This window comes from Ruegeria sp. YTSA226, from assembly GCF_059609905.1.
In genome coordinates, this window is record NZ_JBXWMQ010000013.1 from 1 (window position 1) to 57450 (window position 57450).

The following is a 57450-nucleotide window of genomic DNA, read 5'->3' on the forward strand; positions in this document are numbered from 1 at the left end:
CCATAATGGCTTCGATGAACCAGAAATCCTCCGTTGCTCAAACCCTAAATCTATCCGGTAGGTGCTGACGTCAGACAGCGCTGTACGCCGATCCATCCACGTAAAACTGTTCCTCGGAGAGCACGTCTATGTCGCCTTCTGGCCCTTCTGGCAGCGTCCCGGGAGTGACGTGCTGAGACGCGCCTGCCAACGTTGCCCAAATTGCCACAACCATAGTTGCGACACTGGTTCTCAAAAACATCATACGATACTCCTTTTTGGCGTTCACATTGCTGCACTTGCGAGGGTCAGCCTGATGGTGGAAACAGGAGCGACAATGGTCACACAGACCAACAGCTTCACATTTTTCAGCATTCCCTACCGTTGATAATGAGGGCGCTCTATCGACGCCGATCCAGGATGATCGATAGCATGACAAGCGCTACGCCGAGCGCCGCAAAGATAAATGTCAGAGGCAAGAAGAGGCTCTCCTGAAGGACTCCTTCTGCGTTGACATCACCATAGAAAACCATCTCCGCAAGCCATGAAAAGCCAGCCATAGCAAGACTGGCAAGGCCAAAGATGCGCAGTCTATTCCTCATGAATCACACCTATTTTTAGACCACAAAACCTTTGGAAGGAAGGATAACCGTTTGCACTGGTTTCATGTGACAAGACCCCTGCAGTACACCCGGTACGACGAGTAAGTTAGATTTTTGGAGTCCCCAGACGTTTATTCTGGCAGGGCACCTGCTTTGCGAAGGGCATCTGAAATCAACAACGCACCAAATCCGAGGGCATTACTCGAAGACGTAGCCCAGGCAACAATCGACATGTCTCGGTCAATGAATGCGGCCACCTCAGACTCAAAACCAAGGGTTTGACCGCCGTGGCCCCACAGATTATCGCCTTTCATCGCGAGGCCCAGTCCGTATCCGGATAGCGCCGGATGTGTGGTCTGAATGGTATCCATCATTTCTGACAGCGTTTCCGGTTGTTGGAAGAGTTCACCTGCGACAAGCGCTTCAATGAAGGTATGCATGTCGTCGACTGTTGAAATCACAGCGCCAGCAGCCCACCCCTGCGTCATGTTCCAGTCGGTCGTTTCGTAGTCGTCGCCTTCAAGAAATGACCGTGGCAATCCAAACGCAGACCTCGGAATACCGTTCCAGAGATAGGTCTGATTCATGCCAAGAGGTCCGAAGATCCGCGTTTCGAACGACTTTCCGATCGGCTTTTTCTCCAGCTTCTCGATGACCATCCCGAGAAGCACGTATCCTGTATTGCTGTAACTCCAGGAACCTTCCGCACCAGGTGGAAAATTCGGCTCCCCATGTTCTATGACAAAATCAACCATCTGTTGTGGCTCAAGCGGACGCACAAGAGCGTCACGGCTTGTGGTGGCGCCCTCCATCAGGCCTGGTGTGCCGTCAGGAGCATTGTCAGTATAGCTGAAGACCCCGGATGTGTGCTGCGCAAGCTGACGTAAAGTCATTACGTTTCCGTTTGGTAGCCGTGTCGCGAATTCTGGAAGGTGCATGGAAAACCGGTCGTCGATACCTAGTCGCCCTTCTTCCATTAGCTGCAGCAGGACAACCGCTGTCATCATCTTCGTGTTGCTTCCAATCTGGAATGGCATCGCGCAGTCGATCGGAGTGGCAGCCGAAGGGTCAGCAAATCCAGTCGCGGCTATGTACTGCCAGTCTCCGGCGCGGACTGAAAGAACAGCGCCAGGAGCTGAACCGAGCGGCGAGTCGATGACCTGTGTGAGGACGCCATCCAGAGCATCTGCGATAGCAGACGGGGCAGTGCTTTTGTCTGTGCAAATGCCCGTTTGGACCTCTTCGGCATTGGTTGAAAGCGCCGCCGAGAGTGTCACAATGGCCGTCGCCACTGAAAGTAGTCCAATGTTCAAAGCGCGGCTTCTCGTCTTGCTTTGCGCCGGCATTCTGCGCCTCCATAGGGCTATTAGTGCATCTACTGTATCAAGATTGCTGTTCGTCCCATCCAAACTGCAAGCGACAAAACACGCTCCACAGCTATTTCTTCAGACACCGCTAGAGACGGTACCATCGCGTTATAAGCGCTTGATGAGAAACCGAGCAGACACTCTGCTCGGCTTCCTGACCGGGAACAGAAGTCTTCCGACCGACCACCATTCAAGCTCTTACGCAACGCTCATCACAAAGCCGAAGTAGGTGTCTATGGTCTTTGGACCCTTGTCGGGGCTTTCACAACTCCGGTGTACATTTTGCTCTGACGGACCGCTGCACCTCCAGACACCGGACACATAACGGCTAAGCGGGCTAGGTGAAGTCTCACACCAAAGTCGCGGCAAGGAACATGAAGACTTCTCCCCACATTCACACGCACATTAGGTCGTAGGTGGGCGACATTCATTATCCAGGCGCTCGTACTATCCCCTTGAAGACCAGCCTGCATTGTATCCGCTTGCGAAGTAGGGTTCGAAAGTCGAATCGTATCCGTCATGACGCTCGTAGGCCATGCTCATACCCATGCCGCGGTCTTGGACACCAAGGGCGTAACCGTCTCGATAGTATTCGCACTCGTTCGCGCCAAGATTTGATGGGCAAGTGCCGCTGGAAACTGCTGCGCCAGGGGTGGTGGTCGTTTCCACGCACCCCGCCAAGGCAAGTGAGAGCGCTGTCAGACCGCAAAAAACAAGACTTTTCCTCATGTTGATCTCTTCCATCGATGTAACACCCATCCAGTAAACACTGCCAGTTTACGCACGGCAACGCCAAACTGATGCGCTTCGGCTCTCCTAGGCGCATACTGCGCGATAACCGTGCGACGCAGGAAGAAGAAACTTGCGATGCACAAGTGCCTTGTTCTTATGGCTTGAGCCGCACTCCGCGCACTGCCCTCCTCTTTAATGAAAGATGGTCGACTTTGAAGTCAGTGTAGGGGCACCCTGGTTGACCATTTCTATCTCTCGACATCGATCGAATAGAAATAGGTCCCGCAGGTGCCTTCTTCGATTGCGCCACCCGGCATCTCCGCACCGCTGAACATTGCAATACCTAGGTACTCGGACCCGGAGAGTTCCTCCGTCCAGCCCGCCATGTAGGTTATGCTCTGATCTCCGCAGAGGGTGTTGTCCTGCCGAAGAGGTCCTACGTCGCCTGTAACTCGGAACACTTGTGCCGCAGGCACGTCACCGGAAACTCCCCATGCACCCGAAGCAGCTTGGTTGACGATCTCGAGTTCCAGAAGTCCACCTGTCTCAAACACCATTCGGCTGGTCGACAAAATCACCGGCCCGGTAATCGCCAAGGCCGTTTCGCTATAGGGATTGAAGGCTCTTGGTTCTTCTTCAAGCGGTTGTGCTACTGCCGGATTGCCCGAGACCCCCATCAATATGAATGTCACCAATGCCCAACGGTTCATTTTCTCTCCCAAGACTTCGAAGCCAACGCTCGCTAGGACTAGCGTAACCCACATTTTGGGCTCAGGTCCATGCGGATTTCCTGTACCGGTTACGTCTGGTGCCGCATGTTTCAGTTGCAGAGAGCTCCTGCGAACGACGCTATCGGGCACGAAGGCTCAATTTCGCTGGGCTGACGAACGATCCGCGCAAAACTTGGGGATCGGCTTGCCACGCCAAGCCCTCGATTGATGCGATGAACTCATCTATGTTGCCGACAGGCGAATGGCGTTTTCAAACACTCGACCTGTCTTTTTCTGTACCTCAATCAATCCGTTCTCGATCATGGCCGCCATTCGACTGGCGAAGAAGAGATCGCTCACCCGGTTGTGGGCGTCGCATCGGCTCATCGCAAGTCCCACGACACGACCGGCAACGGACCAATCGGTCGTGCAACTCGACAAGATTAGGTCATCATAAAAGTCAGATTGCACTCTAGCGACACGTCCCGCTACCCATCGGCGCAGTACACCCTTTTCTGCGCAAAGGCGCCGATATTCAGATGAATGATGTTCCCGCTCTGCACTATTCAATTTGCGAGCGTTACTGCAAATACCGGCCAGATATGAAGGCTGCCACATAGCGACGTAGTGCTGGTCGCTGCTTTCAGAAACATTGGCATGCGACAGCGTGATATCGGTACCGTGCACCCAGTCGCAAACCATATGAAGAAAAATGGTCTCTGATACGTTTTCGCCGGCCCAAACAACAACTTCCCTTGTCTGTATTCTGCCAGCTTCAGCCATAAGACGGCGCCAGGATACAAGAATGTCACTTGCCTCTTCTGGTCTTTCACCAATTTGAATAAACAAGTGCTGAAAGTAGCTTCTGCGCACTTGCAGATCGCCCAGCGGACCATGGCTGAGATCATCTGGGATGCCAATGACAGTGCCCGGCATTGCACCCGACTGACAAGCCGCGCGAAGGCATCCCACGGCACTATCGCCAAGTGCCACGTGAAGATAATTGTTGTCTAGAGTTCCACCAAGTTCAGACATATCGGTCGCTGCTATCCAGAAAAACAGCATGAGAAATGCTCGGGTATTTGCTCAACAAACACAAACTTTTGAAATTTCACGTCGTTATCTGCATTGCTAAGCTAACGGACCCCGCCCGGGCTCCAGGATTGCAAAAGGCTGCATAAAGCATAGTCGCGTGTCAAGCGCTGTTCCTTATCGCAACTCGGTCCTTGCCCTTTCAGATTTCGCTGCGATTACAACGAAAGGCCGCTCTTCTTTCTGTGGTGCCCGCACGGCGTCAGTGATCAGCTTGCAGCACCTGCGAGCATCAAAGCCAAACCACTTCCGCTTCGGGCTCTTTGCTGTCATCAGAAGATGATTGCTGCATGGCTGCTTACGGAAGGCGAACGGCTTGTACCGCTCGCCTAAAGTTCAAATGTCGATCTTCTCAGCAATGCTTAGGGCATCTTCGACTTCGACGCCCAAGTACCTAACAGTGCTATCGATCTTTGTGTGGCCAAGAAGCAGTTGTACTGCTCGTAAGTTCCCAGTCTTACGGTAAATTTCAGCGGCCTTCGTCCTGCGCATCGAGTGCGTGCCGTAGCCACTTGGTTCTAAGCCAATTGCTGCGACCCAATCCCTGACAAGTCGGCCGTATTGGCGTGTTGAAATGTGGGGATGGTCGTGGAACCGACTTGGAAACATGAAGCTGCCTCTCAACATTTCTGGACTTTTGACCCAGTTGGCAACGGAATCACGCGTGTTTTCAGTCAGTTCAAACTGAACTGGCCGCTTTGTTTTGCTTTGCACCACCGAAACACGTTCGCGCACTTGATCAGCGTTTACGAGGTCGCTCACCTTGAGACATACCAAATCGCATCCACGCAACTTGCTATCGATCGCGACATTAAAGAGCGCCAGATCTCGCAAATTGTTTGCCAGTTCGAGACGCGCTCGGATGGCCCAGACCTGTTTGGGTCGCAACGGGCGCTTTGCCCGATGATGCGACCTTTGTTCCAAGCTCGTTGTTTGGGGGTGATTGCTGGAAGCTGTACTCTAGGCATATTTTGCCCTCCATACCGCCCTCCAAACCCAAGCGTCGGCATCGCGCTGACGATGGATAATAGCATAATTTCTATAACTGCTTTGGACTTGTCATGTAGGTGTACCATGCCGCGTATGCATCAGACAGCTCCGAGCCCAAAACAACGAATGCAGCAACCTGCACCAATGGCTGCTTCGAGATTATCTGAAAAAGCGGCCAACGAGCCTCCGCTATGTTGGCTGGGCGACGTCTATCACCCAACCAACCTGTCGAGGTCCGCGGATCAGAAGGGCGCAAACCTGTCCGATGGATCGGTCGGGACCGTCCAGCGCGCGCGCGGATCGATTGTGGGCGCGAACGCACCAGGATGCGGGATCTGGCCGTTTTGACCGTAGAGCCACAGCACGAAATTGGAGCGTTGACCTTCGGTGATCGGTTCAGACGCATGGGGGACGCTGCCGTGGTGGATCAAGGCCGTGCCGGGCTCAAAGTGCAGTTTTTCGACCCGTCGCGACGCGGGATCAATGAAGCTGACAGCGGAGCCAGAAAAGGCCTCGTCCGGTAGATTTAGATTGATATTCAGCGTGACCGATGATGCGTCTGAGTGAGGCCGGAGCGACGTGTCGTTATCTGCTTGCCACTGGATGGAAAACCCGAAGGTCTGCGTGTCGTATCCCATCACATCCGGGAACAAGAGCCGTGAGATGGGCCGCATATAGGTGTTCATCAGGTCGCGGTAGAACGTCTGGAAGGCTGAGGTCCCAAGATGCCCTTCCGAGCGCGGGTCAAGCATTGCACCGCCCCGGTTGAGGGAAATGCCATAGGGCGGGCGCAGCGGAATGCCTGCATCGGCGACACTGTCCAGATAGCTGCGCAAAACGAACAGCCGTTCGGGGTCAAAGAACTGGGTTTTGTAGACACCAGGGAAGACCTCTTCCCATAGTTTTTTCACTTCGCCTTCGGTTGCCGGGTCTTTCCAGGCCCCCTCGACCGCTGCGCGGAGACGGTCGTCATGAACAGATGCATCCAAGGCGGTTTGATTGGCCTGCTCCCATTCCTTCCATGCGTGTTTGAACAGCTCCTGGTTGTCATTCCAGAATTGCGCGACTTGCGGGGCGCGTTGCAGCATTGCTTCGCGTGTGGGGCGTTCCACGGCGCGTGCGCGCTCTAATGCAGATTGTGTCATGTCCTGTCTCAACTTTCTGATGGTCAAGCCTGTTGCTTCCGAGACATTAGATATTACCCTTAGATTGCGTATAAATGGACATATTTTTGATAACAGAATTCGTTTTATCTACATAATAGAGGTGTGGCGCCTAGGAGCCGGCCCAAGCCGCTGACCGTCCGATCTGTTGGATCAGATAGTCCATGAAGACGCGGACCTTTGCGGAGACTACGTTGCTTTTGGGGTAGATCAGCCAAAGCGCCGGATTGTCCGCCAGTGTGTACCCGGGCAGCACCTGCACAAGGGACCCATCATTCAGCTCGCTGTGGACCGCCCAGAGGGAGTTAATCGAAATGCCGGCACCCTTGAGCGTGACACGCACTTGTGTCAGCCCGTCGTTCACGATCAGCCTGTGGGAGGCTTTGTGGAGGTCGAATGTTGCTTTGGCTCCGTCATCTGACACCAAGGCGCGCGGCTCCAGATCCTTGAAGGCGACCAGACGATGCGCCGCGAGGTCATCCGGTGTGCCGGGCACCCCATGTGTTTCCAGATAGTCTGGTGCTGCACAAAGAATACGTGTGTCGTTTGCCAGTTTGCGCGCCGTCAGACTGCTGTCCTCCAGAATAGAATTGCGGAGGGCCAGATCATAGCTGCCCTCAATCAGGTTGAACTGGGTATCTGATAAATGCAAATCGAGCGTCAGGTCTGGATAGGCATCCATAAAAGCGGGCAACAGGGGCGCGATATAGAGCTGGGCAAAGGTGCTTGGAGCGGCAAAGCGCAATGTCCCGCTCACCTCGGCCTTGCCTTTGCCGAATGCGGCGAGGGCCGCTTCTTCCTGTTCGATCATCTCTCGGGCGTATGGCAAGAAGTCCTGCCCCTCTAGGGACACCGAGACTTTCCGAGTGGATCGATGCAACAATTCGGCGCCCAGCAGTTTTTCAAGCTTTGCGAGCCGCGCGCTGGCCACCGCCGGTGCCATCCCTAGCGTTCGGCCCGCCGCGCTGATGTTCAGCGTTTCAGTAGCAAGGACGAAGAGGCGGAGGCTTTGCGTATCCATATTGTATATTTTTCCAGAAAACTGAATTCGATTATCTACCGTTTATATATCTGCGCAGCGGTATAGGTCAAAGCTCAAGACAGAGCGGAGAGCGGAATGACTCAGACAGCGACAGTGAATTATCACGTCCACAAACCGGAGCGTCAGGCGTTCGAGCTTGATGCCGGTGGCATCGTTGGCAATCTGATCGCGCCAGAACTCGCCCCAACCGAAGTGAAATTGCGCGACGCGCGCAGGTCAGCCACAGACCCATCATTCGAGGATGACGCTGTCGCGTTTTCTTTCGTCCCCACAGCGGTCTCGTTCGCGCAAGACGATGATGCCTGGCAAGCGGAGTACGACGCAGAGCTGACGTCGCTTCTGACGACCAAGCTGGACGCGCAGGAGGTGATCATCTTTGATCACACGATCCGGGTGGATGACCCTGACGCCGCGCGCAAGCCCGCGCGAAACGTCCACAGCGACTACAGCCCTGACGGCGCAGAACAGCGACTGATCGACATTCTTGGTGCTGATACAGCGGCAAAATGGAGCGCGGGGCACTACGCCTTCATTAACATCTGGCGACCGATCGAGGCGGCGATCAACTCAGCCCCGCTCGGGTTTATCCTGCCGTCGAGCGTCGCCCCGGAAGACTGGATCCTGCTTGATCTGATCTATCCCGACCGCAAAGGACAGATCATGGGGTTGGCGGCAAACCCGAATCATCAGTGGATCTACATGTCGAAGATGACCCCGGATGAGGTCGCCTACTTCAACATCTTCGACAATCAGGGACGGCCCTCCATTGGGCACTCCGCGTTGGACATGGTCGAAGACCCAAACGTCATGACCATCCGCAAAAGCATTGAGAGCCGCACCCTAGTGCGTTTTGCCTGATCCCATCATCGGACCCACGAAACACGAGCAAACGGAGAGAGACAATCATGACCAAGACAATTCTTATCACCGGATCAACAGACGGCATCGGTCTTTTGACGGCGCAGACCCTCGCAAAAGAGGGGCACAAAATTCTGCTTCATGGACGCGGTGCAGCCAAACTGGAAGCCGCCGTCAACGAGGTCGGCGGCGACGTCGAAACCTATGCCGCTGACCTGTCGCGTATGGCCGATATCCAAACCTTCGCGGCAGAGGTGCGCGAGAAACACGACCGCCTTGATGTGCTGATCAATAACGCGGGCGTGCTGAAAGTCGCGGAGACCCAGACCGAGGCCGGCCATGATGTGCGGTTCATGGTCAACACCTTGGCGCCCTATGCGCTGACCCGCGCGCTTCTGCCGATCATTCCGAAAGACGGGCGGATCGTGAATCTATCCTCTGCCGCGCAAGCGCCGATTGATTTGGCTGCTATGCGCGGGGAAAAACAGCTTGGCCACAATGACGCCTACGCGCAAAGCAAGCTCGGCATCACGATCTGGACCCGCGAATTGGCGAAGGAGTTGACCGACGGACCCGTCGTCGTCGCCGTCAATCCCGGATCGTTGTTGGCTTCGAAGATGGTCAAGGAAGGCTACGGCATCGCGGGCAACGATCTGTCCATCGGCGCGAACATCCTGCGTGAAGCGGCGCTCGGGTCGTCGTTCGCGGATGTTTCGGGCAAGTATTTTGACAATGACAGCGGCCAGTTCGCGCAGCCACATGCGGCTGCACTGGACGCAACTCATTCGGCGCAGGTGATGCAAGGCATCGAAGATGCTTTGAAATCTCTCAGCTGATCTCACTGACGCCCGTCTGACGTCGGGCGTCTTTTACACCACCTGAAACTGCAACCCTCCGGCGACATGCGTTGTCCGGACCCAAGAAAGGACTGACTGATGAAATACGAGAATTTTCAAACCTTTGACGTGAAGGTCCAAGACGCCATCGCAACGGTGGCATTCGATTTTGGAACAGTGAATGTGCAAGGCCAGGAAATGCTGGCCGACCTCAACAGCCTTGCCATGCGGCTGGAGCGGGACCGCGATACCAAGGTGGTCATCTTCCAATCCGCGAACCCCGAGGTTTGGGTCTGCCACTACGACACCGAGCTGCTCAAGGACATGTCGACCGAAGCTGTCTCCCGCGATGAAGCCCAGCTGCTCGATTTGCAAGCGGTCTGCGAACGCATCAGCAAGGTGCCTCAGGCCACGATCGCGAAGCTGGAAGGCTTCGCACGCGGTGGTGGCCACGAGTTGGCCCTGGCGCTGGACATGCGCTTTGCGGCGCGTGGCAAATTCAAGTTCATGCAGATGGAAGTCGGCATGGGTATCCTGCCCTGCGGCGGCGGTGCGTCCCGCATGGCCCGTCAGACCGGTCTGGGCCGCGCGCTGGAAATCATCCTGAGTGCCCGAGACTTTGACGCCGATGAAGCCGAGGCAATGGGCACGATCAATAAAGCGTTGGATGCTGATGAGATCGACGACTACGTAAACACCTTGGCGCAGCGGATTTCCAAGTTCCCGGCAGAGTCTATCAATGCCTGCAAGCAGATGGTCTACGAGTCGATCGACAAGCCTATCGATGAGGCCCTGAAGGCCGAGGCCTATTGGCTCTACCAGGCAACGAGCAAAACATCAGCCGTTAAACGCTTCACGATCGCAGACGAGCAGGGCCTAGAGCACGACATGGAAAACCAGCGGAACTGGGAAAACCTGGTCATGGATGTTCAGGATATCAACTGAGATTGATTGGATTAAGCGGACATTCGGCCTTGTGCGTCGGATGTCCGTTTTGTCCGCTCAGCAGACGCTCAACGAGTTTAGAGGAACGTCTGCCTTGAGCCCAAAGTGTAAAATGCTGCAGAATCTGCCAATGGCTTCGAATTCGCGAAACTGGACGTTGGTGTGATGGAAAGCAGTTCAAAAAGTGCATTCGCCTAGCATTTTTAGTTACAACCGCATGAGCCAGCTCTGCCCTATTCGTTCAAAGCAGATTGTTCTATTCGCGGCCTTCAAGGGTGAGACCCATGATCTTTGACAGGACGCCGCCGTGTCGCAGCAGGTCGACCTCTTGGAATGTTTCCACCGCCACTTTGCAACGGATATCGCCCAGCACTTCGTTGCCGCGCTGCCACTGCAAAGTAGTTTCCAGACCAGGCACCAGCGTCTCAGGTGGCAGGTTCACAGCGAAGCGATCCTCAGCGCGAATGCCCGCCGTCTTGGGATCGAAACCGTCAATGATCTGCACCGGTACCACGCCCATACCGATCAGGTTGGTGCGGTGGATGCGCTCGAAACTTTTGGCGACCACGGCGCGGATGCTCAGTAGTGCTATGCCTTTGGCCGCCCAGTCGCGGCTGGAGCCCATGCCATAGCGGTCACCCGCCAGAATGATAGTGGGCTGCCTTTGATCCGCCAGGATTTGCGCTGCTTCGTGCAAGGGCAGGATGCGCCCATCCTCGAGCGTTGTCTCAGCCGGGGCCAGCCCCTCTTGCAGGTAGTTCACCGCCAGCCTGTTTGTGAAGAGGCCGCGCAGCATGGCCTCCCAATTGCCGCGATAGGCGGCATAAACATTCATGTCCTTGGGATCGCCGCCGCGCGCGCACAGCCATTCGCCCGCCAGACTGGTCGGATCCACCCACCCCGCGGGTGATATATGGTCGGTCGTCATATCATCCCCCAGCACCATCAGAGGCGCTGCAGTATAGTCGCCCAACCGCAACAGCTGAGGCTCGGCGGTGAATTTCGGCCGCCGCAGATAGCGTGAGGTCGGCTCCCACGGGAAGCGCGCGCCATCATGGACCTTAATCCGGTTCCAGGCGTCATTGTGGGTAGCCGTGGCAAAGGCGGTGCGAACGTCAGCCCGACGATAGCCCGCTTGCAAGAGTGATTTTATTTCAGAGGTTTCGGGCCAGATATCGCGTAGATAGACCGGCTGACCCTCGGCGTCCTTGCCGATCGGGTCATTCAGGATATCGCCGAAAATATCGCCCTTCAGCGCATAGGCCACCACCAAGGGCGGCGAGGCCAGATAGCCCAGATCCAGCTTCGGATGCACCCGCCCCGGAAAGTTGCGGTTGCCCGACAGCACGGCGCTGATCGCCTTGCCGTCCTTCAGCGCGGTCTCGATCACCTCGGGCAAGGGGCCGGAATTGCCGATACAGGTGGTACAGCCATGGCCTACCAGATCAAAGCCCAGTGCCGTTAGATCGGGGATCAGGCCCGCGCGCTGCAGATAATCCCGCGCCGAGGGCGAGCCCGGCGCCATCGAGGTTTTAACCCAGAACGGCGTCGTCAGCCCCAGCGCCCGCGCCTTGCGCGCCAACAACCCGGCCGCGACCATCATGTAGGGGTCCGAGGTATTGGTGCAACTAGTGATCGCGGCAATTCCCACCGCGCCGTCGGGCACCACGCCTTCGGTTCGGGGCGCACGGGACAGCGGACGGTCCAGCGCCGTCTCGACCCGAACTGCGGCATGTGCCGGGGCGCAGGTGTCCTGTGGGCGACGCGGACCAGAAATAGTCGGGGTGATTGCGGTCAGGTCAATCTCGATCGCCCGGTTAAAGCGCGGTGCGGTGTCGGGATCGAACCATAGACCCATGGCGCGAAAAACAGGTTCGATATTGCCCGTCAGACTGACGGGCCGCGCGGTGCGTTTCAGATAGGCTACGGTTTCGCCATCCACCGGGAAAAACCCGGTCGAGGCACCGTATTCCGGCGCCATATTGGCAATCACGGCGCGGGCATCGGCGCTGAGCGTAGACAGGCCGGGGCCGCAAAACTCGACAAAACTGCTGGAGACATCAAGAACCCGCAACCGGTGTGTCACTTCAAGCGCCAGATCGGTCGGCATGGTGCCTTCGGGCAGCTGACCAGTCAGGTGCACGCCCACCACTTCGGGCATGCTCAGGGTCGTGGCTTGGCCGAACATGACGCTTTCCGCCTCGAGCCCGCCGACACCCCAGCCAAGCACGCCAATGCCATTGATCATTGGTGTGTGGCTGTCAGTGCCCAGCAGCATGTCGGGGTGGGCCTGTCCATCGGCGCAGATCTCAAGCACAGTTGCCAGTTGTTCAAGGTTGATCGTGTGCATGATCCCGGTACCCGGCGGATGCACCGTAACCCCATCCATATTCTGCGATGCCCATTTCATGAAGCCATACCGCTCGCGGTTGCGGGCGATTTCGTTGCGAGCATTGGTCGAGAACGCCGCCTGCGTGGCATAGCGATCCACCGCCAATGAATGATCAACCGAGACGTTGACCGGCAGGTTCGGAGAGAGAACGCCCGGGTCTCCGCCGGCCTCGGCCACCGCGTCGCGCATCCCGGCAATGTCCGCCAGTGCGGGCGTGCAGGTGGTGTCGTGCATTAGGATGCGGTTGGGCATGAAGGTGAGCTCAAACCCACCGTTTCGCCCCTCAAGCCAGGCATCCAGCGCCGCTAAAAGCGCGTCCGACTGGCCGGTGGTGCGTAGGTGGTTTTCGGCTAGAAGACGCAAGATAAAAGGCAACCGATCTAGTCGGTCGCCCAAAACACGCGGAAGGTCCGTGGCCCTTAAACGGCGCGTCCCTGCATCAATTTCCAGACCGGGGATCACCTTATCCCCGCCGGAGTCCAAATGGATAGTGGCCGCAGTCAAACCAGTTTGACCTTGCTATGCAATACTCCATCGGCGTCGCCATAGATCCAGTCACCCGGCGCAATGGACACACCGCCGATGTGAATATCGCAGCCAGCTTTGCCCCAGCCCTCTTTCGCGCTTTTCACCGGCGAGGTTGCCAGTGCGAAGACCTGCGTCGCCATCTGCTCGATCTCAGCGCTGTCGCGAATGGAAGCGTTGAGAACCAGCCCCACCCAGCCGTTATTGATCGCCATTTCCGCGATCATGTCCCCTAGAATGGCAATGCGGGTAGAACCGCCGCCATCTACGACCAACACGCGGCCCTCGCCGGGCCTTTCCAACTGCGCGCGCATGACTGTGTTGTCTTCGAAACACTTCACAGTCTGCACGGGGGCGGCGAAATGCGGTGCCGTGCCGAAGCGACGAAACGGCAAGTGAACAAGCGACAGCTTGTCTGCATGGTCATCAATCAGGTCAGCAGTTTTCATATCAGCCTCACAAATTTGCGTAGGTTGCTTTCAGGTCGGCCACATCGGCCACACCAAGGAAGCGCGTCTTTTTTCCGCGCAACGCCAGAAGAAGCTTGGCGGTTTCTTCCAACTCTTCTGCCGCGCACACGGCCGAGAACAGATCCTTGCCCGAAACCACGGGGCCGTGATTGGCCAGCAGAACTGCGCTGTACGCGCCCTTCAGGTCGCGGATCAGATCGCCCGATTTCGGGTCGCCCGGTTTAACGTAACGCACCAATTTCACTGTGCCCACGCGCATCACCACATAGGGCGTCAGCGGCGGGATGCAGTCATCGGGGTTAGTGTCCTCAAGGCAAGACAGCGCTGTTGCCCAGGTCGAATGTAGGTGCACCACGGCCCCTGCTTGAAGACGGGTTTCATAGAAGGCTTGATGCAGGAATACTTCCTTGGTCGGACGGTCGCCCGCCACGTGATTGCCGCCCAGATCAATTTTGCTGATCCGATCGGGATCAATCGCGCCCAAAGTAGAATTGGTCGGTGTCATCAGGATGCCATCAGGCAGTCGGGCAGACACATTGCCTGCCGTCCCGACGGAGAAGCCCCGGTTGAACAGGGACGCACAGAGGTCCGACATCTGCCGGCGCAGTTCTGTTTCGGTGCTCATTTCTGCCCCTCCATGATGCGCAGCGCTTTGGTAAAGAAGTCCTGCGCACCGAAATTTCCTGATTTCAGCGCAAGCGAGATCGGTTGATCCTCGCCCAGTGTAAGGACTGGCACGCCAGGGTCGATTTCCGCGCCGATACGCATCGCAGGCGAGCCAAGTTCGCCCGCCACTGCCTGCGCCACCGCGCCCGAAGTTTCGCCGCCCGCCACAACGATCCGGCGATAGCCGCGATGCAACAGTGCGCGGGCGGTGTCTGCAAACAGAGTGTCCAGCTTCTCGGCCACGGCCTCGCGACCGAACTTGGCTTGAATCGCTTTCACCTCGTCGGGGGCGCCAGAGGAATGGACCAAGGGCATATTGCCGATGTTCTCAGCGATGAAATCCAGCAGGTCATCCATTGTGACCCTCCCATTCATGACGCCGGGTACGTCGATGGCATAGGTCGGATGCGATTTCTGATGCTCGGCCAGCTGACCGCGCGTCGCACCAGAGCACGACCCCGCCAGAATGGCCTCGGGGCCTTGAGTGCCTTCTGCAGAGGGCAAATTGGCCTTGGCCTGACCGTTGCGAATGAAGTTGCGCGGCAAGCCCAGCGTGATGCCCGAACCGCCCGTGACCAGCGTAGCGCCCTCAAGTGCCTCGCCCAGCGTCAGCAAATCTTCGTCAGATACGGCATCGGTCACAACATATTGTTCTTCCGCACCTTGCAGCGCAGCCCGCACCTGTTCGGACCCGGCCAACACGGTCGACAGCGGCACGTGACCCACCGCATGCTCGGTCTGCAAGCGCAGGAAGCGGCGCAGATCGGGATCCGTCATCGGAGTCAACGGGTGGTTCTGCATCCCACTTTCGCTTAGCAGCATGTCATGCACGAACAGATGGCCCTGGTAGACCGTGCGCCCGGTCGTCGGAAAGGCCGGACAGACCACCACGCCGCGCGCGCCCAGCTTGGCGGCCAGAGCGTCGGCCACCGGGCCGATATTGCCTTCAGGCGTTGAATCAAAGGTCGAGCAATACTTGAATACGATCTGCTTGCAGCCCTGATCCAGAAGCCAATTCAGCGCCTCGAGGCTTTCGCTCACCGCATCTTCAACCGGGTTCGAACGCGACTTCAGACTAACAACGCCGGCGTCGATGTCCGGTGCGGCAGGGCCGGTAGGCACGCCTGGATACTGGGCGGTTCTCAGACCTCCTTCGCCGTCAACGCCTTTGGCCAGAGTGTTGGCGACATCGCTGCCGCCAGTGAAATCATCTGCGATAACGCCAATTAGCATTGCTGAACCTCGTTATTGTGTTCGATCCGGCGGCGAATTTCTTCAATCGCGGCCTCCGGGCTGGTCAGAACAGGAACGTCAGTGCATGCGCGCACCGCATCCGCAGCGCTGGCCATGGAAAACTGCGCCAGCAGGATGACATCCGCATTGGTGATCATGGCGGCAGTATTGGCTATCAATCGGTCGTGGGTTTCGTCGTCCCCAGCCTTTTTGGCGTCCAGTGCACCCTCGCAAAAGACCGAGGTGATTTGTGCGATGCTGCCTTTCTGGCGAGCCGCCTCACGGAACTCATCCTCCATCCCACCGGCGGCGGGTTGGAAAGTGTACAACAGGACAACCCGGTCCCCGTGGGAGAATGCCGCTTCGAACATAGCTTCGTTGGGCTTCATTACTGGAATGCCCGCCTCGAAATTGGCACGTTCGATGGCCGCCCCGAAGGCGGAACAGGTGAATAAAACCCCATCGGCCTCTGCAGCCTCGGCATAGCGGGAAAGGTCGATTATCCGGCGCAGAAGGTCAGCGGAAAGTTCCGCCGATTTCGCACGATCCACCGAAAGACCCTCTTCCAATATCGAGATCGTCTCTGCTTCCGGCCAAAGCTTAACTGCGGCGTCCTCGATCGGATCAATCGCCACTTTAGTTGCATGAATAAGCGCTATGCGGGGTCGGTCTTTCATCTTTTTTGCGTCCTGAAGTAATCGGCGACACCACAGGGAGAGAGGCGGTGCCACCGAAATGCTGCGGGCAAGAGTTGCCCGCAGGGAGTATCCTCAAGCTGCAACGCTTTCGCGCGCTACGGCTTCTGCGACGAGGGAGCCAAAGGCGTCACAGTTCACGGATCCACCCAAGTCACGGGTGCGGTTTTCCGAGACGTCGATAACTGCGTCTACGGCGTCGGCAATGGCTTGACCGGCATCCATCAACTTCTGGATGCCACGCTGTTCGCCCAGCCAAGTCAGCATCATGGCCGCTGACAGGATCAACGAGGTCGGGTTGGCGACGTTCTGCCCCTGAATATCCGGCGCCGATCCATGTTGCGCCTGAGCGCAGCACAGACCGGTTTCAGCGTTGGCGTTGATCGACCCTGCAAGACCCAAGGATCCAGACAATTCCGACGCTAGATCCGACAGGATGTCGCCGTAAAAGTTGGTAGCTACCACCACGTCATAAGCTTCGGGTTTGCGCACAAGAAGTGCGGCGAAAGCATCGACGATCAGCTCTTCGGTTTCAACTTCGGGGAAGTCCTTGGCCACTTCGCGGAAGCATTCCAGGAACAGTCCGTCGGTCATCAGGAACGAGTTTGCCTTGTGGATCGCCGCAACCTTCTTGTCGCGTTGCATTGCCAACTTGAAGGCTTCGCGACAAATCCGCATCGAGCCGTGGCGGGTGATCTTGCGCACCGACAGCGCCATGTCGGGGTCGGGCATCATCTCGCCCACGCCCTTGTACATGTTTCTGTCAGGGTAGAAGCCCTCTGTGGCTTCACGCATGATTACCAAATCCATGCCCGGCGCTTTGTTCGGTATGAAGCTGCGGGTACGTGCGGGACGGACGTTTGCATAGAGGTCCAACCCGATGCGGAAGCCAGCCGACACGTTGCGTCCACCTTCGACAACCGGGGGATAATCCATGTGTGACTGAGTGCCTAGGATCACACCGTCAAATTCGGTGCGGGCGCGATCCAGAACTTCTTCCCGCAGAGTGATGCCGTGGTTCTTTAAGCTGGTGAAACCGCTCTCTTCTTCATGGAAGGTCAGTCCCAGATCAAAGCGTTTGTTCGCAGCTTCGACAACTTCCAGGGTCGCCGCCATGATTTCCGGCCCGATACCATCGCAGGGCAGTGTCATGATACGCATATTAGTCTCCTATGATCGGCCATTTGGCCAAGTTCGTTGAGGGTGTCGGCTCAGTCGCCGACGAATTCTTCTTGATCGCGCGCGGCTTCCATCCGCTTCTTCATGCGACGCCCCATCAGCATGGGCAGCACGAAGCCGGCGATTGCGACAAGCCACAGGATGATGGCCAGGGGACTGCCGACGAGGATGAACCAGTCGCCATCCGAGATCGTCATGGCGCGGCGCAGATTCACTTCCATCTGGTTGCCTAGGAGAATGCCAAGGATCACGGGCACCAGAGACACGTCGAGTTTGCGCAGAACCCAGCCAGCAATCCCAAAGCCCACCATCAGCATCACGTCAAAGGTCGAGCCGGTGATCGAATAGATGCCTACGAAGGAAATCATCGCGACGATCGGCATCAGGATCCGGGTCGGGATCATAAGCACACGGGTGAAGATGCCTACCAGCGGGATGTTCATGGCCAGTAGGATGAAGTTCGCAAGGAACAGCGAGGCGATCAGGCCCCACACGATGTCCGGGCTTTTCGAAAACAGCAGCGGACCAGGCGTGATGTTCAGCTGCAGCAGCACTGCCAACAGAACCGCCGTTGTCCCCGAACCGGGAACACCCAGCGCCAGCATCGGCACCAGTGCGCCACCCGAGGCCGCGTTGTTGCCCGCTTCCGGTGCCGCGACGCCGCGCGGGTCACCTTTGCCGAAGGTCTTGCCATCACGGTCAACCGCTTGCTTTTCCAGCGAGTAAGCCAGGAACGAGCCCAGCGACGCGCCCGCACCGGGCAGAACGCCCGAGAAGAAGCCAAGACCCGTGCCGCGCGCCATCGAGGGAAGGCAGCGCTTGATCATCTTGAAGTCGGGCATGATCCGGCCAATTTTGGTTGCCCCGGCTGAGCCGACTGCGCCACCGCGGTGATGCTCGAGGAAGATGAACACCTCGCTCAGTGCGAACAAGCCGACGATCGCAATCAGGAAGTCGATGCCGTCATAAAGGTGTACGTGGTCGAAGGTGAAACGCTGCGAGCCCGTCTGGCTGTCGCTGCCAATCATGGCAATGCCCAGTCCCAGCGCTGCCGCAAATGCCGATTTTGCCTGGTTGGTGGACGAGATGCCGCCAAGGGTTGCAAAGGCCACCGTGAACAGTACGAAATACTCGGCCGGTCCAAATAGAAGGGCTATTTTCACCAACTGCGGGGCCAGAACGACCAGACCACAGGTGGCCACGAAGGCACCTACGAACGAGGCAACCCCAGACAGCGACAGGGCCTCGCCTGCCTTGCCCTGCTGGGCCATCGGATAGCCGTCCAGACAGGTCATCATCGCCGGTTCGTCGCCGGGAATATTCAGTAGGATCGAGCTGATCCGTCCCCCATACATGGCACCGTAATAGACACTGACCAGCAGGATCAGAGATGCGGTCGGGCCCAGACCCAACGAGAAGGCAATGGGGATCAGGATCGCTACACCATTGGCTGGGCCAAGACCCGGAAGTGCACCCATCAACGTTCCCAGAAAGCAGCCGATGACCGCCAGCAACAGGTTCTGCGGGGTGAGTGCGATGGCAAAGCCATCTGCAAGAAGAGACAGAATTTCCATAGGTATCGCTCCTCAGAAACCAAGTGGACCTTTGGCCAAAGCAAGGCCGAGGATCAGGTGGAAAACGACGTAGATACCAACCGAGGTACAGACCCCCGTTACGAGGGACCAAAGGGGTTGTGTCCCCAGGCGCCACGTCAAGTAGGCCGTTGCGAATACAGTCGAAATCAGGAAGCCGATTTCGGGAAGCGCCCAGCTGTATGCAAACATGACAGCTGCCGCGAAGACGATTTCGGCAAACTCGCGCATATGCGGCCATTCCGGTTCGTCGTCGGGGCGCAAGATGAAGTAGAGCGAACAAAGCGCGACGATGGAGCCTACGATGTAGGGGAATGGACGCGGACCAACCACATCGACCATGAAGCTGTCTTTGATCGTTGACGCGGCCCAAATATAGAAGATGGCGAGCGCCAACCCAAAGCCGCCAAAGATGCGGTCACTCATTTTCTCCTCCCTTTCATTTGATGTGCAGTGGGCCGGCCGGTTCATGCGGCCAGCCCGATGTCGCGTTATTGGATAATGCCAATCTCTTTCGACAGCTTGGTCACATCAGAGATGCTGCCCGCCACGAAGTTGTGCATATCGTCGCCGAAGTTGTTGAAGGGTGCGATTGCAGCTTCTTCAAGGGTTGCCTGGAAGCCCGGGTCGGCAACCATGGTCTTGATGGCGTTCGACCAAAACTCTTTCGCTTCGTCCGAGGCACCAGCGGGCATGTAAAGGCCGCGCCAGTTCGCACCAACCACGTCATAGCCCAGCTCTTTTGCGGTGGGGATGTCCGGGTAGTTGGCCAGACGCTCGGGTGCCATGATGCCGATGATGCGGATGTCACCCGACTCCAAGAAGCCCAGCATTTCCGAGAAGTCACCCGACAGCGCTTCGGTCGCACCCGAAAGCAGACCTGTCATCGCTTCACCGCCACCATCAAACGAGACGTATTTCAGCTGCGTGACATCCTCCATCCCAGCTTCGCGGGCCACTAGCATTGGCTTAATGTGGTCAAAGCTGCCTACCGATGAACCACCCGCGATTCCGACCGAGCGTGGATCTTCCAAGATCGCGTCCATCATGTCTTTCAGGGTCTGGAAGGGCGAGTCTGCCCGCACGGCGATTGCGCCATACTCTGCACCAAAGGTCGCCAGGAAATGTACGTCATCCTGTGTGGCGTCTTCATAGATGCCCTGCGCGATACGCGCGCTGGTCGACATAGACGCTGCAACGATCAGGTTGTTGTCTTCGTTACGCTCTTTGGTGACGTGGGCAAAGGCCACACCGCCGCCGCCACCCGACATGTTGGTTACCTGCATCGAGTCTTCGATGACCCCGAGGTCAAACAGGTATTTGGCAGTGGTGCGGCAGATAAAGTCCCAGCCACCACCCGGGTTGGACGGGGCGATGCACTGCGGGCTTTCAGCTTTGAATTCAGCGGATGCAGTGCCCATACCGGCCAGCAGGGCAACGGTAGCGAAGGCGCTTGCACGAGTAAGTTTCATGAACACGAGGTGGTCCTCCCATTTTTTGATGTTCGGTAGCGCGAATCTCGCGCTGGTATCATGGATTGCATATTTGATTGCAAAAAGCCAATTTAAATTTGCTTTTATGAGGCTAAAAATCCAAAGTCGCGTTGCTGCATATTGACCGTACTGTAGTCGCATCGCTGCAGAAGCATTGATAAATAACAACTTCCTTTTCTCTCCGACAGCATCGGAGCTTGGCTCTTGTTCTACCGGATTAGCAAAAAACCAATCGTGGGCACGTGACAGCTGCAGAAAGATGTGGACCTAAATCCAATTTTTTGGTTTTTATAGCTCATAAAGCCAGAAAACTGGGGCGTTCTGGAAAGGGAAATGCAATCTGGGATGCCCCCAAATCAACCCATCGGTGATTAGGATGTCGGGAAGAACAAGCGAGCTTTCGAGGAAGATCTCCAACCGGCTACTACATGACATAGTGTCCGGCTCCCTAAGTGCCGGAGAGCATGTCAGCGCCCAGCAGGTTGCCGACAGGTACGGCGTTTCGCGTACTCCGGTACGCGAAGCTTTGGTTAGCCTTGAAAACCAGAAGGTACTCGTCCGGCAACCAAACCGCGGATATTTTGTTTCAGACAAAATCCCATCAAAGATAAATTCTACCCTGGCAAAAGCGATGCCCGAGGGAAATGAGGACTATCAAACCCTCGCCAACGACTGGCTGACCAACCAGATCCCCGAGGACGTTACTGAACAGTTTTTGCGTCAGCGATATGGCTGGACTAAAACCAAGGCTCACGACCTATTGGCCAGGGCATCCCGGGAAGGATGGGCAGAACGCAAAGAGGGATACGGTTGGCGTTTTTTGCCGGTTGCCAAGACCCCAGAGGCTTTCGATCAGATCTATAGATTTCGAATGGCGATCGAACCCGCCGCCATGCTCGAACCCACTTTCGAGCTTGATCATAAAGTCTTGGATGAACAGCGGCGTATTCAGGAAGGCATGTTGAACATGGACGTGAAATCAGCTCCGGACGAGTCCTTGCTCAAGAACGGTTCGCTGTTTCATGAAGAACTTATCAAACTCTCGGGCAACCCATTTTTCCTGATGTCACTACAGAGAGCCAACCGGATGCGCCGCTTGATGGAGTACCGTGCTGAAGTCAACCGCGAACGCCTGATTGAGCAATGCTCTGAACATCTCGAGATCTTGTCTCTTTTAGAGCGCGGCAACGTTGCAGATGCCTCTTACCGGATGCGCCAACATTTAAGCGGTGCCCTGAAACGCAAATCGCCGCTGGCTTGGAGCTGGGCTGCGGACAATCCGACGGAGGCCGATTGAGCGATGCCGCAAGACGTTAGAACTGCGCCCATGATCCACTCGATGGCACTGGTCGCGCATGACAAGATGAAAGATCAGATGATCGAATGGGCGAATGCGCATAAGTCCGAACTGGCAGAGATGGAATTGTTCGGCACCGGCACGACCGGGGGACGTATCGCCACTGAAGTCGGGTTACAGATCACCTGTCTGAAAAGTGGCCCTCTCGGAGGTGACGCGCAAATCGGCGCGATGATAGCTGAAGGGCGCCTTGATGCGCTGATCTTTTTCATCGACCCGCTTTCCGCGCTGCCTCACGATGTGGATGTGAAGTCGCTGCTACGACTGGCCACGCTGTATAACACGGCGCTGGCCATCAACGTGGCAAGCGCGACGCTGCTGGTGCGCGCGGCTAGCGTTAAAACCGCCAAAACAGCCTGAGGATTCACTTTCCGCACAATCTACAGAAATATGAATGTCTGCGGCGGGGTTTTAAGTGGTCATTCAGGTAAATAAAGCTAATGGCAGTTTTGTCCGCACTGTAGACATCCAAGGCATGCCCAGCGAGCGGCTGGTTCTCCGCAATGAGGTCATTGGAGGGCCTTGTCAGAGTAACTTGACTTGAGCGGGGCAGGGCGGTTGCGTAGCGTTCGACCATGACCAAACCTGCCTCATTCAAATACTTCAAAACCAGTCCTGAAATCATCCGTCTGGCGGTCATGTTGTATATCCGGTTTCCGCTTTCGCTTCGGAATGTCGAAGATCTGCTTCACGAGCGCGGGATCGATGTGAGCCATGAAACTGTCCGCTACTGGTGGAACAGGTTCGGTCCGATGTTTGCTTCTGAGATCCGAAGAAAGCGGGTGCAGCAACTGCGTGCATTCTCGAAATGGAAGTGGCACGTAGACGAGGTTTTTGTGAAGGTGAATGGCAAGAGACATTATCTGTGGCGAGCCGTAGATCATGAAGGTGAAGTGCTTGAAGCCGTCGTTACTAAACGCCGGAACAAAGCTGCGGCATTGAAATTTCTCAAGAAATTGATGAAGCGCCATGGCTGTGCCGAAGAAATCGTTACCGACCGTTTTGCGTCTTACAAAGCAGCGCTAGGAGAATTGGGTGCGCTCGAAAAGCAAAAGACGGGCAGGTGGCTCAACAACCGCGTTGAGAATTCACACCTCCCATTTCGACGAAGAGAACGAGCCATGCAACGTTTCCGGCGCATGCGAAGTTTGCAGAAATTCGCCGCCGTCCATTCCTCTGTCTACAACCATTTCAACCAGGAAAGATCGCTCTCCAGCCGAGACACCTTCAAGCTGACACGCACCGCCGCTCTTGCCGAGTGGCGCGAACTTGGCGCGGAATAAAGGGCAGCGTCACTGGCCCAACAGAGACGAGTTCGAATTCGTCTGACAGCACCCTTCGCCACATCAGGCCCTAGGATACAGCCGCGTTTCTTTGGCGGTGCAATACTCCAAAGCAACAACGATCCCGTGAAGCTTGTAATGGACGGTTATGCCAACGGCGTGCCGATGGGCGGTTCTCTGACAGCTTTGAACGGCCCACCAAATTTCGCGGTGCACGCATTAAAAGATCCGATCGGAGCCAACCTCGATCGCGTACAAATCATCAAGGGTTGGGTCGATGTGGGCGGATCGCCGCAAGAACGTATCATTGATGTAGTGTGGTCAAGAGATCGCGTGCCGGACGTGAATGGCAAGCTGCCGCCCATTGGCAATACGGTTGATCCTGAAACTTCGACTTACAGTAACGCAAACGGAGCTGCGGAGTTGTTTGGTCATTGGACAGACGACGATTTTGATCCTGGCCAACATGCTCTGTACTACATGCGCGTCATCGAAATACCAACTCCACGCTGGACGACGTATGACGCCGTCCGCCACGGCTTGCCGCTCCTTGAGGATGTCGCGGTGTGGATATAAGAACGAGCATGGATTTCGCCAATTTGGTATTCACCGGAGCAGTAGCCCACGGTCTTGTCAGAAGAACATTGCTTGAGCGGGGCAGGGCGGTTGCGTAGTTTTTGCACATGACCAAACCTGCCTCTTTTAAAAACTTCAAGACCAGTCCCGAGATCATCCGCCTTGCTGTGATGCTGTATATTCGATTTCCGCTCTTCCGTTTCGACGACGCGAACGCGCGACGCAACGGTTCAGGCGCATGCGAAGTTTACAGAAATTCGCTGCCGTTCATTCTTCCGTCTAAAACCACTTCAACCAAGAAAGATCGCTCACCAGCCGAGACACCTTCAAGCTGACCCGCGCCGCCGCTCTTAGCGAGTGGCGTCAACTTTGTTCCGGATAAGAATTGCGTCCCTCGCGTACTGATCCGATGCCAAGGATAAGGTCGGCGCATCGTTCGCCAAGCATCATGGCAGGTGCGTTTGTGTTGCCGGCGTTGATGTCGGGCACTGCGGACATGTCGCACACCCGTAAGCTCTCGATCCCGCGAACGCGCATTCTGGCGTCCAGCACTGCCATTCCGTCGCCGTCCCGGCCCATTTTGGCAGTGCCCGCCGGGTGATAGTTGGTTTTTACGAATCTCTTGCAATGTGCTCGCAGCGTCTGGTCGTCGTCCGCTATCGGAATGACGATTTCGCGGATCCTTTGTGCAAGCGGGCCCGACGTGAATGCCCGACGAAAGAACCGCTGCCCCCGGATCATCTCTTGCATGTCGTCCTCATGCTTCAGAAGGTTGGGCGAAACCACCGGCATAGCTTGAGGATCGGCCGAGCGAAGCCGAACCTCTCCGCGTGATTTCGGTTTGACCACGACGGTCGTAACGGTCACGCCAAAGTCATCCTGCACCTCGTCCAGCGCGTCGCGATCCAGATAGACGATGGGCACGCAAAAGGCTTGAATGGTCGGTTCTCCATCAGGAACCGACGGATTGACGAAGGCACCAGCTTCGACCCCGGCCGAAGTCACTGGGCCGCTGCCGAACAGTTTGAACTGTATGCCGTTGCGAAGCATCCGCCAGCCATCACCTTGTTTAAAATATCCGTATGGACCGTTGGCAAAGGCGGTGATGGGAACTTCGGGGTGGTCGATCAGGTTCTGACCGACCCCAGGCAGTGGGCAGAACACAGGAATACCGTGTTCGGCAAGATGTGCATCCGGTCCGATACCCGAAAGCATGAGGATTTTCGGCGTGACCAGAGCGCCCGCCGCAAGGATAACCTCACCATCACACCGGACGGTGTGGAACCCGCCTTTGTCGCGATACTGCACCCCGACGGCCTTGTCGCTTTCGATGATGACTTTTCTGACCGTTGCGCCAAGCCGTATGGTCAAGTCCGGGTTCGTCTCGAGAGGGGCGAGGAAAGCATAGGCTGACGAGCTGCGCTTTCCAGCGCGATTGGTGAACTGATAGAACCCGACACCGCGCTGTGTTGCGCCGTTGAAGTCCGTGTTGAATGGTTCACCAAGGGCCTGCACCGACTGAACGAACCAACGGGACATGTCGTCGATATACCCCGGATCAGAGACCTGCACCGGACCATCGCTGCCATGCAGGTAATTATGAAGCCTGTTGTTGCCTTCAATCCTGCGGAAATAGGGCAGCACATCATCCCATCCCCAGCTGACCCCGTCGTTGGTCTGTCGTAGCAGGTCGTTCCACGCGTCATAGTCAGAAGGGCGGCCGCGCATATAGACCTGCGCATTCACTGACGACCCGCCGCCCAGTACGTTGGCCTGCGGAATCTCATGCACGCGGCCGTCCAGGTGGTCCTGCGGTTCGGTCTGGTGGTAGGTCATGAACTTGGACCCGTTGATCATCTTGAAAATACCCGGCGGCATGTCCAGCAATGGATGGTGGTGCGAATGCCCGGCCTCCAGCACCAGAACCCTGCACTTGCCCTGGTTGACCAGTCGGGCGGCGGCTGCGGCACCGGCTGAGCCGCCGCCGATGACGATGTGATCGAAGGTTTCCGTCATGATGTCGCCTTCAGGTCCGGCGTTTGGGTTCTCTGATCGAGTCGCGCTCGACCAGTTCGCATTCAAGCTTCACGAGTGGGTGCCTCTGACCATCCGTCGGCCCGTGGAATAGCTGTTCGACGACCCAGCGTCCCATCGCCCGGGTGGGAAGAATCATCGAGGTCAGGGGCGGCGAAAGGTGTCGCGCGGTTTCGTCATCGTCAAATCCGATGACCGAGATGTCCTCGGGGATGGACAGGCCAAGTTCCTTGAGTGCCTCATAGCAACCGATTGCCATGCGGTCATTCTGACAGAAAATGGCGGTTGGCGGAGAGGGCAGGTCCATCAATTCGCGCGTGGCGGCATATCCGGCGCTGGGCAACCAATTGCCTTCGACAACCAAGTCCTCGTCGAATGGAATGTCGGCGGAAGCCAAGGCGTTTCTATACCCGGTCGTTCGTCCCGCGGCGCATTCCATGAACGGCTCGCCAGTGATAGTGGCGATTCGTTTGTGCCCGGCCTTGATCAGGGCGTTGGTCGCCGTATGTCCAGCAGCGACTTCGCCGGGGATCACCGCAGGAAACGAGAGGTCGTCGCAAAAGCAGTTTAGCAGCAGAACCGGGGTTGCGGCCTGCGTGAGGATTTCCGGAACGACCACCCGCCGGGTGAAAACAGTTGCGTAAACGATGCCCGCAACCTGTTGGTCGAGGAAATACTTAAGCGTTCTGGGTTCGACCTCTGGGTCGTTTTGGGTTTCTGCCAGCAATACAAGATTTCCGGTGTCCCGAACGGCCTGTTTCACGCCGCTAAACGCGTTTACCATTTCGGGGCTCGACGCCAGATCGTCCACGACAAAAGCGATGGTGTCGTCTAGTGCCGAGGGTCGGCGCGCGCTGTCTTGGGGTTTCCTGAGTTGAGAGGGCATGGCGTATCCAAGCGTATTGGCGGCATCCAGGACTCGTTGCTTTGTGTCCTCGGAGATTTTGACGGAATCGTTCTTGTTCAGAACCAGCGATACTGTCGTTTGTGAGCATCCAGCGACGCGTGCAATGTCGTGCATCGTTATGCGCTGTCGGCCCGCGACTCGTCCTACACCCCTGTGTTGTCCGGCCTTGTTCGCTTGATCGTTCATCGCTCAACCTTTTTGTTCGTATCCTTTTTACCGATTATGCGGAGGACGTGCAACTAATATTAGCGGATAGTAATTAATATTAGTGTTGACTAAATAATAATATTAGTGTTTTGATCGGTGGTGCGGTCTCCATTGTGGTTTGACCGAGCAAGCGCGGGAGGCGAAATTGCGGTCTGTAGTGGGGGAGTTGGGTCAAGTCGTTCGGCATTCGATGTTCATCGATGGCCGCTTTGTCGACCTTGACGCGGACACGGTTGTTGTCGAAAACCCTGCGAATGAAGAGATCGTTGCGCTAGTTCCAGATGGCGCCGCCGCTCACGCGGATGCGGCGGTCGAAGCGGCCCATCGGGCTTTTGGCTCGTGGTCCTCGCGCCCGGCGATCGAGCGGGCTCGACTGGTCCTGAGGCTCGCTGAGGCCGTCCGGATCGACGCCGGTCGTTTGGCTGCTCTGATCACCGCCGAGCAGGGCAAGCCGATCTCGCAAGCCCGAGGTGAAGTGGATGCTGCCGTCACCTTTCTTTGCCATGCGGCTGAAGAGGCCCGGAGGATTTCGGGTGACATAGTTGCGTCGGACAACGAGTCCGAGGAAATCCAGATCCGGCGTCATCCTTATGGCGTTGTTGTTGCGTTGACGGCCTGGAACTATCCGTTGGCATTGGCCGCCAGGAAGGTCGGACCCGCGCTAGTCGCGGGCAACACCGTAGTTCTGTTGGGGCACGAAATCACGCCGCTATCCGGTCTTGCGGTCGCCGAGCTTGCCAACAAGGTCGGGTTTCCGCCCGGTGTTCTTAATGTTCTGACAGGCAAGGGGCCGGTGGTAGGGCAGCGGTTGGTCGAACACCCCGATACGTCACTGATCACGATGACCGGCAGCACACGCGCCGGGAAAGAGATTTTTCGCGCCGCGGCCAACCGGATCAAGGTTGTCCGGCTCGAGCTTGGCGGTAAGGCTCCGTTCATCGTGATGGAGGATGCGGATATTGACGCCGCCGTTTCGGCCGCCATTGCCGCCCGGTTTGCCAATTGCGGCCAGATTTGCACCTGCAACGAGCGTATGTATCTGCATCGCGGCATTGCGGATCAGTTCTTGGAAAAATTCGTGTCCGCGGTCCGCGCTTTGTCGATCGGGGAACCGATGGACGACTGCGATTTGGGTCCCAAAGTCAGCAAGGCCGAAGTGACCAAGGTCGCCGAGATCATCCAGCGCAGCATCGCCGAAGGCGCCACGGTTCATCTTGCAGGTGGGCCCCTGACGGACGGGGCGCACCATAAGGGGCACTGGATGTCCCCGACGGTTCTTGAGGTCTCAGACAACAGCAATGCCGCGATGCAAGAGGAGGTCTTTGGCCCCGTGGCAACAGCCATGCGAGTAGATGATTTTGATCAGGCGATAGACGTAGCGAATGACACATCATTCGGGCTGTCTGCCTATCTCTTTACGGCATCGCACCGGCGATTGATGGAGGCCCCGAGCCGTTTGAAGTTCGGCGAACTGTATCTGAACCGCTCCAATGGCGAGGCCGTGCAGGGATTTCATACCGGTTGGGGTATGTCCGGGGTTGGGGGTGAAGACGGCGCATATGGCTTCGATGGCTATCTGAGGAAACAGACGACTTACATGAATTGGGCATGACCTAAAACTCGCGGTCAAAACGTTGGCGACCGCACCAATGGAGGAGGAATAACCATGAAACGCAGAACTCTTTTGATCTCGACGGTTGTCGCGGGTGCGCTGTTGGGCACGACTGCGATTGCGCAGGATCTGCCACAGCTTGAGCAGAAGGAGCGCTACAAAGTTGGCTTTGCGCAGATGGAGTCGAACAATCCGTGGCGCATTGCCGAGACCAAATCGTTCCATGACACGGCCGAGGCCTGCGGCTGGGACCTTATCGCGACGGATGCAGCTGGATCTGCGGCCAAGCAGGTTGCGGATGTGGACAGCATGATCGCACAAGGCATCGACGTTCTGTTTCTGCCTCCAAGGGAAGAAAAGCCACTGATTCCGGCGGTTATGAAAGCACGCGCCGCCGGCATTCCGACTTTTCTCGTGGACCGCTCGGTTGATCCGGCCGTCGCCAAGCCAGGCGAGCATTTCGTAGCATTCCTGGGATCGGACTTCATTGATCAGGGCAACCGGGCCGCGCAATGGCTGATGGAAAATTTCGACGGCGACAAGGGCGTCATCGTCCAGTTGGAAGGCACAACTGGTTCTTCACCTGCAAATGACCGTAAAAAGGGTTTCGACGACGCGATCACAGCGGACGACCGCTTTGAGATCGTGGCTTCTCAGACCGGTGACTTTGCGCGCGACATGGGTCGTCAGGTGATGGAAACCCTGCTGCAGGCGCACCCCGATGTGAACGTGGTCTACGCCCACAATGACGAAATGGCGATCGGCGCGATCCAGGCTCTGGAACTGGCCGGCCGCAAGCCTGGCGAGGATGTGACCATCGTTTCGATCGACGGGACACGCGATGCTCTTCAGGCCATCATCGATGGCAAGATGGGGGTCACGGTGGAAAGCTCGCCCTTCTTCGGTCCTCTGGCTTGTGAAATCATGAAGAAATACGCGGCTGGCGAGACGATCCCGGAATGGGTGAAAGTCGAAGATCGCATCTTTACCAAAGACAATGCGGCTGATCACATCGACGAAGCTTATTGATTCTCCCTGGTGGGTGGTGCTGGCCTGTGGTCGGTGCCGCCTGCAAGCAATCGGAGGAAGACATCTTATGAATGCGCTCGTCTCGATGTCAGGAATTGAAAAGTCCTTTGCCGGCGTACCGGCACTGAGCCAGGCCAGTCTGGAGATCGCACTTGGCGAGGTTCATGCGCTGATCGGTCAGAACGGTGCCGGCAAATCGACGATGATCAAGGTTCTGACCGGAGTTTACGATCGGGATGCCGGCGACGTCCATTTGGCGCGTGGGCCTAGCCGCATTTCCACCCCGCGCGAAGCGCAGGAATCCGGAATTGCCACGATCTATCAGGAGCTCAACCTGGTTCCGCTGCGGTCAGTGACCGAGAACATTATCATGGGGTACGAGCCCAAACGTCTCGGTTTGGTCGACTGGCGCGAGGGCAACAGGCGCGCACGCGAGGTTCTTGCGCGCTTTGGTATAGAAATTGACGTGACTGAGCCGCTAGGAAATTTCTCGACTGCGATCCAGCAGTTGGTTGCGATTGCGAGGGCTGTTTCTCTTGACGCGAAACTTGTCATCATGGACGAACCCACGTCATCGCTGGATGCCAGCGAGGTCGAGGTTTTGTTCGGTGTGGTGCGCGAGTTGAAGAAACAGGGCGTGTCTGTTCTGTATGTCTCGCATTTCCTCGATGAGCTGTTCCAAATCTGCGATCGGGTCACAACGATGCGAGACGGGCGTACCGTCAGCACGCGCACCGTCCAAGACACGACCAAATTAGAAATGATCGCGGACATGCTGGGCCGCAACAAAGATGAGATCGCGGCAGACGGACTCACGGACTTTGCAGGTGCGAAGGCTAAGAAAGGAGATATCGTTTTGCGGGCCGACTCTGTTTCGACAGGCCCGCGATTGACGCATTTCGACTTTACACTCCACCGCGGGGAAATCGTTGGGTTGGGCGGGTTGCTGGGCTCTGGCCGGACTGAGGCGGCGCGCGCTTTGTTCGGCGTGGACGGAGCCCGCAGCGGTGCGATCGAGTTGCACGGCGCGGTTGGACAACCATCCGGACCGGGTGACGCAATCGCAAACGGCGTCGGCTTTCTGACCGAAGATCGCAAGGCCGAAGGGATCATTCCAGACATGTCCGTGCGCGAGAATATGACGCTGGCCCTACTGCCGAAACTGGCCAGCCGTGGTCAGATCGATTTTGCCCGCGAGCGAGAGATCGTTCAAGCCTTCATCGACGATCTGGGCATCAAGGCGGCGCATATGGACCAACCCATTCGTGAGCTGTCTGGCGGCAACCAGCAAAAGGTGCTGCTTGCCCGTTGGCTGGCGACGCAGCCCGACATCCTGATACTCGACGAGCCGACCCGAGGCGTGGATGTCGGCGCCAAGCGAGAGATCCAATCGTTCATTCGGTCGTATGTCGAAAAGGGGTTCGGCGTCGTTCTTATCAGTTCGGAATTCGAAGAGCTGGTGGAAGGCGCCGACCGCATCGTGGTCATGCACGAGGGGCGCTCGGTCAAGGAACTGACCAACCCCGGGATTACGGAGAACATACTGGTGCGCGCGCTTGCGCATCATGAAGAAGGAACTGGTTCATGGACCGCGCAATGAAGTTGCCGCAACGGGTCGCATCGATACCCTTCCGCTTTCATGGCGGCATCGCCGCGTTGGCCGCCCTGCTGGTGTTCAACGCGTTTTTCACCCCCAATTTCCTGCAGATGCAGACCCTGTTCGTGAATATCAGCCAGGTTGCCACGATCGCCATCGTGGCCATGGGTATGACGCTGGTCATCGCCACGGGTGGAATTGATCTGTCGGTTGGCGCTGTCATGGCTCTGGCGGGGGCGTTGGCCCCGCTGATCTTTCTGTCGGATCTGGGCGCCGCCAATCCGATGCTTGGCGTCATTTTGGCCATTGTCCTGCCACTGTTCGTCGCGGGTTTATGCGGGGTATTCAACGGCGTGATGGTTGCCGTGTTGAACGTGCAGCCCATTATTGCGACGCTCATTCTTTTCATCTCGGGTCGCGGTATTGCCCAGGTTTTGACGAATGGCAACCTGCAGACATTTTCAAACCCTTCATTCAGTTATCTTGGAACCGGCAAGGTGCTTGGCTTGCCGTTCCAGGGTTGGCTGGCGCTGGCCATTGCCTGTGTGCTGTTCTGGGTGATCACCAGAACCACTTGGGGCCGCTACCTGCTGGCGATCGGCGGCAATGAACGCGCGGCCTATCTGGCCGGTGGTCCCGTCCGGCGGGTCAAGATCGGGGCCTATGTCATCTGCGCGGCGCTTGCGGGCTTGGCTGGTCTGATCGTGGTTGCGATCAACTCGGCCTCGGACGCCGCGCGCAACGGCAATCTGATGGAGCTTGACGCCATCGCGGCCGCTGTCGTTGGCGGGGCTCTTTTGCAAGGCGGGCGGGCGCCGATCTTTGGTGCCATACTGGGAGCCGTCATCATCCAATTGGTCAAATATACGTTGTTGGCCAACGGGGTAGAGGACGAAGTTGCACTGATCGCCAAAGCGGTCATTATTATCCTGGCCGTCTGGGTCCAGCAGTTCCGGAGGGCTTGATCGATGTTGGATGAAACGGCTTTTGACCTGCGAAAGTACCTTCGGCGCAATTCGGCTTCGGTGACGGTGTGGATCGCACTACTGGCTTTGATCCTGTTTGGGCTGATGCGCTATGACAACTTTGGTAGCGCCTACAATTTCTCGTCTTTCCTGAACTACAACGCGATGTTCATCGCGATTGCGCTGGGTATGTGTTTTGTGATCATGACCGGCGGGATTGATCTGTCGGTTGGATCCGTTGCGGCCTTTACGTCGGTTGTTGCGGCTTATCTCAGCCCATACGGGATTCAGGTTGCGCTGCCGGGGGCCGTGCTTGCCGGGGTGGGCTTCGGAGCGATCAACGCCTTTTGCATCATCATCCTTCGGATTCCGCCCTTCATCGCCACACTGGCGACCATGCTTGCCGCAAAAGGCGGCGCATTGGTGATTTCGGGCGCCCAGACAATTTCGGTTGATTGGGGGTCGAACTTCACCAAGCTTGGCATGGGGCAGGCGTTTGGTCTGTTTCCATGGGCAATAGTCATAGTGGCCGGACTGACGCTGGTACTGTGGCTGGTGCTGGAAAGAACAACCATCGGGCGGACCGTCTTGGCGATCGGTGGCAGCGAGGATGCCTCGAACCTCATGGGTCTGAAGGTGAATCGCGCCAAGGCTTTCGTCTACCTGCTTTCGGGCGGCTGCGCAGGGCTGGCTGGCGTCTTTCTGGCCTCGGGTTTTGGAGCCGGACAACCCCTTGAGGGCATCGGATGGGAATTGTCGGCCATCGCGTCTGTTGTTGTGGGCGGCACCTTGTTGACAGGTGGGATGGGTTCGATCCCTGCGACCGTGGCCGGAGCGCTTTTGCTGGGTCTGGTGTTCAACGTTCTGAACTTTGAAAACGGTCAGGGGACCATCAGTTTCAGCGCCTATTGGCAGATGGTCATACGTGGAGGCTTTCTTTTTGTGGTCATCCTTTTACAGTCTCGGGTTATTGCCAGGCAGCAGAAGGTCTTGGGTTCGTGAATCGCATAGAAAGTGTTTCAGCGCGGCTGTTCAACGTCCCGCTCGCCGAAGTCCTGGTCGATGCCAAACATGGCGATCACACGTTCTTTCAATTGATCACCGTTACCATTCAAACGTCGGATGGGGTTGAGGGGGTTGGGTATACCTATACAGGCGGCAAGGGCGGTCATGCCATCTTGGCGATGATCCAGCATGATCTAGCGCCGTTCCTGGTTGGACAAGGCGCCGAACAGATCGAAAGCCTGTACGATGCCATGCAATGGCATGTGCACTATGTGGCACGGGGTGGGATCGCCTCGTTCGCCATTTCGGCCGTGGATATTGCCCTTTGGGACATTCGCGGCCGAACGCAGAATGCACCACTATGGCAAATGGCTGGTGGAGCGTCCAAACGGTGCAAGGCCTACGCCGGCGGGATCGACCTGAATTTCTCGTTGGAAAAACTGCTGTTGCAGACCGAAGGCTACCTTGCGCGTGGGTTCAACGCGGTCAAGATCAAGGTCGGTCAACCGGATCTGGCCGATGATCTGGCGCGGGCCCGGGCGGTGCGCGAAATGTTGGGGCCGGACCGGTTCTTCATGGTTGACGCGAATTACTCCATGAGCGTCGAGCAGGCCATCGTGGCAGCCCGAGGGTTCGCCGACTGCGATATCCTGTGGTTCGAGGAACCGACAATTCCAGACGATTACAAAGGCTATGGCCGAATTGCCGAAGCCACGGGTGTGCCCCTTGCTATGGGTGAAAACCTGCACACGATTCACGAATTCGAGTACGCCTTTGATGACGCGAAGCTGAGTTTCATCCAGCCCGATGCTTCAAATTGCGGCGGGATCACCGGCTGGTTGCGCGTGGCCGCGCTGAGCGCACAGCACGACATTCCGGTTTGCAGTCATGGGATTCAGGAGCTGCACGTCAGCCTTGTTGCCGCGCAACCCAACGCAGGGTGGCTAGAAGTACACTCATTCCCGATAGATCAGTACACGACCCGTCCGCTGGTTGTGGAAGACTGTATGGCCGTGGCCCCGGATACACCGGGAACCGGAGTGGAATTCGACTGGGACAAACTGAATGCGGAACACATGGAGATGCATACATGACAACCGAGACGATCTGTGCGGCATACTACAGGGGCAACAAGAGCTTTGCTGTACAGCAAGCCCAAGCGACGGATCCGGGCCCCGGCGAGGCTGCCGTTCGCGTTGCCTATTGTGGGATTTGCGGGACGGATATGCACGTCTACCACGGCAACATGGATGCCCGTGTCGGTCTAAACCGGGTGATCGGGCACGAGATGTCTGGTGTCGTTGAAGCAGTGGGCGAGGGGGTGCATACGGTCCAACCCGGCCAGAAGGTCGTTGTCCGGCCGCTTGATCATTGTGGCGAATGCCCGGCCTGCAAGCGGGGGCATCAGCATATCTGCCAAAATCTCAAATTTCTCGGCCTCGACACCGATGGCGCCATGCAAGAGATCTGGACCGTTCCGGCCCATACGTTGCACATTCTGCCAGACGACTTGCGCATGGATCACGCGGCGCTGATCGAGCCGGTCGCCGTTGCCTGCCACGATGTGCGGCTGTCTGGCCTGCAACCTGGCGAGGACGTTGTCGTTATCGGCGGCGGCCCGATCGGCATCCTGGTTGCCATGGTTGCGCGGGATGCGGGTGGAAATGTCGTGATTTCCGAAGTGAATCCGAACCGTCTTGCGATTGCTGAAAAACTTGGTTTTGACACGATAAACCCAATCGAAACCGACCTGGTGTCCACAATCAACGCGCGCACGGGCGACAAAGGCGCAGATGTGGTTTTCGAGGTGTCGGGAACGCAGCCCGGAGTTGATGCGATGACCGCCGTTGCCGCGACTCGGGCCCGGATCGTGATGGTCGCGATCCATGCACAAAAGCCCCAGATAGACCTGTTCCAGTTCTTCTGGCGAGAGCTGCAACTGATCGGTGCTCGGGTCTATGAGCCAGAGGATTACGAGAAAGCGATTGCAGTTGTCGCCTCGGGCGGAGTGGACGCGGATGTTGTGATTACTGACGTCAGCCCTCTGGCAGACATCCAGGCCGCGTTCGAAGCACTGGATCGCAGCCCAACCGCAATGAAAAGCCTGATCGAAGTAGGACCGCGTTCATGAGTGTTTTGAAAAGTTTCGACCTGACGGGAACGACGGCCCTTGTGACTGGGTGCAAACGCGGTATCGGGCGCGGAATGGCCGAGGCATTGGCATCGGCTGGAGCCGATATAATCGGAGTGTCCGCCTCGCTTGAGCTGTCCGGGGCGGATGTCGAAAAAGCCGTGACAGCGATGGGACGCAGTTTCCGGGCTTACCAATGCGACTTCTCGGATCGCGCTGCGCTGCATGCGTTCATTGATCAGTTGAGGGCCGACGGACAAACTCCTGATATCCTTGTCAACAATGCCGGCACGATCAAACGAAAACCCGCCACTGAACACCCGGACGACTGGTGGGACGAAGTGATCGAGGTGAACCTGTCCTCGCAGTTCGTTCTGTCTCGCGAGATCGGCAAGGACATGCTGGCGCGCGGCTCGGGCAAGATCATCTTCACCGCCTCGCTGCTGACGTTTCAGGGCGGCATCACCGTTCCCGGATATGCGGCCTCGAAAGGTGGGATTGGACAGCTGACGAAGGCCCTGGCCAATGAGTGGGCCGGGCAGGGTGTGAACGTGAATGCAATCGCCCCCGGCTACATCGCGACCGACAATACCCAAGCCCTGCAGGACGATCCGGTCCGATCAAAGTCGATTCTGGAACGAACACCCCAAGGCCGTTGGGGTACGCCTGGTGATTTTGCCGGACCTGTAGTCTTTTTGGCTTCTGCAGCGTCGGATTACGTCAACGGTGAAATCCTTGTTGTCGACGGGGGCTGGATGGGGCGGTAACACCGTCAACTCTCCATGTGACCCAAGGCATCACGTCCCGATGTAGTGCACCTTCAATCGTCGTGTCTTGGGTGCCTCGCGATGTTCGAAGAGATACAGGCTTTGTACGCGGCCCAGCGGAAGCTGCCCCTGTTCGACCGGGATGGACACCTGCGTTTGCGTCAACAGCGCCCGCAAATGCGATGGCGCGTTGTCGTCTTCGCTCGGGCGATGGTGATATTCGCCTGATGATTTGGGGACCAGTTCTTCGAAGAACGTCTCGATATCCTTGACCACCTCGGGATCGGCATTGGCCTGAACCAACAGCGCGGCACCGGTGTGGACGCACCAAAGGGTCAGCAGGCCCGAGCCAAGTTCATGGTCAGACACCGCACCCTGAACCACCCCGCTGATGTCGGTGAGGGATTTGCCGGGCGTTTCAATGGACAGCTCAAAAAACTCTTGCTTCATCCATCAGATCCTTTCCTTGATTTTGCGCGAATGCGCCCAGCTTTCCGCACCCCATTCGGCATTCAACTTTGAGGCTTAAGTATATGATTTGTAAAGTACAATGGCGCTTCATTCATGCGAACAGGCTTTTGAACCTGTCCACACACAGACGAAACCCATCTTCGAAGTTTCCGTTGCCGGGATGATAAACGCTCTCGAAAGAAATGACGCCATCATAGCCGTCGGATCTGAGCGCGTCCGCGATGGGTTGGAACAGAGGCGCAAGCTGACCTTCCCCCATACGGCGCACTTCCAGCGTTGCCCGTGGCGTGTCGACCTTTACGTCCTTGATGTGAATGTGACCTAAATAGCCGCCGCGCAGTTCTTCGTAACCGTCCGGGTATGCCAGTTCATGGCACCAGCAGTTGTTTCCGGGGTCCCAAAGTACCTTCAACGCATCCTTTGCATCCAACTCGTCGATCAGTTTTCGGGCTGTATAGTTGGAATTGACCAGCGTGCCGTTTCCGGTTTCTACGACGAGCGTCACGCCCTCAGCCCTGGCAAGTTCAACCGCCGGCGCGATCAGCGGCGGCATCGAGTCCCATACCCCATGCGCCACGTTCCACTTCTCGGCGCCGTTTTTTCCCCAGAGTATCTGCTCTTTTCGTTGGGTCATGATCCGAACCAGCGGAGACCCCACGACATGCGCCATGTCGATCACGCGTTTCAAGGCTTCCATGTGTCGGGTGTGCAGGTCGTCACCGGGCCTGTTGGCAGCTGTCATCCCCGCAAAGATATGGCGCGACAGACATGACACAGGCTTGCCCCGGTCGCGCAAAAGCGCGTCGATCTCGGCAATTTCCTGCGGGGAATGGTCCCCGACCTCCGTATCTCCAACGAACTGAAGCTCTGCATAGTCCAGACCGAATTCGTCCATTACGTCCACGGCATGCCGCAGTTCGCGGGAAATGCCGTCGCAAATCACACCAAGTTTCATGTTCGTCCCCCCTCAGCGATGCAATTCTGCGCCAACGATCTCTTCGATGACCTGAGTACACACCCAGTTGTCGCCATTCGGGTATTTGGTTTTTCCTGCGTGAAAGATCTGCATTGCGGATGACGCTGTGTGCATTGGAACGCCCAACGAACCGGCCAGTGCCAGCGAGATAGTCAGGTCCTTGTGCATGGTTGCGATATGGCTACCGGTGGCCTCGAACTTGCGATCAATGATGTTTTCAAGGGCGGTATTCACGACGCCGCACCCCGCGCTGGATGAGGAGAACACATCAAGTAATGCCTGACCGCTGACACCCGCTTTGGCCGCCAGGGCCGCAGCCTCGAATGTGGCGGAAAAGATCGATCCGATCAGAGATTGCAGGCAGGCTTTCACGGTTTGCCCGTCGCCGGCGTTTTCTCCGACCCGATGAATGGTTGCCGACACTGCCTGCATGACTTCGGCGTTTTGGTCCAGCACATCCGCAGCACCGGCAGCCATCATCGTCAAAGTGCCGTTCTGCGCGCCGGGAAACCCACCCGAGACCGGGGTGTCGATCAGGTGGATGCCCGAACCCTCCATGTCTTGCCCGATGGCGCGGGCTTCGGCCGGGGTAATGGTCGCCGACAGGATGACCGTTCCGCCTTTCGCCATGTTCGGAACCAGCCCGTTTTCACCCAAGATGACATCGCGGGCCTGATCTCCGTTCATCACCATGACAAACACAGTGGCGGCGTGACGACCGACTTGCCCCACGCTGTCCTTGGGCCGGCCGCCCATGTCGGCAAATGCCGTCATGCGTGTCATGCTCAGGTCGAAACCGGATGTTTCAAAGCCATTCTTGATCAGGTTCTTGGCAAGGCCGCTGCCCATGTCGCCAAGACCGATTACGCCTGCTGTTTTCATTTGGAATCCTCCCGTTTTTCCGCCATTTCGGTATGGCAGACGTTTCGAAAATTGATGCCTCCAGGCATCGGTTTTCGCGGGAGTTTCACGCGTCTTGAACAGACGTCGGGCGAGTCCGGAAGACACCCCGCTGCCCGTTTACGTGCCGTAAGTAAACGAGGAATACCGCGCACAGGCAAGCAAAGAAGTGTTACGGACGGAAAGAAACAGCCTGATCCGACGTGTCAGGAAAACGCCGCCATTATGCCGCGCAGTTCCGCCAGCCCGCGCATTCGTCCGATCAGCGGATAGCCAGGAGTGCTGTGTCCGCCCAGATCGCTCAGCAGCTCTTGTCCGTGGTCGGGTCGCATCGGAATTTGCCAGTCGCCCCGCCCTCGGGATTTGCGGCGGCGTTGTTCGTTCATCAGCTCGCGAATGGTGCCGACCATGTCGGTGTCGCCCTCCAGATGCGGAGCCTCATAGAAATCCGGCTTCTGTCTGTCCGACCCCGCGATGCGTCGGGTATTTCGCAAGTGAACAAAGTGAATCCGGCCGCCATGCCTGCGTACGAAGTCCGGCCCATCGAATTCGGAGGAAACACCCATCGATCCGGTACACAAGGTTGCGCCGTTCGCGGGCATATCAACCGCATCCAGCACGGCGCCGTAATCCTCAGTACTGGACATGATCCGCGGCAGACCGAGCAACGAGAAGGGTGGATCATCCGGGTGACAGCACAAGCGCAACCCCAATTCTTGAGCTACCGGGGCGACCTCAGACAGGAAGTCGATTAGGTTTGTGCGCAGCCGGTCACGGTCTATCTCGGCATATGTCCGCAACAAAGAGCGCACGTCCTGCACGCTCCACTGATCGTTGGCGCCGGGCAGCCCCGCAGTGACATTGTGCTGCAACTGGGCTTTGGATTCATCCGACAGGCGCAAGAAGCGATCCTCGGCCGTTTGCTGGACGTCGTTGGAATAGTCTTCCGACGCGCCCGGACGTTCGAGAATATATATGTCGAAAACTGCAAAATCAGTCAGGTCGAACAGCATGGCCGTTCCGCCATGCGGCTGCGGGGCGCGAAGGGCGGTGCGTGTCCAATCCAGGATCGGCATAAAGTTGTAGCACACGACTTTGACGCCACGGGCGGACAGGGCCCTGAGGCTGGACTTATACGCCTGCAGATGTTCGGCTATGTCTGCGGACTGCGTCTTGATCGCCTCGGAGACGGGCAGGCTTTCGACAACGTCCCAACTGTACCCGGCAGCGGCCAGAACTGCCTGCCGATCGGCGATGTTCGGTTCGTCCCAGGGCAGTCCAGGCGGGATGTGATGCAACGCAGTAACGATGCCCTGAACCCCGACTTGATGTAGATCGGCCAGAGCGATCGGATCATCGGGTCCGAACCAACGCCAGCATTGTTTCATGGCAGCCATCCTTCATACAGCGGGTGATCGGGCCTGATGGGAAGGGCAACACGCTGCCCGGTGCGCGCCGCGTAATAAATCGCAGTCACAAGGCCGATGGACGCGGCGCCGTCCTGCAGCGTAACGGCCGAATTTGCCTCGGACCGCAGCGCTTTGCCGATTTCGGTAAAGAACCCTTCGAAACCTGTTGGTTCGGCAGCGGCGGCTGCAAGGGCCTCGTCGATAGCGGCTTGATCCACCGGGTCCCGCGCAACGAATGTCCAAGGCGTTTGACCCGGCGCATAGGGTTCCGTGCCAGAGGTGGCGGTCACCTTTTCAAAGACGAACCGCAACCGGGTTTCGTCCGTGGCGGCGCCTAGTGTGATATTGCTTGTGCACAAAGCTCCGGAAGCCATGCCAAAGCAGATCGCGGCGCAGTCTTCGGTCTCGATCGGGTTGACCCGCGTTGTGGTCATTGCTGACACCCAGGCGATATCACCCGCGATATATGTCAGCAGATCATGGTTGTGGATGGCATGGCCAAGCACTGCGCCGCCGCGTTCACCGGCCCATGTTCCTCGCCACGGCACCGCGTAATAATCTGCCCCTCGGGACCAATGGGTTTCAAGCGCGGCAGTTTGGACCGCTCCGGTCAGGCCGGCGCGTTGCAGGTGGCGCAATTGGGCCATTGACGGGCCCCACCGGTATTGAAAAACCGGAAACACATGCTTGCCCGTGCTGTGGGCGGCTGCCGCGATCCGATCCACATCCTGCATCGAGGTCGCAAGGGGCTTTTCGCAGACAACGTGTTTTCCTGCGGCCAATGCCGCAAGAGTGGTCGGCACATGTAGATGGGGCGGCAGGCAGATGTCGATGACATCAATCTCCGGATCATCCAGCGCGTCTTGAATGTTGGTCAGAGATCGAAAATCCGAGTTCTGTCGAATCTGTTCGATCCGGTCCGTATTCTGGTCGACCACGGCGGTTACGCGGAATTTGCGGTCAAGCCGTTCCAGTGCGCTTATATGTTGCGCACCGATACCTGCGCCAAGGATCGCAACATTGATCATCTGCGTTCCGCCATTTCCTGCGCGTGCAGTGCCAGTTCCATGACCGTATAGCAGTGGGTCTGCGTCATCGCGGTTTCGGTCCGGTTACGGATGTCATCGGTGAGGCGCGAAAAGTAGGTAAGGCCGGCGTCGGATGCGTCGATCTTTTGGCAGGTTTCGCCGTTGACGATGATCAGATGGTCTGTCCCCGAGGCTCCACCCACATCGACGTATTTCCGTATCTCGATATATCCATCGGTGCCAAGGATCGTTAGGCGACCATCCCCCCAGTTTGGCAGGGCATCCGGCGTAAACCAGTCAACCCGGATATACCCGGTACCATTCTCGCTGCGCAGATTGAGCTCTCCGAAATCCTGCAACCCGGGATCCTTGGGGTTTGCGTAGTTCGCCACGTAAGCGTTTGTGATTTCCGCGGTTTCCGAACCTGTGTAATGCAAGAACTGATCGATCTGATGCGAGGCAATGTCGGTCAGAATTCCGCCATAGCGGTCACGCCTAAAAAACCACTCCGGCCGGGTTGCCCGGTTCAATCGGTGCGGGCCAAGTCCGACCGTTTGGATCACGCGCCCTATGGCACCGGCCTCGACCAACTCGGTCGCCATGGTGCTGACCGGCGTTTCAAATCGTTCGGAAAAATTTACCGACCAGATTCGACCGGTGTCCGCGACCGTTCGCTTGATCTGGTCGAGTTGCTCAAACGTCGTGCAGCCCGGCTTGTCGCTCATGACATCCATGCCGTTCTGCATAGCGCGAATCGTCAACGCGGCCCTATCTGCCGGAATTGCGGAAATCAGCGCTAGATCCGCCCCGCAGGTTAGGGCGTCTTCCAATCGGGCCAGCCGCGGAATATTGGGAAACCTTTTGACGTAGCCCGGTAGCGTTTCTGGATCGCCTTGTGTCCAGTAGCCGACACAGTCCACGCCGATTTTACGCATGTTTTCCGTCATGCCATAGATATGGCGGTGGTCCAGACCAAGGGCGACGCAGGTCAGGCTCATGAGGCGACTCGTGTTTTCTGGCCGGTTCGATTGGCGATCTGCATCGCGTCTATGACGGCGTGGGTCAAAAGGGCACTGCGTCCGGTGGCCATGGGTCGCGTTCCACCGGCGAGTGCGTTGGCAAAATCCTCTATGACCGCCTGGTGCCATTCATGGGTGAACGCCATGGGATCGGCCCCGCCGCCTGTGGCGGACGTTTCGCCAACCGTGGATTTCTGACCGTCGAAAGTGGTCAAGGTCAGAACACCTGATTCCAGATGCGCTTTGGCGTGCGTGCCCTGGATCGTGATAGATTCAGCGGCCCCGGGATATACGGCGGTGGTTGCCATCAACGTTCCCACCGCGCCGTTATCCATTTCAAAGATTGCACCTGCCCAATCCTCGGCCTCGAGATCGTGCAACGGAGTTTTTCTCATCATGGTTTGAATGTCCGAGATCGGCCCCAGCAGCCACATCGCGAGGTCAAGCGTGTGGATTGCCTGCGAAATCATGACACCGCCTCCGTCGCGTGCATAAGTGCCGCGACCTGGCTCGTCATAGTAGCTCTGATTGCGCCACCAGGGGACATGGATTTCCACCGTGGCGATCGCGCCCAACTCACCCTGTACAATGGCTGATTTCAGCGCCTGCGAGGCGGTGCGAGCGCGGTGCTGAAAAACGATGCCCAGCAGCACGCCAGACACCTCGCACTGCTCGACTATGGCTGTCGCGGCGCCCAGCGTTCTTTCGATAGGCTTTTCCATTAGGATCGGTTTCGAAGCGGTCGAAAGAACCCGCACCAACTCTGTGCGCTGATCAGGCGGGGTAGCGATGATCGCAAAGTCGACGTTTGAGTCGTTTGCGATTTCCTCAACCGAGCTGAACGCGCGGGTGTCGTTTCGCTGCGCGAACTCAGCTGCTTTTTCAGGATTGCGCCCTAGGACGCCAGCAAGATTGAGACCTCGCTCCGATGCCTGAATGGCAGCAACATGCGTTCCCGAAACCATCCCCAAACCAATCAGCGCAATATTCATTCATTCCCCCGGATCACCCGGTCAGTCTGCGGGTTCGAACGGGAAAGATGCAACCACTAAAAACTGTGTTAACAATTTCGGGCAGCAGTATCGGAGGCAGAATTGACCGGTAATTTGAATGGCATGGCAGAAGACCTGTACCTGGGCATCAGGGACCTGCCGATCGTATCTCCGCATGGTCACTGCGATCCGGGGTGGTTTGCAGCCGATGAGCCGTTTCCCAACCCGGCCGAGCTGCTGGTGGTTCCCGACCATTACGTGTTTCGTATGCTCTATTCGCAGGGCGTTCCCTTGTCCGAACTTGGCGTTGGGGAAGAGGGGCGAAAGAAGGATCCTCGCGCGGTATTTCGCACCTTTGCCGAGCACTGGCATCTGTTTCTGGGAACGCCATCTCGGATATGGATGAACTACGTGCTGCATGAAACGTTGGGCGTGTCTGAGGAGTTGTCTTCGCGCACGGCTGACCTGATTTATGATAAGATCTCAGAAAAGCTGGTGCGACCCGAATTTCGTCCGAGGGCTTTGTTCGACAGGTTTGGGATCGAGGTTCTGGCCACCACGGATTCTGCTCTCGACGGCCTCGTAGAGCATCGGGAGATCCGTACAAGCGGTTGGGGCGGGCGAGTTGTTCCGACGTTCCGCCCAGACGGGGTTTTGGATGGGGCGGACCCGGATTTCGTACACAACCTGAACAAGTTGGCTGAGCTGACAGACTGCGATCTGGGCAGCTATGATGGCTACCTCAGCGCGCTGCGAATGCGGCGGGCTTATTTCATCCAGCTGGGCTGTACGGCCACCGACCACGGTATCGAACGTGTGCAGACCGAGTGGCTGGACGACCCGGATGCGCTGTACCAACGGCTGAGACGGCGGGAAGGCACAGAACAGGGCGCGCGCCGGTTCTATGGGCATATGCTGATCGAAATGGCGCAGATGTCTATCGAAGATGGTCTGACCATGCAGATACATGCTGGCAGTAAGCGCAACACCAACGACGCGGTAATGCGGGACTTCGGACGGGACAAGGGGGCCGACATTCCAATCGCGATGAATTGGGTCACGGGCCTTGAGGCGCTTTTGAACCGGGTCGGAAACTCGGCGGAACTGCGCATCATACTCTTCACATTGGACGAAAGCACCTATGCCCGTGAACTGGCGCCCATGGCGGGACATTGGCCGTGCCTTAGGATCGGGCCGCCTTGGTGGTTCCACGACAGCCCAGCCGGTATAGCGCGGTATTTCGATCAGATTGTTGAAACGTCCGGATATTACAATCTGGCCGGATTCAATGACGACACGCGGGCTTTTCTGTCCATTCCTGCACGTCACGACCTGTGGCGACGGGGGGTGGCGATTCATCTGGCCCAGCAGGTTGCGCGCGGCTATTTCGGTCGGGACAGTGCCGAGCATCTGGCGCGGTTGTTAGCGGTCGATCTGGCGAAACAGGTTTACGGATTGCAAAGCTAGATGGGTACAATTCTTCACTTCGGCCTTGGAAACTTCGCCCGGGCGCATTTACTGGACTACACCGATCATGCGGGCGGATGGGGCGTTGTCGGCGTCAGCCTGCGTTCATCCTCGGTTCGGGATGGATTGGCGCGACAAGGTTTCGAGTACGATTTGTGCGTACAGGGGCAGGGCGTCCGGCGCATCAAAGCTCTGCGGGATGTTCTGGTCGCGCCCAAGGATTGCGCAGAGATTTTTGATGTGATGGCGGATGCCGAGATCATTTCGGCAACCGTTACCGAGAAAGGTTATCACTTGGACGCCGCGGGCAAGCTGAACCTTCAGGACCCAGCGATTGTCGCCGATCTGGCGCGTCAAGGGCCCGCGACGCTGATCGGGTTTCTAGCTTTTGGCCTTGCGGAACGGCGCAAGCCAGTGACAGTGCTAAGCTGCGACAACCGCATGGAAAACGGCAAAACGCTCGAAACGGCAGTTGCCGATTTTGCGGAAGCAGCCGGTCTGGACGTGAATTGGGACGCTGTTCGCTTTCCCAACGCGATGGTCGACCGGATCACCCCGGCTACCACGGACGCCGTTCGCGCAATCAGCGGCGATCCTATGGCTGTTCCAACCGAGGCGTTCTCGGAGTGGGTGATCGAGGACAATTTCGTTGGCCCACATCCGGATTGGCCGGGCGTGCAACTGGTCGATGACGTGGCCCCGCACGAGATGCGAAAGCTGCGCATGTTGAACGGTGCCCATTCCCTCTTGGCTTATGCCGGGTTGGAACAAGGCCTGAACTACGTTCACGAAGCGGTTCGAGACCGGGTTTTGCGCCCGCTGGTTGCCGAGTTGATGCTGGATGTGGGCGCAACGCTGCCCGCTGCACTGCAAGCACAAGCTCCGGACTATGCCGAGGCTCTGTTGCGCCGTTTTGAAAACCCCGAGCTGGCGCACCGTCTGGACCAAATCGCGATGGATGGCAGCCAGAAGCTGCCGTATCGCTTTGTTCCCACACTCCGTGAAACCGGCTCTCAGGCAGTGATCGCGGGGATGCGGGCCTGGATCTCCTATTGCGTGTCTGAGACAGCCGAAGGCAGGGCGCTGACCGATCCTTGCGCGTTGGAAATCGCCTCGGCTGTCAAGCAGCCAGATCCGGTAGTACCGCTCTTGGGTCTTATTGGTGCTGAGGATCTCGCGCCACTTATCCGGGAATGATCGCGCCGCGGAACTGAACAACGGTGGAAGCCAGATTGTGTCCAGCCATCAGGGCCTCGGCCTGTGAATTTCCCGTCAGCAAGGCCGCGAGGTACCCACCGTTGAAACTGTCGCCCGCCGCTGTGGTATCCAGCACGTTATTGGCAGGCTCATAGGTTTGGTCAATGTTCTGGCCGATGGGCAGAGGACCATTCTCTCCGCGTTTCAACGCACCGACACCGTGATGATCGGCAAAGCGTGCCGCCACCTGATCAGTGCTTTCCCCGAAAAGCGCCATCTCATCGTCGATAGATGGTAGGGCAATATCTGCACGCTGCCAAAGCCGTTGGTTGATTTGCCGGGCGTGTTCGACGCTGTCCCAGAGACGCGGACGAAAATTGCTGTCATAGACCAACCGAACTGAAGAGCCTTCTAGCCAGTCCAGAAGCGCAAGCCTCACCGAATGCGGAAGAATGGCTACGGAAATCCCTGACAAGTACAGCACGTCGTAACCGTTAAGTGGGCTGAAGTCGTGATCGGCAAATAGCTGACGGGCGGCCGCCTCGCTGCGCCAATAGGTAAAGCTGCGTTCACCGTCCGCAGATGTCGTGATTGCGTATAATCCCGGAGAGGCGTTCGGAATGATGCGGATGCCGGATGTCCCGATTCCATGACTGGCGATAAAGCCGGCGATGCGCCCTGAGAACGGGTCGTCGCCCAGACATGTCATATACTCCACCTGCAGATCAGGAGCGGCGCGGTGCATGTAGATGGCCGTGTTCAGCGTATCCCCCGCGACGCCCACCTTTGCACCGGTTTCCAGCATGGACAATTCGATCATTGCTTCGCCGATGCAGGCAATTCGCGTCATTTCTTTTCTCTCTTCCAGATGATGAGACCGGCAGTCATGATTAGAGCAGCCCCTGCCAAAGTGAATGCGCCCGGTACCGTGTCAAAGAACAAATAGCCCCAAATCGCAACGTAGATCAGGAACGAATAGGTGAATGGCATCAACTGGTTCGCCGTTCCGAACCGATGCGCGTTCGTCAATAGTTGATGCCCGCACCAGCCAAAGACGCCAAGGCCGATCAGTACAATCAGGCTCCACGTGTTTTCTGGCTGGACCCAAAACCATATGGCGAACGGCAGCAGAACCACCGTCCCGGTAAGCCCAAGGTAGAATTGCATGGTGTCCACGGCAACAACCCCGGACAGCTTGCGCGTCATGATCGAGTACAAGGCCAAAGCGGTGGCATTGTAGACGATCAACAGCATGGTCGGATGAAAGGCTGAACCAAACGGCCGCACGACAACCAACACCCCCAGAAAGCCCAGGGTAATAGCCGCCCAACGCCATGGACCCACGCGTTCTTTCAAAACGAAGACGGACAGAAAACACACGATGACCGGGCTTGAGAACATGATTGCTGACACGACGGTCAGAGGCAAAAACCGCAGGGCATAAAAATTGAAAACGGTCGCCGAGATCAGCAGCAAGGCCCGGCTAATGACCTGCCATGGATGGTCGGTCTTGAACCTGCTGGCCTCAATCCCGCCCTTGGCGATCACGCCCACAGAGATCACAAAGTGCCCCGCATAGCGCATGAATGCCAACTGAAATGCCGGCACGCCCGCCAACGCCAACCACTTGGCCCCAAGATCCACCAGCGAAAAGAATAGCCACGCCGTCAACATCAGCACGATGCCAAGGCGCGGCAGGTCCGCAGTGGGGCTGGCGGTGACGGCCATCGATCAGGTGTTGAAACGCTTGACGTAGTAGTCAACCATCTGGCTGACCATGTCGTCCGCCTGACCGTGGTCGCGCGCGTCAATCAGCGCCGAAAGCGCGCCCTGCGACATCACGCTGGTAACGCCTGCCTCGCGTGCCATGCGGTCATAATACCCAAGGTCTTTTGCCGCGTTCTTGATGGCAAAGGCCAGCTGATTTGGGTCATCCTCGACGCCGTAGGCTTTGACGAAATCCATCATTCCGGAATGCAGCGGCCCTGCGGCCATAACGTCATACACCTGCTTGCGGTCAACACCGGTAATATCTGCCATGGCAAAGGCTTCGGCCATTGCGTTCGCGACGGTCATTCCGAAGAAGTTGTTGATCAGCTTGATCGTGTGTCCGGACCCAACGGGGCCAAGGTAAAAAACGTTTTCGCCCAAGTCTTTCAGTGTCGGCTCGGCCTTGTCAAAGTCAGCCTTGTCGCCGGAAGTCATAATGTTGAGCTTGCCCGCTAGCGCGTGCGAAGGCGTACGGCCAAGCGGCGCATCAAGATAGCTTCCGCCGGCTGCGGCAACCTCCTCGGCCAAGGCGCGTGTGCTGCCTGGAAGCGAAGTGCCAAAGTCGATGACGATCGCCCCGGGTTTCAATCCCGAAATCACTCCATCTGCACCGCGCATACGGCCCTCGACCTGTTCGGAGGTACCCATGCACAGCATCACGATGTCACTGGCCTGAGCCAGCTCGTGGGCGTTTTCCATCTCGCGGGCGCCTCGGTCAATCGCGGCGTCCAGGTATGTGCGGTCGCGGTTTCCCAATACCGTGACCGAGTATCCTTGGTCCAACAGTCGGTTCACCATGGCTCCGCCCATTAGTCCCAAGCCGATAAACCCGATTGATGGTTTGCTCATTGGTTTCCCTTTCCGTAAATGTCTCTGGTTTTCATTCTTGTGTCTGGCGCGGGCGGTTTTGAAGTTCGGATGCTCATATTGCCCGGCGTGTAATCATAGGTTTTTGGGTGGCCCGGTTCTTCGCCGGGGCCGGATTTCCTTCAGGTCGGTGCCCGCGCTCGAGCTGACCGCGCTTTTAGCCCCTGTTCTATCCGTGATGTGACCTCGAGCGTCCGGGCCGCATCCTCGACGTCGATCAACGGTGAGGCGCCGTCGATCACGTCAAGGAAGTGATCCAACTGGGCCTCCAGCGGCTCGCGTTTCTGTTTCGGTCGTAGAAGTTGGTCTTTTTGGGCCGCAGTGCCCCAATCCTTTCCACACCACAGGGTCATGGAAGGAAAACTTACAGCGCCCTTGGTTCCAGTGATCCACATCATGTCCTGTCGGGTTGTGCCGATATTCGGGTTTTCGCCGGTTCCGGCCTCAAACCCCCAAGGGCTGGGTGCGGTGTCGGCAAAGCTGATAGTGCCCGTTGCGCCGTTTTCGAACGCGATCGCGATAGCCCCGCTTTCTATCCGACCTGATCCGCGGATCGACGCGCCAGGCAGGGCGACGACATCTGAGATTTCTCCGATCACAAAGCGCATGACATCGATATCATGCACCAGGTTGATCATGACTGGGCTGCCATCGAAAGTCCGCCAGTTCTGTTCAAAATAACTCTCGGGTTTGCGCATGGCCCACAGCAACGAGACGTTGATAACTTGTCCGATCGTACCTTGCGCGATCACCTCTTTCAGTTGCTGCAAGGTTGTGTGATAACGCCGATGGTGGCCTACAAGGCTGCGGACATTAGCCTGGCGAACGGCCGTCTTCAGGCGCAGGGCATCATCGACTGATGCGGCAACCGGCTTTTCGATTAGCATGTGCCAACCGCGGGATGCGGCCAGAATGCCATGTTCTGCATGCAGGCGGGTCGGCGTCGCAATGATGACGCCATCCACCGGGTCCTGCACCTCGTCCACACTAGCAAAACGCGGCACGTCTATCTTGATCGAGCCATCTGGATCGGCCAACCCGACCAACATACAGCCGGGATGCTCAATCACGGCGCGGACGTGGCGGATACCGATCAATCCACCGCCGGCTACAAGGATCCTTTTCACATCACCGCTCCGATTTGCCAGGGAACGAATTCGTAGTCACCCAAGCCCTGCGCCTCGGACTTGGTCCGCGCGCCCGAGGCGACTTGGAGCAGCCGTTGGTATATTTCCCGTCCTTTTTCTTCGACGCTGGTACCTTTGGTCAGAATGTCGCCCGCATCCACGTCCATGTCTTCGGGCATGCGCGCTGCCAACTCAGAGTTAGTAGCGATTTTCAGCGTGGGTGCCGGTTTTGACCCAAATGCAGAGCCGCGTCCCGTGGTGAAGCACACAAGGTTGCACCCGGCCGCGATCTGCCCGGTCACCGAGGCCGGGTCATATCCGGGGCTGTCCATGAAGGTGAAGCCTTTGGCGGTGATGGGTTCGGCGTATTTGAATACACCGGTCAAAGGGGTGGTTCCGCCCTTCGCCGCTGCCCCCAGCGATTTCTCAAGGATGGTCGTCAGACCGCCTTGCTTGTTGCCGGGGCTTGGGTTGTTGTCCATCGAACCGTGATTGCGAGCGGTATAGTCCTGCCACCAATCGATCAGTCCGATCAGTTTGTCCCCAGTTGCACGACCAAGGGCGCGGCGGGTTAAAAGGTGTTCGGCTCCATAGATTTCGGGCGTTTCCGCAAGGACTCCTGTGCCTCCTTGGGCAATCAACAGGTCGCAGGCATGTCCGAGCGCAGGGTTCGCGGTCACACCTGACCAAGCGTCCGAACCACCGCATTGCAGCGCAACCATCAGTTCGGACGCCGGGGCTTCGCTGCGCCGCGCTTCATTGGCAAGGGGCAGCATCTGGTTGATCTTGCTGATGCCCATTTCCACGGTCCGGCGCAATCCGGCGACGTTCTGGATGTTCATCGTATGGAAGGTGGGGCTCTGCTTCAGCCCATACGCGTCCAACAGCCAGTCGATTTGGTTCATCTCGCAGCCCAGACCGACCATCAGAACAGCAGCGTGGTTGGGATGTTTCGCAAACCCCCACATGACCCGTTGAAGAGCTTCGAAACCGTCGCCAGAGTCGGCCATTCCGCAGCCCGTTCCGTGGACAAAGGCAACCACGCCGTCGACGTTCGGAAACTCTGCCAGCTTGTCCGGTGTGAAGTGGTTGGCAATCATGCGGGCCGCAGTCGCCGAACAGTTCACGGTGGTCAGAACCGCGATGTAATTGCGCGTACCGAACCGACCGTTGTCCCGGTGGTAGCCCATGAACGTATCGACCGAGGTGGCGGGTTTCATGGGCCGGTGGTCCGTCGCAAACTCGTAGTCCACGCTGGTATTACGGAACTCGATATTGTGGGTGTGCACATGGTCGCCAGGTTCGATCCGTTGGGTGGCGTAACCGATAATCTGGGCGTATTTTCTGACCGGATCACCGGGTGCAAGCATACGCGTGGCGACCTTGTGTCCCGAGGGGATGCGCGCATTGGTCGAGACATCTTCGACCATACTACCGGCCTCCAGCGGCCGAGTTGCAACCACCACGCTATCCATTCGATCTAAACGTACAAAAGTCATAATCAGCTTTCTTGGCGGCAGCAGCTAGGCGCAGAACGGCGAGTCCGATGTCCACCGGTGAATATCTATATGCGGCTGTCCGGACAGCCTTGCTCGTGCCGCTTCCCAATTGGACTTGCAGACGCGCCAATCTCGCAGCTCGGTTTCGGGGTGCGATCTGGACCTCGCGATGAAGCTGGGGAAATGATCTCGACCGGTGGGTTGGCCTGTCGCACTGAAGCGGATGTCGAACGACCAGCGGAACCGGTCCGTTTCATTGACCAGCGAAGCATGTGGCGTCAGAGGGTGAAACAGGATGATCCCGCCTGCCTTGACAGGAAGGGGCACGGCTCGGCCTTCGTCAATGAACCCGTCGGCAATGCCTGTCTGTGTCCGCGCGCAATGCGGCAGGATTGATTGGTCTTGTGCCTTTGGCAGCACTTGCAAGCAGCCGTTTTCAACCGTTGCATCGTTGACGGCAATCCAAACCGTGACCATGTCGGTCTGGTCCGCATCCTCCAACGCAACCGCCCGGTCCTGATGCCAGTCCGTTGCGGTGATGTGCGCGCGCACCTCGTCCTTGCACAGCTTAAGGGCAGGGGGCTTCAGCCGAACGTGCTGGATCGGATTGCTGACCAACTCTGGCCCGATCAACTGCTCGACAACGTCAAGCATGGGCTGGGCCGTCAGCAAGTCGAACACTGCGGGCCCAATATGTAACGGTGTGTCCGCCATGATCCGATCGCCGGGCAGCGAGATGTCCAGCGGCTGGAAATAGTCGCAACCGGCCTGATAGGCGGACAGAAGTTTGTCCCAGAAGGTCATTCTCGACGGGTCGTTCTTGACCAGCCCTTTGTTGTACCAACCGTCATAGAGCCGGTTCAGGACATCCGAGTATTCGGCCTGTACCCGATCCAGGACATCGCCGGGAATTACATCCTCGACCACAAGGTATCCGTCCGTCCGGAACTTGCCAATCTGATCTTGTGTCAGCATGGGTGCAACCTCACAACAGCAGCGCGATGATGCCCGGCCAGATCAGAAGAACGGAAAGCGCCAGCAACTGGATCCCGATGAATGGCAGGAAGCCGCGGAAGATATCCGTCAGGCTGATATGCGGCGGGGCTACCGACTTCAGGTAGAACGCGGCCGGTCCGAAAGGTGGCGAGAGGAAGCTGACCTGCATGTTCATACAGAACACGACGCCGAACCAGATGGCGACATGACTCGGCTCTAGCTGGCCAAAGACCCCGATTTCCTCAATGGGAAGGCGCAGGACGATCGGTAAAAAGACCGGAATGATCAACAGAACGATGCCGACCCAATCCATGAATGCGCCCATGAACAGCAAGATCAGCATCATCACCAGAATGACCAGCATGGTCGGCAGCTCCTGGCCGACGATCAGGTCGGCCACGTATTGGGGCCCGCCAGCAATGGTGTAGGCACCCGCCAGCGCGGCGGCCCCGATCGTAACCCAGATAATGGTACCTGTGGATTTTAACGTCCGCATCAAGCTGTCCCAAACCAGCTCAAACGATCCCTCGCCCCGCAGGATAGCGATGATCAGGACGGCGAAGGCGCCCATGCCTGCTGCCTCGGTGATGCCTGTGATCCCGCCATAGATCGAGCCGAGAACGACGCCGATGACGACCAGCGGTGCAACGAGGCCTTTGCCCATTTCCCACCCTATTTTGGCGCGCTCTCTGCCAAAGACGAAGAAGATCAGCAGTAGGGCGACGATCGTGATGCCGGCAAACCAGGGCAGGTAGTCAGCTGTCCCCAGCCGCGCTGGTTCACCCTGGCTGGCAGCGTTTGATCCGGAAAGCTCGAAGAACGCAGCCCGGATAAACAGAACGGTGGAAAATCCGGCGACGACGATGCTCATGAAAGCCCCAAACAGTTTGCGTTTTTCAGCCGGTTCGGGGTCGTTCGGGTCCGGCTCCGGCAGCGGAGCGTGATGAGGATTCAACTGCGTGCGGATGATGATGTACAGGATGATCATTGAGGCCAACATGAAGCCGGGAATGAAAGACGCGGTGAACAGCGACTTGATCGAGGTTTCGGTGATCAGCCCATAGATGATCAGAACGATCGAGGGAGGGATCATAGTGCCAAGCGACCCCGAGGCGCAGATGACGCCGATCGCGAGATTCTGATCGTAGCCGAGGCGCAGCATCTGGGGCAGGGCGATAAGGCCCAGCAGGACAACCTCACCGCCGATGATGCCGGACATGGCCGCCATGATCACCGCCATGATCGAGGTCACGATTGCGATGCCGCCGCGTGTTCTGGACAGCCAGACATTCAACGACGAATACATGTCCCGCGCGATCCCGGACCGCTCTAGCAGCGACGCCATGAAGATAAACAATGGAACTGATATGAGCACGTAGTCCGTTAAGAGCCCGTATATCTTCTGCGCCAGGATATAGAGCGGCCCAGTGCCTGGTCGACCGGTGAGAACCCCGTCGCCGAATGAAAACGGGTTCAAAAGCAGTGTCGGTTCAAACTTCAGGACCAGAACCAGAACAGCAAGAGAAGCCGAGGCCAGACCCAAGGGCATTCCGATCGCCAGAAGCACGATCAGGGCGACCATCAGGATGAGTGAGATTGTTCCAATATCCATCAGTCTTGTCCCACCGCTCGTTTGATCATTTCAATTTCGTCTTCGTCCGGTTCATCTGTGTGGATTTCCGGTTCTTTGTTCCAATCCGCGATCAAGTTCAAAATTGCTTGCATTGCGACGAGCGTAATCACGATCAGCACCATCGGCTGCAACGTCGCCGGGATCGGAGGATTGAAGGCGGAGCCATAAAGCTCCCATTTATAGAGCTTGTTGACGAACACCTGTTTGTAGCTGCCGTAGACCAGAAAGAAGGCAAACAGTACGATCAGGATTGTCGAAACCGTATCAAAAACACGCTGAAGCCAACGTGGAACTGCGTCGTACAGCAGGAATATTCGAATGTGACTGCGTTGTTGCATGGCGTAGTAGCCAGACATCAAAAACACAAAGCTGGCGAACCAGAGTGTCATTTCGTTGGCCCACTCGGTCGGCTTTTCCAGGATATAACGCATGAAGACTTCGTAGAGCATGACGACAGTCATGATTGCGATCATCATCATGGTAACTCGGCCTATGAACAGGGCGAAACGATCCATAACCGTCGAGCCTTCGAACTCCATTGTCGCTGGGCGCACGGTCTTGGTGCCAAACACTGCAAGAAACGGTAGAAGGACGAGCGCGGCCACGTCGATGATGTCGACATACCCCCCGAACACGCCAGGTAATTCGGGCGTGACGTCGCTGCGCAGATATATTTCCGTTACCTGGCTTTTGAGGGATTCAGAGGTGTAAGGCAGCCAATCCAATAGGAATGCCGGGAGATGCCAAACAAGCCAACTGGCAGTCGCGACGAAGGCCAACGGTATGAGCCATTCAATTGGTCCGCCTGAATTCTTGTGCATCGCGTAACCCTCGTCCCTATCCTTCGATCCTGTAGTGATCGATAAAGTCTCGATCCGGCTCGACCCCCAGTCCGGGGCCAGTCGGGATCATGACACGGCCGTTGTTGGCCTTGACCTGATTTTGAATTTCCAGCGGTACGGTCAGCAGATCGTCCCGAAACTTGTTGTCCGTCGTGTCGAACTCCAGCATAGGCTCCCAAGGATGCAAGCCGCCTGGAATTGGGGGCATGGCCGCCAGTAAATGCAGATTAGTTGCGACAGCGATGGCGCTACCCCAGACGTGATTTACGACCGGAGTGAAATGTGCGTGGCATAGTGCTAGTATCCTGAGATACTCTGAAACACCGCCCAAAGCGCATACTTCTGGCTGCGCTATATCGATGCCGCGATTTTCAAGAAGATTGCGCCAAGCCCAGCGATTGAAAACTGCCTCCCCGCCCGAGATGTTGACTTTCAGCGAAGTGCGCAATTCGCGGTACCCGTCAATGTCTTCTGGCGCGACAGGTTCTTCGAACCAATATACGTCCAGTTCTTCCAACGCCCGACCGACAAAAAATGCGTCCGAAGTCGTATAAGCATGGTTTGCATCGACCATATAAGGAAAGTCGTCACCAACTCCGCGTCGAACTGCTTCGCACAGCTTCACATCAGGCTTCGGGCCAAAGCCCGTTTTCATTTTGGTGGCGGTAAATCCCATTTCTTTGATCTTTGCGGCTTCCTCCTCAAAACGGCTGGCCAGACTAGAAATCGGTTCATCCCGAAGCATCATGCCGTAGCCGTAGCAAGGAACGCTTGTGCGATGCGCGCCGCCGACAAGCTTATGGAGGGGGAGGCCAGAGATTTTGCCGGTGATATCCCAAAGTGCGATGTCCACCCCGGACAAAGCCTGTATTGGCATTCCGCTTTGGCCATGGTCTCGCAGAAGGTTGTACACCTTGTGCCAGATCACGTCTTTGTCCAAAGGGTCCATGCCAAGGACCAATGGTTGGATTACCTTTTCTACGATAGACTTGTTGGCAATGGCTACGTTTCCGGGACCAAAACACTCCCCCCAACCGGTTACCCCTTCATCTGTCTGAATCTCGACCAGATGGGTTGTACGCTTGTCATAATACTGTTGCGAATAGCCCAAAACTTCCGGCATGTCGTACTGCAGTATGTGACTTATTATTCTGTTGATTTTCATGAAGTTCTGGATCCCGGCGCCAATCCGGAGGGGCCGCTAGTGCGGCCTCTCCGTGCGTCGTAATTCGGTCGAAGCCTGACTACTGCATTGCTCCCAGGTCACGCAGGAAGTTGATGTGGCTTTCCAAAAGCGCCTGTGCCTCAGGGGTCGTCGCGAATTCAGTCCAACCGACCTGAACGGCCGCGCGATACGCTGCCAGGTCTTCAGGCGACCATTCGTACAACTGAACACCTTTTGCTTTCAGGTCTTTTGCAGTCTGAGCGTTCTGCACTTCATTGATTGTGGCATTGTGCAATGCCAAGCTATCCATTGCGACTTCCATGATCTTCTTGTGGTGCGCGGGCATAGCTTCCCAAACTTCTTTGCGACAGGCTAGGTGATCTGCCGGCATCGAGTGAAAACCGGGATAGTTTGTGTGACCTGCGATCTCGTACAGACCCAGTCCCACGTTGTTAGTCAGGTTCGCGGCATCCGCGCCATCAATGATACCGGTTTCCAAAGCCGTAAAGATTTCGTTGAAGTCCATAACGATCGGAGAAGCACCAAGTTCCGCGAACACTTTGGTCGCAAGGCCTGGAGGGGAGCGGAATTTCCAATCTTTGAAGTCGTCCACTTTTGCAATCGGCTTGGTCGAAGAAAGCGACTCCGGCCCGGGAATCCACCATCCGATGAACTCCATGTCGTAGCCGTTGTATAGATCATTCACAGCTTCTCTTCCGCCGCCATGAAGAAGCCAAGCCATTTGCTGATATGGGTTCTGATACCCGCCGAGCAGGTCGCCCGCAAACTGGAAGGCCGGATTTTTACCGGTCTGATAGCCGCCGCCCGTCATGTCGCAGTCCAAAATCCCCGTAGCAGCGGCATCGAAGGTTTCAACTGATTTGACCACCGAAGAGGAATAGAACATTTCAACTTCGATTTCGCCGTTCGACATCTCCTGAATGTCTTCAACGAATTTTGCAGCCATCTGACCAGAAAGAGTTTCGGGCGAAAAATGGGTTTGAATTCTAAGTTTCGTTGTTTCAGCCATCGCGAAACCGGCTGCCATTGTCGTGGCTACGGCCGCCACGGCCGCTGTCTTGACTATTTTCATGGTGTCCTCCCAGACGTTGAGCATTGCGCTTAGTGGGAGATCTTGTCGCCTCCGCTGCTGTCACGCAGATAGACGTTAAGCCGACGAATCGAATGCAACAAGAAAAATTTGAAATTTCTAAAAATTTCGAGATTATTGCATAAATTCGAAAAATTGCTTACGACGCTACTTGGACAAAAATTGAAGGCGCATACCTGGATGAAAGAAGAAATCGATATTTATCAAGACCTTAAAATGCGCCTAATCTCTAATGGATTTGAGCATGGAGCCAAGGTGAGAGCCGAAGAACTTCGTAATGAGTATGGCTGTTCTGCGAGTGCGGTTCGGGAAGTCCTTTTTCGTTTGGCCGCTGTTGGATTGGTGGACTTTCAGGAACAAAAAGGTTTCCGCGTGCCGATGCGTTCGCCGCAGAAGCTTATCGAATTGACACACGTCCGTGTTTTGTTGGAGGCCGAAGGCACTGCGATGTCGATCCGCAATGGCGGAGTGGATTGGGAAGCAAGATTGACGGCCGCTCATCACAAACTTAGCCATATCGAAAAACGCATACACTCCACAGACGACCCGAGCGGCCTTATCGAGATATGGTTTGCCTCGGAGAAGGAGTTTCACCAAACGCTTATTTCTGCCTGTGGCTCGGAAACCTTAAAACAAATGCATAGCCGAGTTTACGCGCAATTCAGACAGCAATTGATGGTGGCAGATCGGAACTTTGAGTTCATTTCTCAAAACATAAGACACCATGCCGATATACTTGAAGCAGCATTGTCAGGGGATGAGCAGTTAACACGAGAAAAGATTCACGATCATCTGAAACGCCACCTAACTGGAAAGACGATGGGCGACTAAAGCCGAAAATCGTCTTCCAAATACACCTGAATGATTTCGTCGAAGCTTGATTCCGCCTTGAACCCCAACTCCCGAGCGCGATCTGTTTGAAAGTCGCGCGGCCAATTCTTGACTATTCG

General features: G+C 57.0%; 52 protein-coding genes and 3 pseudogenes (1 of these 55 only partly in view). 19 read left to right on the forward strand and 36 right to left on the reverse strand.

Going from position 1 to position 57450, the window contains the following annotated elements; genetic code table 11:
• Nucleotides 1-70 precede the first annotated feature (70 nt).
• From AC2FFF_RS14950 to AC2FFF_RS14980, 7 genes and pseudogenes are all read right to left on the reverse strand, one after another.
• Nucleotides 71-244: a hypothetical protein gene (locus AC2FFF_RS14950; protein WP_496751227.1), complete on the reverse strand. Its 174-nt coding sequence runs from the start codon at nucleotides 242-244 to the stop codon at nucleotides 71-73.
• A 468-nt stretch (nucleotides 245-712) separates the two neighbouring features.
• A complete protein-coding gene (locus AC2FFF_RS14955) occupies nucleotides 713-1990 on the reverse strand; it encodes a serine hydrolase domain-containing protein (protein WP_496882987.1) in 1278 nt (425 codons plus the stop codon).
• Nucleotides 1991-2928: 938 nt separating this feature from the next.
• Nucleotides 2929-3390, reverse strand: coding sequence for a hypothetical protein (locus AC2FFF_RS14960; RefSeq protein ID WP_496739679.1), 462 nt, complete (start codon nucleotides 3388-3390; stop codon nucleotides 2929-2931).
• Between the two features lie 243 nt (nucleotides 3391-3633).
• Nucleotides 3634-4455: a DUF3658 domain-containing protein gene (locus AC2FFF_RS14965; protein WP_496751230.1), complete on the reverse strand. Its 822-nt coding sequence runs from the start codon at nucleotides 4453-4455 to the stop codon at nucleotides 3634-3636.
• A gap of 363 nt (nucleotides 4456-4818) precedes the next feature.
• Nucleotides 4819-5450: pseudogene (locus AC2FFF_RS14970) on the reverse strand (tyrosine-type recombinase/integrase).
• Nucleotides 5451-5714: 264 nt separating this feature from the next.
• The gene (locus AC2FFF_RS14975; protein ID WP_281996103.1) at nucleotides 5715-6617 is read right to left on the reverse strand and encodes a 2OG-Fe(II) oxygenase family protein; all 903 of its coding nucleotides are present in this window, start codon (nucleotides 6615-6617) and stop codon (nucleotides 5715-5717) included.
• A 130-nt stretch (nucleotides 6618-6747) separates the two neighbouring features.
• Nucleotides 6748-7656 (reverse strand): LysR family transcriptional regulator, encoded by a 909-nt coding sequence (locus AC2FFF_RS14980; protein ID WP_271951652.1) that lies wholly within the window; start codon nucleotides 7654-7656, stop codon nucleotides 6748-6750.
• A gap of 96 nt (nucleotides 7657-7752) precedes the next feature.
• Between AC2FFF_RS14980 and AC2FFF_RS14985 the strand changes: the two genes are divergently transcribed.
• The 3 genes from AC2FFF_RS14985 to AC2FFF_RS14995 all read left to right on the forward strand — a co-directional run bounded on the left by AC2FFF_RS14985 (nucleotide 7753) and on the right by AC2FFF_RS14995 (nucleotide 10316).
• Nucleotides 7753-8535 carry a CmcJ/NvfI family oxidoreductase gene (locus AC2FFF_RS14985; RefSeq protein WP_142640332.1) on the forward strand — a complete coding sequence of 261 codons (783 nt, stop codon included), beginning with the start codon at nucleotides 7753-7755 and terminating at the stop codon, nucleotides 8533-8535.
• 47 nt (nucleotides 8536-8582) lie between these two features.
• On the forward strand, nucleotides 8583-9371 hold the full coding sequence (locus tag AC2FFF_RS14990; RefSeq protein WP_142640333.1) for an SDR family NAD(P)-dependent oxidoreductase: 789 nt from the start codon (nucleotides 8583-8585) through the stop codon (nucleotides 9369-9371).
• A gap of 99 nt (nucleotides 9372-9470) precedes the next feature.
• A complete protein-coding gene (locus tag AC2FFF_RS14995; RefSeq protein ID WP_142640334.1) occupies nucleotides 9471-10316 on the forward strand; it encodes an enoyl-CoA hydratase/isomerase family protein in 846 nt (281 codons plus the stop codon).
• A 256-nt stretch (nucleotides 10317-10572) separates the two neighbouring features.
• Here AC2FFF_RS14995 and acnA read toward each other — a convergent pair whose 3' ends face one another.
• The 9 genes from acnA to AC2FFF_RS15040 form a co-directional block, all read right to left on the reverse strand.
• Complete coding sequence (gene acnA / locus AC2FFF_RS15000) at nucleotides 10573-13212, reverse strand: aconitate hydratase AcnA (RefSeq protein ID WP_496751104.1); 2640 nt, start codon at nucleotides 13210-13212, stop codon at nucleotides 10573-10575.
• Complete coding sequence (rraA, locus tag AC2FFF_RS15005; protein ID WP_496751103.1) at nucleotides 13209-13682, reverse strand: ribonuclease E activity regulator RraA; 474 nt, start codon at nucleotides 13680-13682, stop codon at nucleotides 13209-13211. Before rraA ends, acnA begins: the two co-directional genes overlap by 4 nt.
• A 7-nt stretch (nucleotides 13683-13689) precedes the next feature.
• Nucleotides 13690-14328, reverse strand: a complete 639-nt coding sequence (gene otnC / locus AC2FFF_RS15010; RefSeq protein WP_496751101.1) for a 3-oxo-tetronate 4-phosphate decarboxylase — start codon at nucleotides 14326-14328, stop codon at nucleotides 13690-13692.
• Nucleotides 14325-15602: a 3-oxo-tetronate kinase gene (otnK, locus tag AC2FFF_RS15015; protein ID WP_496751099.1), complete on the reverse strand. Its 1278-nt coding sequence runs from the start codon at nucleotides 15600-15602 to the stop codon at nucleotides 14325-14327. Before otnK ends, otnC begins: the two co-directional genes overlap by 4 nt.
• Nucleotides 15596-16279: an aspartate/glutamate racemase family protein gene (locus tag AC2FFF_RS15020; protein WP_496751097.1), complete on the reverse strand. Its 684-nt coding sequence runs from the start codon at nucleotides 16277-16279 to the stop codon at nucleotides 15596-15598. Before AC2FFF_RS15020 ends, otnK begins: the two co-directional genes overlap by 7 nt.
• Nucleotides 16280-16372: 93 nt before the next feature.
• Nucleotides 16373-17458 (reverse strand): isocitrate/isopropylmalate dehydrogenase family protein, encoded by a 1086-nt coding sequence (locus AC2FFF_RS15025; RefSeq protein WP_496751095.1) that lies wholly within the window; start codon nucleotides 17456-17458, stop codon nucleotides 16373-16375.
• A gap of 50 nt (nucleotides 17459-17508) precedes the next feature.
• On the reverse strand, nucleotides 17509-19050 hold the full coding sequence (locus tag AC2FFF_RS15030; protein WP_496751093.1) for a tripartite tricarboxylate transporter permease: 1542 nt from the start codon (nucleotides 19048-19050) through the stop codon (nucleotides 17509-17511).
• A gap of 12 nt (nucleotides 19051-19062) precedes the next feature.
• Nucleotides 19063-19494: a tripartite tricarboxylate transporter TctB family protein gene (locus AC2FFF_RS15035; RefSeq protein WP_496751091.1), complete on the reverse strand. Its 432-nt coding sequence runs from the start codon at nucleotides 19492-19494 to the stop codon at nucleotides 19063-19065.
• 65 nt (nucleotides 19495-19559) lie between these two features.
• Nucleotides 19560-20540: a Bug family tripartite tricarboxylate transporter substrate binding protein gene (locus tag AC2FFF_RS15040; protein ID WP_496751089.1), complete on the reverse strand. Its 981-nt coding sequence runs from the start codon at nucleotides 20538-20540 to the stop codon at nucleotides 19560-19562.
• 397 nt (nucleotides 20541-20937) lie between these two features.
• Here AC2FFF_RS15040 and AC2FFF_RS15045 point away from each other — a divergent pair, with 397 nt between their 5' ends.
• The 5 genes and pseudogenes from AC2FFF_RS15045 to AC2FFF_RS15065 form a co-directional block, all read left to right on the forward strand.
• Nucleotides 20938-21858: a GntR family transcriptional regulator gene (locus AC2FFF_RS15045; RefSeq protein ID WP_496751087.1), complete on the forward strand. Its 921-nt coding sequence runs from the start codon at nucleotides 20938-20940 to the stop codon at nucleotides 21856-21858.
• 30 nt (nucleotides 21859-21888) lie between these two features.
• The gene (locus AC2FFF_RS15050) at nucleotides 21889-22278 is read left to right on the forward strand and encodes a methylglyoxal synthase (protein ID WP_299637581.1); all 390 of its coding nucleotides are present in this window, start codon (nucleotides 21889-21891) and stop codon (nucleotides 22276-22278) included.
• Nucleotides 22279-22493: 215 nt separating this feature from the next.
• Entirely contained in the window at nucleotides 22494-23201 is a 708-nt protein-coding gene (locus AC2FFF_RS15055) for an IS6 family transposase (protein ID WP_496751085.1), read from the forward strand.
• Between the two features lie 102 nt (nucleotides 23202-23303).
• On the forward strand, nucleotides 23304-23777 hold the full coding sequence (locus AC2FFF_RS15060; protein WP_496882990.1) for a DUF3604 domain-containing protein: 474 nt from the start codon (nucleotides 23304-23306) through the stop codon (nucleotides 23775-23777).
• A gap of 187 nt (nucleotides 23778-23964) precedes the next feature.
• Nucleotides 23965-24159 (forward strand): annotated as a pseudogene (locus AC2FFF_RS15065) (IS6 family transposase); the annotation flags it as partial.
• Here the strand turns inward: AC2FFF_RS15065 and AC2FFF_RS15070 are convergent.
• Nucleotides 24141-25793 carry a GMC family oxidoreductase gene (locus AC2FFF_RS15070; protein ID WP_281994855.1) on the reverse strand — a complete coding sequence of 551 codons (1653 nt, stop codon included), beginning with the start codon at nucleotides 25791-25793 and terminating at the stop codon, nucleotides 24141-24143. The pseudogene AC2FFF_RS15065 and the gene AC2FFF_RS15070 overlap by 19 nt on opposite strands.
• A 10-nt stretch (nucleotides 25794-25803) precedes the next feature.
• Nucleotides 25804-26904 carry a LacI family DNA-binding transcriptional regulator gene (locus tag AC2FFF_RS15075; RefSeq protein WP_246097150.1) on the reverse strand — a complete coding sequence of 367 codons (1101 nt, stop codon included), beginning with the start codon at nucleotides 26902-26904 and terminating at the stop codon, nucleotides 25804-25806.
• Nucleotides 26905-27070: 166 nt separating this feature from the next.
• Here AC2FFF_RS15075 and AC2FFF_RS15080 point away from each other — a divergent pair, with 166 nt between their 5' ends.
• From AC2FFF_RS15080 to AC2FFF_RS15115, 8 genes are all read left to right on the forward strand, one after another.
• Nucleotides 27071-28537 (forward strand): aldehyde dehydrogenase family protein, encoded by a 1467-nt coding sequence (locus tag AC2FFF_RS15080; RefSeq protein WP_221929474.1) that lies wholly within the window; start codon nucleotides 27071-27073, stop codon nucleotides 28535-28537.
• Between the two features lie 54 nt (nucleotides 28538-28591).
• On the forward strand, nucleotides 28592-29566 hold the full coding sequence (locus AC2FFF_RS15085) for an ABC transporter substrate-binding protein (RefSeq protein WP_281994854.1): 975 nt from the start codon (nucleotides 28592-28594) through the stop codon (nucleotides 29564-29566).
• A 67-nt stretch (nucleotides 29567-29633) separates the two neighbouring features.
• The gene (locus tag AC2FFF_RS15090; protein ID WP_281994853.1) at nucleotides 29634-31166 is read left to right on the forward strand and encodes a sugar ABC transporter ATP-binding protein; all 1533 of its coding nucleotides are present in this window, start codon (nucleotides 29634-29636) and stop codon (nucleotides 31164-31166) included.
• Nucleotides 31151-32128, forward strand: a complete 978-nt coding sequence (locus AC2FFF_RS15095) for an ABC transporter permease (RefSeq protein WP_496882988.1) — start codon at nucleotides 31151-31153, stop codon at nucleotides 32126-32128. The genes AC2FFF_RS15090 and AC2FFF_RS15095 overlap by 16 nt, the downstream gene beginning before the upstream one ends.
• 3 nt (nucleotides 32129-32131) lie before the next feature.
• Entirely contained in the window at nucleotides 32132-33130 is a 999-nt protein-coding gene (locus AC2FFF_RS15100) for an ABC transporter permease (RefSeq protein WP_142634806.1), read from the forward strand.
• Nucleotides 33127-34227: a mandelate racemase/muconate lactonizing enzyme family protein gene (locus tag AC2FFF_RS15105; RefSeq protein ID WP_281994851.1), complete on the forward strand. Its 1101-nt coding sequence runs from the start codon at nucleotides 33127-33129 to the stop codon at nucleotides 34225-34227. Before AC2FFF_RS15100 ends, AC2FFF_RS15105 begins: the two co-directional genes overlap by 4 nt.
• The gene (locus AC2FFF_RS15110) at nucleotides 34224-35264 is read left to right on the forward strand and encodes a zinc-dependent alcohol dehydrogenase (RefSeq protein WP_281994850.1); all 1041 of its coding nucleotides are present in this window, start codon (nucleotides 34224-34226) and stop codon (nucleotides 35262-35264) included. The genes AC2FFF_RS15105 and AC2FFF_RS15110 overlap by 4 nt, the downstream gene beginning before the upstream one ends.
• Entirely contained in the window at nucleotides 35261-36031 is a 771-nt protein-coding gene (locus AC2FFF_RS15115) for an SDR family oxidoreductase (RefSeq protein WP_142634800.1), read from the forward strand. Before AC2FFF_RS15110 ends, AC2FFF_RS15115 begins: the two co-directional genes overlap by 4 nt.
• A gap of 30 nt (nucleotides 36032-36061) precedes the next feature.
• On the opposite strand, the gene AC2FFF_RS15120 is transcribed toward AC2FFF_RS15115, so the two are convergent.
• The 7 genes from AC2FFF_RS15120 to AC2FFF_RS15150 form a co-directional block, all read right to left on the reverse strand.
• On the reverse strand, nucleotides 36062-36481 hold the full coding sequence (locus tag AC2FFF_RS15120) for a secondary thiamine-phosphate synthase enzyme YjbQ (protein WP_496751078.1): 420 nt from the start codon (nucleotides 36479-36481) through the stop codon (nucleotides 36062-36064).
• A gap of 112 nt (nucleotides 36482-36593) precedes the next feature.
• Nucleotides 36594-37457: a sugar phosphate isomerase/epimerase family protein gene (locus tag AC2FFF_RS15125; RefSeq protein ID WP_271946119.1), complete on the reverse strand. Its 864-nt coding sequence runs from the start codon at nucleotides 37455-37457 to the stop codon at nucleotides 36594-36596.
• A gap of 12 nt (nucleotides 37458-37469) precedes the next feature.
• Nucleotides 37470-38360 carry an NAD(P)-dependent oxidoreductase gene (locus AC2FFF_RS15130; RefSeq protein ID WP_271946121.1) on the reverse strand — a complete coding sequence of 297 codons (891 nt, stop codon included), beginning with the start codon at nucleotides 38358-38360 and terminating at the stop codon, nucleotides 37470-37472.
• Nucleotides 38361-38584: 224 nt separating this feature from the next.
• Nucleotides 38585-39766 (reverse strand): mannonate dehydratase, encoded by a 1182-nt coding sequence (uxuA, locus tag AC2FFF_RS15135; RefSeq protein ID WP_496751076.1) that lies wholly within the window; start codon nucleotides 39764-39766, stop codon nucleotides 38585-38587.
• On the reverse strand, nucleotides 39763-40815 hold the full coding sequence (locus tag AC2FFF_RS15140) for a Gfo/Idh/MocA family protein (protein ID WP_496751075.1): 1053 nt from the start codon (nucleotides 40813-40815) through the stop codon (nucleotides 39763-39765). The genes uxuA and AC2FFF_RS15140 overlap by 4 nt, the downstream gene beginning before the upstream one ends.
• A complete protein-coding gene (locus AC2FFF_RS15145) occupies nucleotides 40812-41813 on the reverse strand; it encodes a Gfo/Idh/MocA family protein (RefSeq protein WP_496751073.1) in 1002 nt (333 codons plus the stop codon). Before AC2FFF_RS15145 ends, AC2FFF_RS15140 begins: the two co-directional genes overlap by 4 nt.
• Complete coding sequence (locus AC2FFF_RS15150) at nucleotides 41810-42826, reverse strand: Gfo/Idh/MocA family protein (RefSeq protein WP_496751071.1); 1017 nt, start codon at nucleotides 42824-42826, stop codon at nucleotides 41810-41812. Before AC2FFF_RS15150 ends, AC2FFF_RS15145 begins: the two co-directional genes overlap by 4 nt.
• A 123-nt stretch (nucleotides 42827-42949) precedes the next feature.
• Here AC2FFF_RS15150 and uxaC point away from each other — a divergent pair, with 123 nt between their 5' ends.
• Complete coding sequence (gene uxaC / locus AC2FFF_RS15155) at nucleotides 42950-44293, forward strand: glucuronate isomerase (protein ID WP_281995008.1); 1344 nt, start codon at nucleotides 42950-42952, stop codon at nucleotides 44291-44293.
• Nucleotides 44294-45490 carry a mannitol dehydrogenase family protein gene (locus AC2FFF_RS15160; RefSeq protein ID WP_281994844.1) on the forward strand — a complete coding sequence of 399 codons (1197 nt, stop codon included), beginning with the start codon at nucleotides 44294-44296 and terminating at the stop codon, nucleotides 45488-45490.
• Here AC2FFF_RS15160 and AC2FFF_RS15165 read toward each other — a convergent pair.
• The 10 genes and pseudogenes from AC2FFF_RS15165 to AC2FFF_RS15210 all read right to left on the reverse strand — a co-directional run bounded on the left by AC2FFF_RS15165 (nucleotide 45477) and on the right by AC2FFF_RS15210 (nucleotide 56482).
• Nucleotides 45477-46340 (reverse strand): sugar kinase, encoded by an 864-nt coding sequence (locus tag AC2FFF_RS15165; RefSeq protein WP_281994843.1) that lies wholly within the window; start codon nucleotides 46338-46340, stop codon nucleotides 45477-45479. The two genes, AC2FFF_RS15160 and AC2FFF_RS15165, sit on opposite strands and share 14 nt — an antisense overlap.
• On the reverse strand, nucleotides 46337-47218 hold the full coding sequence (locus tag AC2FFF_RS15170; RefSeq protein WP_281994842.1) for a DMT family transporter: 882 nt from the start codon (nucleotides 47216-47218) through the stop codon (nucleotides 46337-46339). The genes AC2FFF_RS15165 and AC2FFF_RS15170 overlap by 4 nt, the downstream gene beginning before the upstream one ends.
• A 3-nt stretch (nucleotides 47219-47221) precedes the next feature.
• Nucleotides 47222-48151, reverse strand: a pseudogene (locus AC2FFF_RS15175) (NAD(P)-dependent oxidoreductase); the annotation flags it as partial.
• A gap of 98 nt (nucleotides 48152-48249) precedes the next feature.
• Complete coding sequence (locus AC2FFF_RS15180) at nucleotides 48250-49254, reverse strand: Gfo/Idh/MocA family protein (protein WP_496751068.1); 1005 nt, start codon at nucleotides 49252-49254, stop codon at nucleotides 48250-48252.
• Nucleotides 49251-50753: a UxaA family hydrolase gene (locus AC2FFF_RS15185; RefSeq protein ID WP_271946137.1), complete on the reverse strand. Its 1503-nt coding sequence runs from the start codon at nucleotides 50751-50753 to the stop codon at nucleotides 49251-49253. Before AC2FFF_RS15185 ends, AC2FFF_RS15180 begins: the two co-directional genes overlap by 4 nt.
• A gap of 24 nt (nucleotides 50754-50777) precedes the next feature.
• On the reverse strand, nucleotides 50778-51728 hold the full coding sequence (locus tag AC2FFF_RS15190) for a phytanoyl-CoA dioxygenase family protein (RefSeq protein ID WP_282021400.1): 951 nt from the start codon (nucleotides 51726-51728) through the stop codon (nucleotides 50778-50780).
• A 10-nt stretch (nucleotides 51729-51738) separates the two neighbouring features.
• The gene (locus AC2FFF_RS15195; protein WP_142634770.1) at nucleotides 51739-53361 is read right to left on the reverse strand and encodes a TRAP transporter large permease; all 1623 of its coding nucleotides are present in this window, start codon (nucleotides 53359-53361) and stop codon (nucleotides 51739-51741) included.
• Complete coding sequence (locus AC2FFF_RS15200; RefSeq protein ID WP_246097147.1) at nucleotides 53361-54203, reverse strand: TRAP transporter small permease subunit; 843 nt, start codon at nucleotides 54201-54203, stop codon at nucleotides 53361-53363. The genes AC2FFF_RS15195 and AC2FFF_RS15200 overlap by 1 nt, the downstream gene beginning before the upstream one ends.
• Before the next feature lie 16 nt (nucleotides 54204-54219).
• Nucleotides 54220-55389 (reverse strand): mandelate racemase/muconate lactonizing enzyme family protein, encoded by a 1170-nt coding sequence (locus tag AC2FFF_RS15205; RefSeq protein WP_142634768.1) that lies wholly within the window; start codon nucleotides 55387-55389, stop codon nucleotides 54220-54222.
• A 79-nt stretch (nucleotides 55390-55468) separates the two neighbouring features.
• Nucleotides 55469-56482, reverse strand: a complete 1014-nt coding sequence (locus AC2FFF_RS15210; protein ID WP_142635164.1) for a TRAP transporter substrate-binding protein — start codon at nucleotides 56480-56482, stop codon at nucleotides 55469-55471.
• 198 nt (nucleotides 56483-56680) lie between these two features.
• Between AC2FFF_RS15210 and AC2FFF_RS15215 the strand changes: the two genes are divergently transcribed.
• Nucleotides 56681-57331: a GntR family transcriptional regulator gene (locus AC2FFF_RS15215; RefSeq protein ID WP_142634766.1), complete on the forward strand. Its 651-nt coding sequence runs from the start codon at nucleotides 56681-56683 to the stop codon at nucleotides 57329-57331.
• Here the strand turns inward: AC2FFF_RS15215 and denD are convergent.
• Nucleotides 57328-57450, reverse strand: partial view of a D-erythronate dehydrogenase gene (gene denD / locus AC2FFF_RS15220; protein ID WP_142634764.1) — the 3' end only. The gene runs 846 nt beyond the window's last position; 123 of the gene's 969 nt are visible here — the last part of the coding sequence; the start codon falls outside the window, past its right edge — the gene reads right to left on this strand; its stop codon occupies nucleotides 57328-57330. The genes AC2FFF_RS15215 and denD overlap by 4 nt on opposite strands.

Coding starts and splice junctions, on each gene's coding strand:
- AC2FFF_RS14950 (WP_496751227.1), bottom strand. CDS start 244: ATGATGTTTTTGAGAACCAGTGTCGCAACTATGGTTGTGGCAATTTGG.
- AC2FFF_RS14960 (WP_496739679.1), bottom strand. CDS start 3,390: ATGAACCGTTGGGCATTGGTGACATTCATATTGATGGGGGTCTCGGGC.
- AC2FFF_RS14965 (WP_496751230.1), bottom strand. CDS start 4,455: ATGCTGTTTTTCTGGATAGCAGCGACCGATATGTCTGAACTTGGTGGA.
- AC2FFF_RS14975 (WP_281996103.1), bottom strand. CDS start 6,617: ATGACACAATCTGCATTAGAGCGCGCACGCGCCGTGGAACGCCCCACA.
- AC2FFF_RS14980 (WP_271951652.1), bottom strand. CDS start 7,656: ATGGATACGCAAAGCCTCCGCCTCTTCGTCCTTGCTACTGAAACGCTG.
- AC2FFF_RS14985 (WP_142640332.1), top strand. CDS start 7,753: ATGACTCAGACAGCGACAGTGAATTATCACGTCCACAAACCGGAGCGT.
- AC2FFF_RS14990 (WP_142640333.1), top strand. CDS start 8,583: ATGACCAAGACAATTCTTATCACCGGATCAACAGACGGCATCGGTCTT.
- AC2FFF_RS14995 (WP_142640334.1), top strand. CDS start 9,471: ATGAAATACGAGAATTTTCAAACCTTTGACGTGAAGGTCCAAGACGCC.
- rraA (WP_496751103.1), bottom strand. CDS start 13,682: ATGAAAACTGCTGACCTGATTGATGACCATGCAGACAAGCTGTCGCTT.
- otnC (WP_496751101.1), bottom strand. CDS start 14,328: ATGAGCACCGAAACAGAACTGCGCCGGCAGATGTCGGACCTCTGTGCG.
- otnK (WP_496751099.1), bottom strand. CDS start 15,602: ATGCTAATTGGCGTTATCGCAGATGATTTCACTGGCGGCAGCGATGTC.
- AC2FFF_RS15020 (WP_496751097.1), bottom strand. CDS start 16,279: ATGAAAGACCGACCCCGCATAGCGCTTATTCATGCAACTAAAGTGGCG.
- AC2FFF_RS15025 (WP_496751095.1), bottom strand. CDS start 17,458: ATGCGTATCATGACACTGCCCTGCGATGGTATCGGGCCGGAAATCATG.
- AC2FFF_RS15030 (WP_496751093.1), bottom strand. CDS start 19,050: ATGGAAATTCTGTCTCTTCTTGCAGATGGCTTTGCCATCGCACTCACC.
- AC2FFF_RS15035 (WP_496751091.1), bottom strand. CDS start 19,494: ATGAGTGACCGCATCTTTGGCGGCTTTGGGTTGGCGCTCGCCATCTTC.
- AC2FFF_RS15040 (WP_496751089.1), bottom strand. CDS start 20,540: ATGAAACTTACTCGTGCAAGCGCCTTCGCTACCGTTGCCCTGCTGGCC.
- AC2FFF_RS15045 (WP_496751087.1), top strand. CDS start 20,938: ATGTCGGGAAGAACAAGCGAGCTTTCGAGGAAGATCTCCAACCGGCTA.
- AC2FFF_RS15050 (WP_299637581.1), top strand. CDS start 21,889: ATGATCCACTCGATGGCACTGGTCGCGCATGACAAGATGAAAGATCAG.
- AC2FFF_RS15055 (WP_496751085.1), top strand. CDS start 22,494: ATGACCAAACCTGCCTCATTCAAATACTTCAAAACCAGTCCTGAAATC.
- AC2FFF_RS15070 (WP_281994855.1), bottom strand. CDS start 25,793: ATGACGGAAACCTTCGATCACATCGTCATCGGCGGCGGCTCAGCCGGT.
- AC2FFF_RS15075 (WP_246097150.1), bottom strand. CDS start 26,904: ATGAACGATCAAGCGAACAAGGCCGGACAACACAGGGGTGTAGGACGA.
- AC2FFF_RS15085 (WP_281994854.1), top strand. CDS start 28,592: ATGAAACGCAGAACTCTTTTGATCTCGACGGTTGTCGCGGGTGCGCTG.
- AC2FFF_RS15090 (WP_281994853.1), top strand. CDS start 29,634: ATGAATGCGCTCGTCTCGATGTCAGGAATTGAAAAGTCCTTTGCCGGC.
- AC2FFF_RS15095 (WP_496882988.1), top strand. CDS start 31,151: ATGGACCGCGCAATGAAGTTGCCGCAACGGGTCGCATCGATACCCTTC.
- AC2FFF_RS15100 (WP_142634806.1), top strand. CDS start 32,132: ATGTTGGATGAAACGGCTTTTGACCTGCGAAAGTACCTTCGGCGCAAT.
- AC2FFF_RS15110 (WP_281994850.1), top strand. CDS start 34,224: ATGACAACCGAGACGATCTGTGCGGCATACTACAGGGGCAACAAGAGC.
- AC2FFF_RS15115 (WP_142634800.1), top strand. CDS start 35,261: ATGAGTGTTTTGAAAAGTTTCGACCTGACGGGAACGACGGCCCTTGTG.
- AC2FFF_RS15120 (WP_496751078.1), bottom strand. CDS start 36,481: ATGAAGCAAGAGTTTTTTGAGCTGTCCATTGAAACGCCCGGCAAATCC.
- AC2FFF_RS15125 (WP_271946119.1), bottom strand. CDS start 37,457: ATGAAACTTGGTGTGATTTGCGACGGCATTTCCCGCGAACTGCGGCAT.
- AC2FFF_RS15130 (WP_271946121.1), bottom strand. CDS start 38,360: ATGAAAACAGCAGGCGTAATCGGTCTTGGCGACATGGGCAGCGGCCTT.
- uxuA (WP_496751076.1), bottom strand. CDS start 39,766: ATGAAACAATGCTGGCGTTGGTTCGGACCCGATGATCCGATCGCTCTG.
- AC2FFF_RS15140 (WP_496751075.1), bottom strand. CDS start 40,815: ATGATCAATGTTGCGATCCTTGGCGCAGGTATCGGTGCGCAACATATA.
- AC2FFF_RS15145 (WP_496751073.1), bottom strand. CDS start 41,813: ATGAGCCTGACCTGCGTCGCCCTTGGTCTGGACCACCGCCATATCTAT.
- AC2FFF_RS15150 (WP_496751071.1), bottom strand. CDS start 42,826: ATGAATATTGCGCTGATTGGTTTGGGGATGGTTTCGGGAACGCATGTT.
- uxaC (WP_281995008.1), top strand. CDS start 42,950: ATGGCAGAAGACCTGTACCTGGGCATCAGGGACCTGCCGATCGTATCT.
- AC2FFF_RS15160 (WP_281994844.1), top strand. CDS start 44,294: ATGGGTACAATTCTTCACTTCGGCCTTGGAAACTTCGCCCGGGCGCAT.
- AC2FFF_RS15165 (WP_281994843.1), bottom strand. CDS start 46,340: ATGACGCGAATTGCCTGCATCGGCGAAGCAATGATCGAATTGTCCATG.
- AC2FFF_RS15170 (WP_281994842.1), bottom strand. CDS start 47,218: ATGGCCGTCACCGCCAGCCCCACTGCGGACCTGCCGCGCCTTGGCATC.
- AC2FFF_RS15185 (WP_271946137.1), bottom strand. CDS start 50,753: ATGACTTTTGTACGTTTAGATCGAATGGATAGCGTGGTGGTTGCAACT.
- AC2FFF_RS15190 (WP_282021400.1), bottom strand. CDS start 51,728: ATGCTGACACAAGATCAGATTGGCAAGTTCCGGACGGACGGATACCTT.
- AC2FFF_RS15195 (WP_142634770.1), bottom strand. CDS start 53,361: ATGGATATTGGAACAATCTCACTCATCCTGATGGTCGCCCTGATCGTG.
- AC2FFF_RS15200 (WP_246097147.1), bottom strand. CDS start 54,203: ATGCACAAGAATTCAGGCGGACCAATTGAATGGCTCATACCGTTGGCC.
- AC2FFF_RS15205 (WP_142634768.1), bottom strand. CDS start 55,389: ATGAAAATCAACAGAATAATAAGTCACATACTGCAGTACGACATGCCG.
- AC2FFF_RS15210 (WP_142635164.1), bottom strand. CDS start 56,482: ATGAAAATAGTCAAGACAGCGGCCGTGGCGGCCGTAGCCACGACAATG.
- AC2FFF_RS15215 (WP_142634766.1), top strand. CDS start 56,681: ATGAAAGAAGAAATCGATATTTATCAAGACCTTAAAATGCGCCTAATC.